The organism is Paenibacillus caui (assembly GCF_019904135.1).
Taxonomy (GTDB): domain Bacteria; phylum Bacillota; class Bacilli; order Paenibacillales; family Paenibacillaceae; genus Fontibacillus; species Fontibacillus caui.
Window position 1 is genome coordinate 57,672 of sequence record NZ_JAIOGQ010000002.1, and the last position, 57,671, is coordinate 115,342.

Annotated in this window: 47 protein-coding genes and 1 pseudogene (2 of these 48 cut by a window edge); 8 read left to right on the forward strand and 40 right to left on the reverse strand. The window is 49.7% G+C overall.

Annotated elements, in window-relative coordinates; genetic code table 11:
* The 9 genes from K7397_RS01490 to K7397_RS01530 form a co-directional block, all read right to left on the reverse strand.
* Positions 1-880, reverse strand: the 5' portion of a protein-coding gene (locus tag K7397_RS01490) for an ABC transporter ATP-binding protein (RefSeq protein ID WP_223066171.1). 86 nt of this gene lie to the left of the window's left edge; the window shows 880 of its 966 coding nt (coding positions 1-880); its start codon is at positions 878-880; its stop codon lies off the left edge, out of view.
* On the reverse strand, positions 873-1,859 hold the full coding sequence (locus tag K7397_RS01495; RefSeq protein ID WP_223066172.1) for an ABC transporter ATP-binding protein: 987 nt from the start codon (positions 1,857-1,859) through the stop codon (positions 873-875). The genes K7397_RS01490 and K7397_RS01495 overlap by 8 nt, the downstream gene beginning before the upstream one ends.
* Before the next feature lie 12 nt (positions 1,860-1,871).
* The gene (gene opp4C / locus K7397_RS01500; RefSeq protein WP_223066173.1) at positions 1,872-2,795 is read right to left on the reverse strand and encodes an oligopeptide ABC transporter permease; all 924 of its coding nucleotides are present in this window, start codon (positions 2,793-2,795) and stop codon (positions 1,872-1,874) included.
* A gap of 16 nt (positions 2,796-2,811) precedes the next feature.
* Positions 2,812-3,765 (reverse strand): ABC transporter permease, encoded by a 954-nt coding sequence (locus K7397_RS01505; RefSeq protein WP_223066174.1) that lies wholly within the window; start codon positions 3,763-3,765, stop codon positions 2,812-2,814.
* 65 nt (positions 3,766-3,830) lie between these two features.
* A complete protein-coding gene (locus K7397_RS01510) occupies positions 3,831-5,576 on the reverse strand; it encodes an ABC transporter substrate-binding protein (RefSeq protein WP_223066175.1) in 1,746 nt (581 codons plus the stop codon).
* Positions 5,577-5,834: 258 nt separating this feature from the next.
* On the reverse strand, positions 5,835-6,749 hold the full coding sequence (locus K7397_RS01515) for an ArsR/SmtB family transcription factor (RefSeq protein WP_223066176.1): 915 nt from the start codon (positions 6,747-6,749) through the stop codon (positions 5,835-5,837).
* Between the two features lie 126 nt (positions 6,750-6,875).
* Positions 6,876-8,195: a hemolysin family protein gene (locus tag K7397_RS01520; protein WP_223066177.1), complete on the reverse strand. Its 1,320-nt coding sequence runs from the start codon at positions 8,193-8,195 to the stop codon at positions 6,876-6,878.
* A 273-nt stretch (positions 8,196-8,468) separates the two neighbouring features.
* On the reverse strand, positions 8,469-8,924 hold the full coding sequence (gerQ, locus tag K7397_RS01525) for a spore coat protein GerQ (RefSeq protein ID WP_223066178.1): 456 nt from the start codon (positions 8,922-8,924) through the stop codon (positions 8,469-8,471).
* A 48-nt stretch (positions 8,925-8,972) separates the two neighbouring features.
* Positions 8,973-9,395 (reverse strand): cell wall hydrolase, encoded by a 423-nt coding sequence (locus K7397_RS01530; RefSeq protein WP_223066179.1) that lies wholly within the window; start codon positions 9,393-9,395, stop codon positions 8,973-8,975.
* Between the two features lie 303 nt (positions 9,396-9,698).
* Here K7397_RS01530 and K7397_RS01535 point away from each other — a divergent pair, with 303 nt between their 5' ends.
* On the forward strand, positions 9,699-11,024 hold the full coding sequence (locus K7397_RS01535) for an FAD-dependent oxidoreductase (RefSeq protein WP_223066180.1): 1,326 nt from the start codon (positions 9,699-9,701) through the stop codon (positions 11,022-11,024).
* A gap of 129 nt (positions 11,025-11,153) precedes the next feature.
* Here K7397_RS01535 and K7397_RS01540 read toward each other — a convergent pair whose 3' ends face one another.
* The 10 genes from K7397_RS01540 to K7397_RS01585 all read right to left on the reverse strand — a co-directional run bounded on the left by K7397_RS01540 (position 11,154) and on the right by K7397_RS01585 (position 28,764).
* Positions 11,154-11,564, reverse strand: a complete 411-nt coding sequence (locus K7397_RS01540; protein ID WP_223066181.1) for a DUF2500 domain-containing protein — start codon at positions 11,562-11,564, stop codon at positions 11,154-11,156.
* A 225-nt stretch (positions 11,565-11,789) separates the two neighbouring features.
* Positions 11,790-11,978 carry a hypothetical protein gene (locus tag K7397_RS01545; protein WP_223066182.1) on the reverse strand — a complete coding sequence of 63 codons (189 nt, stop codon included), beginning with the start codon at positions 11,976-11,978 and terminating at the stop codon, positions 11,790-11,792.
* A 168-nt stretch (positions 11,979-12,146) separates the two neighbouring features.
* On the reverse strand, positions 12,147-13,430 hold the full coding sequence (locus K7397_RS01550) for a beta propeller repeat protein (protein WP_223066183.1): 1,284 nt from the start codon (positions 13,428-13,430) through the stop codon (positions 12,147-12,149).
* A gap of 84 nt (positions 13,431-13,514) precedes the next feature.
* Positions 13,515-14,609, reverse strand: a complete 1,095-nt coding sequence (locus K7397_RS01555) for a polysaccharide deacetylase family protein (protein WP_237690591.1) — start codon at positions 14,607-14,609, stop codon at positions 13,515-13,517.
* Between the two features lie 548 nt (positions 14,610-15,157).
* Positions 15,158-15,349 (reverse strand): hypothetical protein, encoded by a 192-nt coding sequence (locus tag K7397_RS01560; RefSeq protein WP_223066184.1) that lies wholly within the window; start codon positions 15,347-15,349, stop codon positions 15,158-15,160.
* A gap of 1 nt (position 15,350) precedes the next feature.
* The gene (locus K7397_RS01565; protein WP_223066185.1) at positions 15,351-16,655 is read right to left on the reverse strand and encodes a phage tail protein; all 1,305 of its coding nucleotides are present in this window, start codon (positions 16,653-16,655) and stop codon (positions 15,351-15,353) included.
* Positions 16,656-16,682: 27 nt separating this feature from the next.
* Positions 16,683-20,540 carry a hypothetical protein gene (locus K7397_RS01570; RefSeq protein ID WP_223066186.1) on the reverse strand — a complete coding sequence of 1,286 codons (3,858 nt, stop codon included), beginning with the start codon at positions 20,538-20,540 and terminating at the stop codon, positions 16,683-16,685.
* Positions 20,533-22,902 (reverse strand): hypothetical protein, encoded by a 2,370-nt coding sequence (locus K7397_RS01575; RefSeq protein WP_223066187.1) that lies wholly within the window; start codon positions 22,900-22,902, stop codon positions 20,533-20,535. The genes K7397_RS01570 and K7397_RS01575 overlap by 8 nt, the downstream gene beginning before the upstream one ends.
* Entirely contained in the window at positions 22,899-27,479 is a 4,581-nt protein-coding gene (locus tag K7397_RS01580) for a DUF6603 domain-containing protein (RefSeq protein WP_223066188.1), read from the reverse strand. The genes K7397_RS01575 and K7397_RS01580 overlap by 4 nt, the downstream gene beginning before the upstream one ends.
* A gap of 16 nt (positions 27,480-27,495) precedes the next feature.
* Entirely contained in the window at positions 27,496-28,764 is a 1,269-nt protein-coding gene (locus tag K7397_RS01585; RefSeq protein ID WP_223066189.1) for a ComEC/Rec2 family competence protein, read from the reverse strand.
* Between the two features lie 350 nt (positions 28,765-29,114).
* Between K7397_RS01585 and K7397_RS01590 the strand changes: the two genes are divergently transcribed.
* Positions 29,115-30,044 (forward strand): L-lactate dehydrogenase, encoded by a 930-nt coding sequence (locus tag K7397_RS01590; protein ID WP_223066190.1) that lies wholly within the window; start codon positions 29,115-29,117, stop codon positions 30,042-30,044.
* Positions 30,045-30,110: 66 nt separating this feature from the next.
* On the opposite strand, the gene K7397_RS01595 is transcribed toward K7397_RS01590, so the two are convergent.
* The 8 genes and pseudogenes from K7397_RS01595 to K7397_RS01630 form a co-directional block, all read right to left on the reverse strand.
* Positions 30,111-30,923, reverse strand: coding sequence for a class I SAM-dependent methyltransferase (locus K7397_RS01595; protein ID WP_223066191.1), 813 nt, complete (start codon positions 30,921-30,923; stop codon positions 30,111-30,113).
* A gap of 67 nt (positions 30,924-30,990) precedes the next feature.
* Positions 30,991-32,127: pseudogene (locus K7397_RS01600) on the reverse strand (2-isopropylmalate synthase); the annotation flags it as partial.
* Between the two features lie 888 nt (positions 32,128-33,015).
* Positions 33,016-34,107, reverse strand: coding sequence for a DUF3900 domain-containing protein (locus tag K7397_RS01605; RefSeq protein WP_223066193.1), 1,092 nt, complete (start codon positions 34,105-34,107; stop codon positions 33,016-33,018).
* A 94-nt stretch (positions 34,108-34,201) separates the two neighbouring features.
* Positions 34,202-35,113, reverse strand: a complete 912-nt coding sequence (locus K7397_RS01610; protein ID WP_223066194.1) for a tyrosine-type recombinase/integrase — start codon at positions 35,111-35,113, stop codon at positions 34,202-34,204.
* A 200-nt stretch (positions 35,114-35,313) separates the two neighbouring features.
* Entirely contained in the window at positions 35,314-36,228 is a 915-nt protein-coding gene (locus K7397_RS01615) for an ADP-ribosylglycohydrolase family protein (RefSeq protein WP_223066195.1), read from the reverse strand.
* An 87-nt stretch (positions 36,229-36,315) separates the two neighbouring features.
* On the reverse strand, positions 36,316-37,083 hold the full coding sequence (locus K7397_RS01620) for a DUF3891 family protein (protein WP_223066196.1): 768 nt from the start codon (positions 37,081-37,083) through the stop codon (positions 36,316-36,318).
* 315 nt (positions 37,084-37,398) lie between these two features.
* On the reverse strand, positions 37,399-37,944 hold the full coding sequence (locus K7397_RS01625; protein WP_223066197.1) for a P-loop nucleotide/nucleoside kinase family protein: 546 nt from the start codon (positions 37,942-37,944) through the stop codon (positions 37,399-37,401).
* A gap of 105 nt (positions 37,945-38,049) precedes the next feature.
* Entirely contained in the window at positions 38,050-39,825 is a 1,776-nt protein-coding gene (locus tag K7397_RS01630) for an ABC transporter substrate-binding protein (protein WP_223066198.1), read from the reverse strand.
* Positions 39,826-40,004: 179 nt separating this feature from the next.
* On the opposite strand from K7397_RS01630, the gene K7397_RS01635 reads away from it, so the two are divergent.
* The gene (locus K7397_RS01635; RefSeq protein ID WP_223066199.1) at positions 40,005-41,249 is read left to right on the forward strand and encodes an MDR family MFS transporter; all 1,245 of its coding nucleotides are present in this window, start codon (positions 40,005-40,007) and stop codon (positions 41,247-41,249) included.
* 156 nt (positions 41,250-41,405) lie between these two features.
* Here the strand turns inward: K7397_RS01635 and K7397_RS01640 are convergent, their stop codons facing one another.
* The 3 genes from K7397_RS01640 to K7397_RS01650 form a co-directional block, all read right to left on the reverse strand.
* The gene (locus K7397_RS01640) at positions 41,406-41,861 is read right to left on the reverse strand and encodes a GNAT family N-acetyltransferase (RefSeq protein ID WP_223066200.1); all 456 of its coding nucleotides are present in this window, start codon (positions 41,859-41,861) and stop codon (positions 41,406-41,408) included.
* 129 nt (positions 41,862-41,990) lie between these two features.
* Positions 41,991-43,091, reverse strand: coding sequence for a sensor histidine kinase (locus tag K7397_RS01645; protein WP_223066201.1), 1,101 nt, complete (start codon positions 43,089-43,091; stop codon positions 41,991-41,993).
* 3 nt (positions 43,092-43,094) lie between these two features.
* Complete coding sequence (locus tag K7397_RS01650) at positions 43,095-43,814, reverse strand: response regulator transcription factor (RefSeq protein WP_223066202.1); 720 nt, start codon at positions 43,812-43,814, stop codon at positions 43,095-43,097.
* Between the two features lie 224 nt (positions 43,815-44,038).
* Here K7397_RS01650 and K7397_RS01655 point away from each other — a divergent pair, with 224 nt between their 5' ends.
* The 3 genes from K7397_RS01655 to K7397_RS01665 are packed head-to-tail and all read left to right on the forward strand — an operon-like array spanning position 44,039 to position 47,108.
* Complete coding sequence (locus tag K7397_RS01655; protein WP_223066203.1) at positions 44,039-44,914, forward strand: ABC transporter ATP-binding protein; 876 nt, start codon at positions 44,039-44,041, stop codon at positions 44,912-44,914.
* A gap of 2 nt (positions 44,915-44,916) precedes the next feature.
* Entirely contained in the window at positions 44,917-46,503 is a 1,587-nt protein-coding gene (locus K7397_RS01660) for a hypothetical protein (protein ID WP_237690592.1), read from the forward strand.
* The gene (locus tag K7397_RS01665; protein WP_223066204.1) at positions 46,500-47,108 is read left to right on the forward strand and encodes a DUF4097 family beta strand repeat-containing protein; all 609 of its coding nucleotides are present in this window, start codon (positions 46,500-46,502) and stop codon (positions 47,106-47,108) included. The genes K7397_RS01660 and K7397_RS01665 overlap by 4 nt, the downstream gene beginning before the upstream one ends.
* Before the next feature lie 124 nt (positions 47,109-47,232).
* On the opposite strand, the gene K7397_RS01670 is transcribed toward K7397_RS01665, so the two are convergent.
* The 3 genes from K7397_RS01670 to K7397_RS01680 all read right to left on the reverse strand — a co-directional run bounded on the left by K7397_RS01670 (position 47,233) and on the right by K7397_RS01680 (position 50,854).
* Complete coding sequence (locus K7397_RS01670) at positions 47,233-48,747, reverse strand: methyl-accepting chemotaxis protein (RefSeq protein ID WP_223066205.1); 1,515 nt, start codon at positions 48,745-48,747, stop codon at positions 47,233-47,235.
* A 585-nt stretch (positions 48,748-49,332) separates the two neighbouring features.
* A complete protein-coding gene (locus tag K7397_RS01675; RefSeq protein ID WP_223066206.1) occupies positions 49,333-50,052 on the reverse strand; it encodes a YebC/PmpR family DNA-binding transcriptional regulator in 720 nt (239 codons plus the stop codon).
* 304 nt (positions 50,053-50,356) lie between these two features.
* The gene (locus K7397_RS01680) at positions 50,357-50,854 is read right to left on the reverse strand and encodes a GNAT family N-acetyltransferase (RefSeq protein WP_237690593.1); all 498 of its coding nucleotides are present in this window, start codon (positions 50,852-50,854) and stop codon (positions 50,357-50,359) included.
* A gap of 81 nt (positions 50,855-50,935) precedes the next feature.
* Between K7397_RS01680 and xerS the strand changes: the two genes are divergently transcribed.
* The gene (xerS, locus tag K7397_RS01685) at positions 50,936-52,018 is read left to right on the forward strand and encodes a tyrosine recombinase XerS (protein ID WP_223066208.1); all 1,083 of its coding nucleotides are present in this window, start codon (positions 50,936-50,938) and stop codon (positions 52,016-52,018) included.
* A 29-nt stretch (positions 52,019-52,047) separates the two neighbouring features.
* On the opposite strand, the gene mobB is transcribed toward xerS, so the two are convergent.
* The 6 genes from mobB to K7397_RS01715 all read right to left on the reverse strand — a co-directional run bounded on the left by mobB (position 52,048) and on the right by K7397_RS01715 (position 56,607).
* Positions 52,048-52,587: a molybdopterin-guanine dinucleotide biosynthesis protein B gene (mobB, locus tag K7397_RS01690; protein WP_223066209.1), complete on the reverse strand. Its 540-nt coding sequence runs from the start codon at positions 52,585-52,587 to the stop codon at positions 52,048-52,050.
* An 18-nt stretch (positions 52,588-52,605) separates the two neighbouring features.
* Positions 52,606-53,892, reverse strand: coding sequence for a molybdopterin molybdotransferase MoeA (locus K7397_RS01695; RefSeq protein ID WP_223066210.1), 1,287 nt, complete (start codon positions 53,890-53,892; stop codon positions 52,606-52,608).
* Between the two features lie 215 nt (positions 53,893-54,107).
* Positions 54,108-54,533 carry a PspA/IM30 family protein gene (locus tag K7397_RS01700; protein ID WP_223066211.1) on the reverse strand — a complete coding sequence of 142 codons (426 nt, stop codon included), beginning with the start codon at positions 54,531-54,533 and terminating at the stop codon, positions 54,108-54,110.
* A gap of 42 nt (positions 54,534-54,575) precedes the next feature.
* Positions 54,576-54,944 carry a prenylated flavin chaperone LpdD gene (lpdD, locus tag K7397_RS01705; RefSeq protein ID WP_223066212.1) on the reverse strand — a complete coding sequence of 123 codons (369 nt, stop codon included), beginning with the start codon at positions 54,942-54,944 and terminating at the stop codon, positions 54,576-54,578.
* A 36-nt stretch (positions 54,945-54,980) separates the two neighbouring features.
* Positions 54,981-55,913, reverse strand: a complete 933-nt coding sequence (locus K7397_RS01710) for a dihydroorotate dehydrogenase (RefSeq protein ID WP_223066213.1) — start codon at positions 55,911-55,913, stop codon at positions 54,981-54,983.
* Positions 55,906-56,607: a dihydroorotate dehydrogenase electron transfer subunit gene (locus tag K7397_RS01715; RefSeq protein WP_223066214.1), complete on the reverse strand. Its 702-nt coding sequence runs from the start codon at positions 56,605-56,607 to the stop codon at positions 55,906-55,908. Before K7397_RS01715 ends, K7397_RS01710 begins: the two co-directional genes overlap by 8 nt.
* Positions 56,608-56,759: 152 nt before the next feature.
* Between K7397_RS01715 and K7397_RS01720 the strand changes: the two genes are divergently transcribed.
* The gene (locus tag K7397_RS01720; protein WP_223066215.1) at positions 56,760-57,587 is read left to right on the forward strand and encodes a polysaccharide deacetylase family protein; all 828 of its coding nucleotides are present in this window, start codon (positions 56,760-56,762) and stop codon (positions 57,585-57,587) included.
* 74 nt (positions 57,588-57,661) lie between these two features.
* On the opposite strand, the gene K7397_RS01725 is transcribed toward K7397_RS01720, so the two are convergent.
* Positions 57,662-57,671 carry the 3' portion of a 3D domain-containing protein gene (locus K7397_RS01725; RefSeq protein WP_223066216.1) on the reverse strand. The gene runs 665 nt beyond the window's last position, so 10 of the gene's 675 nt are visible here — the last part of the coding sequence; the start codon falls outside the window, past its right edge; its stop codon occupies positions 57,662-57,664.

Genomic DNA, 57,671 nt, shown 5'->3' on the forward strand with positions numbered 1-57,671 from the left:
GACAACGAGTATGAAACTTGCAGCCTGCCGGAGGATGAACCGGGCTCGGAATGTCCCCTTTCAGGACAATCCGATCTCTTCGCAGCTTTGGAATCGGGACGGGAACGGCGGAAAGCAGCGCTTTCGTATAAGGATGAAGCGGATGTTTGAACAGTTCATCACGGGAGGCTGTTTCCATCATCGTACCTAGATACATAACGCCGATGCGCGTGCATAAATGCTCTACTACGCTAAGATCGTGGGAAATAAACAGGTACGTGAGTCCGCGGCTCACCTGCAGTTTGCGAAACAGGTTGATGATCTGCGCCTGAATTGAAACGTCCAGGGCGGATACGGGTTCATCCGCAATGATCAGGTCCGGATTAAGCACAAGCGCGCGTGCGATTCCAATCCGCTGCCGCTGACCGCCCGAGAACTCATGAGGGAACCGGTCAAAGTGGTAAGTTGCCAGCCCGCAGGAATCCATCACCTCCTCTACCCGCTCCCTTACCTCTCTTTTGGGAATAAGACCATGGTCCAGAAGCGCTTCTCCGATGGCATCCCCTACTCTGACTCTCGGATTAAGAGAGCTGTACGGATCTTGGAAAATAAGCTGCATCTGCGGACGCATCCTCCGGAGCTCCTCGGCGGACAATGCGTACATATCCCTGCCCTTGAACACAATATCGCCGCTGGTCTTTTCGGTTAAGCGGACAACACTTTTTCCGACGGTACTTTTGCCGCTGCCGGATTCCCCTACGAGCCCAAAGGTTTCTCCAGGTTTAATGGAAATGCTGATATCATCCACAGCCCGGACATAACCCGTCGTACGGTTCAGAAGGCCGGACTTGACCTTGAAATATGTTTTGAGGTGACGGATATCAAGCAGAGCATCAGCCATGAGTCAGCACCTCCTCTTCATACAGCCAACATGCCGCTTGTTGATCTTCCCCCACGTTCTTCAGCTTCGGCTCTCGCACGCGGCAGATGTCCATACAATGTTGGCACCGTTCGTGAAAATAACAAGACTCCGTCAGCTCAAGCGGGTTCGGTACCTGGCCAGGGATCGAATAAAGCTCTTCCTGCCGCTGATTCAGAATCGGCTTCGATTTTAGCAAGCCTTGCGTATACGGATGTTTCGGATGTTCAAACAGTTCGCATACTTCGCCCTGCTCTACCACTTTGCCGCAGTACATCACTACTACATAATCTGCCATTTCCGCAACGACTCCCAAATCATGAGTAATCAGCAAAATGGACATGTCCGACTCTGCCTTAAACTGGCGCAGCATGTCCAGAATTTGCGCCTGGATGGTCACATCAAGAGCGGTTGTCGGCTCATCTGCAATCAATAGCTTGGGTTTGCAGGAAATAGCGATGGCGATCATGATGCGCTGCAGCATGCCTCCGCTCAGCTCATGCGGATAGGAACCGGCAATTTGTTCCGCGCGGGAGATGCCTACCTGCTCAATCAGCTTGATGGCACGGCGCTTCGCTTCTTTTTTACCCAGCTTCAAATGCTCCATCAATGGTTCCATAATCTGCTGCCCAATCGTTAAAACCGGGTTCAGCGAGGACATCGGCTCTTGAAAAATCATGGCGATCTCCTTGCCGCGAATGGCGCGTTTGGCATTTTTGGAAAGTGTGAGCATATCCGTACCTTCCAAACTGATTCGTCCGTTCACAACCCTACCGGCCGGCTCCTGAAGTCCCATTATCGACATTGCCGTAATGCTCTTTCCGCAGCCGGATTCCCCCACAATACATACAGTTTCCCCAGGGCGGACGTGCAGGGTGACGTCGTCCACCGCTTTGACCGTTCCCTCTTCGGTATAGAAATACGTGCTTAAATGCTCGATATCAAGCAAATGATCAGTCATGTTGATGGCCACCTACCTTTTGTGTTTCGGATCGAGGACGTCCCGGAGACCGTCGCCAAACAAATTGATGGCTATGACGGTTGCAAAAATGCAAAATCCGGGCGGAATCCACAGCCACGGTCTTTCCTGGAAATCGATCAGGTTGTTTGCTGAGTCAATCATATTTCCCCACGTCGGAGTCGGCGGTATGACACCGAGCCCGAAGAAGCTTAAAACCGATTCCAGCAGAATCGATCCGCCGATATTCAGCGTAGCAATTACAATAAGCAGCGGCGCTAAATTCGGCAGCAGATGATGGAACAGCTTGCGGCGGTCCCGCAGCCCCAGCACAATCGTGGACTGCATAAATTCCCGTTCCCGAAGACTAAGCAGCTCTCCTCTCACCATCCGCGCCAGTCCCGGCCAGCCAACCAGACTAAGCATAAGCATGACAATATACATTCGGTAATCGGTCGGCACCTTCCAAGCCGACAGCAAAGCCCCTGATATGAACAGCAGTGGCAGGCCGGGGATAGTCAGCAGCAAGTCGGCGGTGCGCATAATGATTTGGTCCACGATCCCTCTATAGTATCCGGCAATGGCGCCAAGCAGGGAACCGATAATCACGGACAAAGCCATCGCCGCAAAGCCGACGGTTAAAGATATCCGCCCAGCCAGCAGAACCCGGATCAGCACATCCCTGCCCAGCTTGTCTGTCCCTAGCCAATGTTTTAGATTAGGAGCCTTGTTCATGATTCTCATATTAATCTGGTTTTCCGTATAAGGAGAGAATAAAGGTCCGATAAAGCAGGCCAGAAACATAATGACAACGATGATAAAACCCGTCATTGCAAGTTTGTTCTTTCGCAGACGCTTGAACGATTGTTTCCAGAGCGAAGATTTGACCGGAGGCGACTGCGCCTTCCCCGCGGCCAGATTGCCGCTAACAGATGACATAGGAATTACTCCCCCCTTAAAGTTTCACGCGAGGATCCGCCAAGCTATACAGCAAATCCGATAACAGCGTCCCGATCACGGTCAAAATCGCGATAAACATAGTAAATCCCATGAGCAGCGGATAATCCCGGGTTGCAAAGGAAGACATGTACAGCTGCCCGATGCCGGGCCAGTTGAAAATCTTCTCAATGATCAGCGACCCGCCGAACAGGCCGGGCAGTTCGAATCCGACGAGGGTGATTGCGGGGAGCAGAGCATTGCGAAGCGCATGGGTAAACAGCACTTTGCGTTCCTTCGTCCCCTTGGCGCGCGCAGTACGGATATAGTCCTGCTGAATGACGTCAATCATATTGCTGCGGAAATAACGGGTCAGTGATCCTAATCCAAGCAGGGTCATCACGATGACAGGAAGTGTCATATGACGGACGACTTCTTGAATGTAAGCAAATCCTGTAGCGTTGCTTCCGGTTGTCGTCATCCCTCCCGGAGGGAGCCACTTCAGATCCACCGCACATATTTTAATCAGAAGCAGACCGATAAAAAACGATGGAATGGACATAGCCGCAAAAATAAACACCATAATCAGCGAATCAAACCAGGAGTATTGCTTGTAAGCCGCAATGACCCCGATGATGACGGCGATCAGCCAGGTAAAGAAGGTAGAAACAACGGCCAGAAGAAATGAATTCCAAATATATTCATTAAACAGTTTGAGCACAGGTCTCTGCTGCGCCAGAGAAAAGCCAAAATCGCCTTGAAAGGCATTTTTCAGCCATATTCCATATCGTTCCAGCACCGGTTTGTTCAGTCCGTAAATTTCTCTCAGTTCCGCTTTTCGTTCCGGACTTAATTTGATGTTGCCGCTGATGAAATCACCAGGGGTAAAGGCATACAGACAAAATATGAGCAAAGATGCGGCAAACAGAATAATAATGATATACGATAAACGCTTAACAAGATAACTGCTCATGATCGGCTCCTTATAATTCATCCCCCATACTGTTTAGGCAGTACAGGGGATGGAAAAGGTGTTATTTATTTCAGCGCCCAATTGTTCACATTTTGCGAGATTCCGATAAACGGATTCACGACAAGGTTGTCGATCCGGCCATTGTAGGCATAAACCGTCTTCCTATAGTTGGTGAAAATAATCGGAAGCTCGTCGTTCAGCACCTTATACAGCTCGGCGTAATATTTCTTGCGCTGCTCAATGTCCGTTGTAGAAAGCGCTTTGTCATAAAGCTCTTTCACCTGGGCGTTGTCATACCCCTTCAGTTCACCGTCCACAAACTGCACTACCCCATCGGCCGGGTCGCTCAGAAGCGGCGTAGAGAAGGATGCCAGATCGTAATCGCCGCCCTCGACCTTGGAGACAAGCGCGTTAAAATCCGCGAATACCTCGGGCTGAAAGTCAATACCCAGCGCTTTGAAGTTTTCCGTAGCCATGGCGATTAGAATGTCGGTTTGTGCATTTTTGCTGCCTAGATAATGAATGGACAATTTCTTGCCGTCCTTCTCGCGAATGCCGTCAGCGCCTTCTTTCCAGCCGGCTTCATCCAGCAGTTGCTTCGCTTTCTCCGGATCGTACTTGTAAGGGTTAATGCCTTCTTCCGTATACGACCATGAAATCGGAGGAGCCGGGATGTTGGCAACCTGCCCTGCCCCCTGGTTGGCATCGACATAAATGCTTTGACGATCCAGTCCGTAAGCAATGGCCTGGCGGACCTGCTTATCCTTGAGCGCATCATGCTCCAGATTGACTTGCAAATACCCGTAATTGCTGGGCGTATACGGTACGATATTGACAAAACCAAGCCCTTTCAGCTTGTCGATGTTCTCTTGGGTCGCGCTAAATGAAGCATAATCTACTTCGCCGGTCTCCAGATACTGCCAGGTATCGCCTTCCGATGTTTTGTAAATAAAGTGTTCGGTCTTCGGTTTGTCTTTAAAGAAGTATTCGTTTGCCACAAAGCGGACTTCCTGCCCCGGAATAAACTTCTCCAGCTTGTACGGGCCCGTACCTACAGGTTTCTCATGCAGCTTCTTGATATAATCCAGCTGCCCGAATTTGTAGTCTTTGCCATAGTACGCTTTGGACAGGACATCGGAACCCAGCACGAGAAGAGCTGTCGCTTTTGGCGATTCCAGCGTTACGGAAATGGTCTGGGGATCGATCACCTTGATCCCTTCAACGGTCTTGGCTTTTCCTTCTTTATAAGCCTGGCCGCCCTTGATGCCGATGGAAGTAATCAGAGAATCCCCGTCATAGCCTTTATCATAAAGAAGCGTCCAGGTGAATGCCACATCATCGGCGGTGAGCGGAGTGCCGTCGCTGAATTTCAAATCTTTACGCAAATGGTATGTATACGTGAGCTGATCGGCGGAAACTTCCCAGCTTTCCGCAAGCCCTGAAGCCGGAAGCCCTTGTTCGTCCTGTGTGACCAGAGGCGTATACAACAGCGAGGATACATTTCCGTCATATCCGCTTTGCTGGAAGTAAGGCGTAAATGCGCCGCTTGGATCGGTGAGGCCGACAATAATCGTGTCGGTACGGCTTTGCGCCAGCTGCGGCAGTTTGGACAGATCACTTGCCTGAATAGGCGCCAGAGCACCTGTCTGACTTGAGGCCGACGGAGAAGCGCTGCCTCCCGAATTGCTTGCGGTGCTGGCAGTCTCATTCGAGCTTGCGGACGGAGATGCGTTATTGCCGTTTGAGCAAGCCGAAAGCAGCAGCGATCCTGCAATAATCAACGAGGTTAATAAAAAACTACCTTTTCTCATCTAACCCACTCCTGTTCTTCGCAAAAATTAATATCTTTCGAACCAATCAGCAATAGAGCATTTATCGGCGTTTGTATAATTGATTATTCCGATAAGCTCAGTATGCTTTTTGGTTAACTGAAACTTATTATAAGTAGCTTATCCGGTTCTGTAAATAGAGAACTCAAAAACTTTTCTGAATAAACAGAAATATAAACAAAAAAACGCCATTTCCCCCACTTGAAATTAGGAGAACTGGCGTTGAATGAAAGGCTTCAATTACGATCTATGCTCAATATAATCCAACAGTTTGTCCTGTATTTGGCCTAAAGCTTTGATTCTCAGACTGTATTCCGTGATCGTTTCCCCCTGAACATGGGCATAAATCAGCCCAGCGCTGCGCAGCTTCGAAATATGATCATGGGTAATTCCTTTAGATAGCTTCAATTCCCGTACAATTTCAATAAACGACCGAGGGCCCTCCTGCAGATAACGCAATATTTTTAGCCGGCTCTTCTCGGCAAGGCTTCGGATCATACGGTAATCATGCAAGGACATAAAAGTATCGCCGCTAAGATCAAGTCTCGAACAATAATGACAGAACAGGACACGACCATACTGAAAAATGACATTTACCGGTTGAAAATGATATTGCGGCACGAGCAGCAAAGTTTCTATTCCTTCGACCGGCTCAAATACGAGTCCATTCGTTGTATCGTCGATGAACATATCCTGCGGGATCTTTAGCTGTTCGGCTTTTCGTTCGGTAACATGCCTCGTAAGCGCACTCAGGATAACAGGATCGCTATTGTTAAAATATTGCTCGTTCCATCCTGTAAACACTTTAATCATCTTCGCATGAAATTCACCCATATGATCGGGGAACTGGTTTCCATACGGAGCAAATAGCTCGTACAGGTCACCCGAGGACAAGCTTTCGAGCCAGGCGATGACTTCCTCCGGACTCTTTGCATGCGTTGATAATACGATCAGAAGATAAGCCAGCTTCCAGTCCGCATTCACTTCCATTTCATCAAGGATGCCCGACAGCTCGGGTGTTAGCTTCTTTTTAACGCCCTGTGCCCAAGTGGGGGTGAGATCCAGCTTTTTGTGCGATTTTCTGCAAATATAGCTATGCAAGCTGCTTATAAATTCAAATTTAGGATCAAACTGCAAATCCAACTGATAAGCCACTTAAGGAACACTCCTTCCAATACCCTTTATTATAACTTGGCCATTATATAAAACTCTACATAATAATCTCGTAATTATGCACGAAAAGGCACGGTGAACACACCGTGCCTTCCTCTCATCTATAAATTAAGCGCCCGCTTCTTTCAGCGGGATCAACTGCTGCTTCAGCAGTCTGACGCGCGAAATTCTCTTGTTGTCAGTTTCCTCGACAGTGAAGGTATAGCCGCCATATTCGGCAGTTTGCCCCACTTGTGGAGGAAGAACGTCAATTCGCGCATACAGCCAGCCGCCAATCGTATCGTAGTCTTCTGAATCCATTTGCAGATTGAACCGGTCATTGATGGACTCGATCAGCATCAAACCGTCAATGGAATAAACGTCTTCATCAATTTTCTCAATACCCGGACGTTCTTCATCAAACTCATCCTGAATTTCGCCAACTATCTGCTCCATGATGTCCTCGAGCGTAACAAGCCCTGATGTTCCGCCGTATTCATCAATCAGGATCGCGATTTGCGTTTTGCTTTTCTGCATGCGTTTCATAAGGTCACTGATGGAAATCGACTCGGGTACAGCCAGGATCGGGCGGAGCATTTGTCTTAGATCTATGTTGTCTGAACGAATCATGTCCTTGATATGAATGAACCCGATAATATGGTCTTTGTCCGCATCGCACAAGGGATAGCGTGTACGCATGCCCTGCATGGCAATATCGATATTTTCCTGCAGTGAATTGTTCATGTACAGGCAGATCATTTCCGTACGGGGAATCATAATCTCCCGGGCGGTAGTCTCTGCAAAGTTAAAAATATTATCAACCAGCTTCATTTCCGTACTATCTATCAGGCCACTCTCGCTGCTCTCTTTCATCATAATTCGAATCTCTTCCCCGGTATGCGCGTAATCCTGCTCGCTGGCAGGTTTAACATGAAGGAGACCGAGCAGAAAATTAGCCAGGCCGTTAACAACCCAGATCAGCGGGTACATGATTTTATAGAAAAAGATCATCGGCTTTGCGGAAATGAGCGTCACTCTTTCGGCCATACGGACCGCAATGGTCTTTGGCGCGAGTTCCCCAAGCACAATATGAAGAATGGCGATGAATAGAAAAGCGATCATAAAGGATATGCCATAAGTCCATCCCTGTTTCCAACCAAACGCTTCGAACAGCGGCTGCAGAACGGCCGCAACGGCAGGTTGGCAAAGCCACCCAAGCCCCAGTGAAGCAAGCGTGATTCCAAGCTGGCAGGCTGACATATACCCGTCCAGATGGTTGATCATGCGCCTTGCAGCAAGCGCGTTCCTTCGGCCTTCCTCTACCAGCGTGTCGATCCGGCCGCTCCGGATTTTAACGATCGCATATTCGGCAGATACAAAAAATCCGTTCAATAAGACCAATAATAAAATAAGTCCTAATTGTAAAATACTCGGTAAAGGGTCACTCAATAGTTATCCTATTCCCGCACGTTCAGGCGGTGAATAGGAGCACCTCCTTCGCGGATTAAAATGTGGATCATTCATACAGACTACCGTCATCTTGAACATCAACTTCCCAATGGTTCCATCCCCTTTCCTCACAATGTGCCTGTCAAGCCTGCAATAATACTTAACTTCATTATATATTTATACACTACACAGTCAAACCCCGTTATATTACTTGATTTCCTCACGAAACAAAAGAACCTTCCCCGGAAGCAGGAAAAGGTTCTGCATCAGCATTCAAAATCGAGGTGAAGGTACAGGAGGAGCTCCGATGACACCCGGATATTGATAAGTCAGCGGTTCGTCAAACGTTGCAAAATCCAGATTAACCATTAGCAGGATCGTACGACGGCCGGTTGCAGGATCACTGATAATAATATGATCGCGTCCTGCCGCCTCCAGGACGCCTTTAAAGATTTTGGCATTCCACTCGCTGTTGTTTTCATAGGTCATATAGAATGTGCCTATTTTTCCAAGGTTCAGTCGGAGAATATTCTCGATATAGGATTGTTCAAAAGCAGGCGGAGCCGTCGGAGTTACCACTCCGCTTGGCGTAATGGCGCCACCGCTGGCTATGGAAGGGGGCATAGTCGCAGCGCCTTGGACTTGTGAGGGCATTTGCGAAGGCGTTTGCACCTGCCCCTGGTTTCCGATTTTATAAGTTACCGGTCGATAATAAGCATTTGAAAACATGACATTTCCTCCTAAATTATATTAGATGGAATAAACTTTGAAATGCTGCTAATATACTGCAGGACAGTCTTGCGCCGTCGGAGCGAAGAAACAGTGCGCCTTGTATCTTCCTGTATTCCGCTGGTTATACCAGTTTGCGGGACATGCCCCGGATGGCCGGAAGAACCACAGCGCATTGCTCGCCGGCCAGACTCTTTCGCCGTTGATGACACGCTGCGCAAGACGGATCTCTTTATCCCGGGCCTTTTGATAAAAGTAACCCTTTTGGGTCGCTTCAAAGCCCCCTGGAGATTGAAACACCATTTGTTTCATCTGACGGATTCCTTGGAAATCGAGGCAGTTGCTTAAAATCCGGTTTACCCCGACATTCCCGACCATCAACATCCCCTGTTCGAGGTCTCCCTCGGCTTCCGCCCGCATAAGCCGGGCCAGAAGCTTGACGTCTTCCGAGTTTGCTTTAATGACCGCCAAGTCGTTTCCTCCTTCTGACTCTTATCGCTACATACTATGTGCGATCGCCTATACAGGTTACGAAAGGAATCAAAAAATTTTACGATCGCCCCTAAAAAACTAGGAAATGATTGTGATTACATTTTTGAACAATTCGTGTCTATTTCTATGGACGCGCTTACATGAATAACATATACTGATAAAGGAAACCTTTTAACTTTTAGTAAAATTTCATAAAAAAGAACCTTCGTCTGGTGAGCCAATTTGGGGCGATGAATCGCGGGAACAGCGGCTTTGCTCCACAAAATTTAGGAGGTACGATTCATGAAAATCGCAGTGATCGGGGGAGGGCTTGCCGGACTGACTGCGGCTGCCTACCTGTCCGAAAATCCCGATGTAGAAGGCATTGTTTTTGAACGGAGTCCCCAGCTTGGCGGACGTGCATTTACGTATCAAAAGTCCGGATTTACCCTGAACTATGGCGCCCACGCGGTCTATGGGATCGATCGGAACACCCTTACCCAAATGAAGCAAGAGCTCGGCCTGCGCTTTGAAAGCAAGCAAGTTGATAAACGAAAAGTTGTTTACGCCAAACATAACCGGCTCACATTGGCTCCGCTTGATTTCATTAATATTATGAAAACAAATGTGTTGACTGCGATGGAGAAAGTCCGGTTCGTGGGCGAAGTCGCCGCCATTATAGCTAACATTCATCAACTGAAGAATTATCCCACGCTAGGCGCATATCTGGACCAATCCCATGCATCTGGCGATGTGAAAGAGCTATGGGAGCATTTGGTATGTTCCAATTTCTTCATTACGCCCGAAGAAGCACGCAAAGTATCCGGACCGGTCATTGCCGACTATTATCACAACCTCTTCCTTTCGTCCAAACCGGTCAACTACATTCTGGGAAGCTGGGCGGTAATTACGGATCAGCTGCAGGAAAAAATCCAAGCCAGCGGCAGATGGACGATTTCTACGAAAGAACCTGTTGAATCAGTGAGACAGGAGAACGATTCCCTCATTTTGAATACAAAAACACGTGACAATCTTAAATTCGAAGCGGTGATTATGGCCATTCCGGTCCAGCAGATCAGCAAACTCGCGGAATTCACACCTTGGGAAACTGCTCTCTCGCCATATCAGAAGAATACTCCAACCGAGGTCATGGTCTATGATGTAGGCTTCTCCAAAGTAGTGGCCCGCCCTTTCCACTATATCAGCGACATGGACAACAAAATTTTCATCAGCGACGTTTCGGCAACAGATTATACCGTCGTTCCGGAGAACGGCCAACTGCTGCAGGGTATCGCTTATCTGAACGATCATTTTGATAGCGAGGAAGAACGCAAAGCCTATATGGACGGCAAGACGAGCCGCATGGAAGAATTGTTTAATCAATACTATCCGGGATGGCGCGATTTTGTAGAAGTCAAACGGGTTTCGAAAAAGGCAATGGTCTCCAGCGTCAAGAATATCGCCATGAACCAGCTGCTTCCGAACACGCTCCCCGGTGTTCCTTTCTACTTCTGCGGCGACGGCTGCATGGGCAAGGGCGAGCTTGCCGAGCGTGCCTTCTCCAGTGCGCGTAATGTAGCTCAGTCGCTGCTTGCCAATCTGAATAAATCGGAAGCGCTTTCCTCTTGAACATTAGTTTTGACATGGAAACAGCCCCATGGGAACATGAAAACATTCCCGCGGGGCTGTTTGACTGCGCGGTCACCCGTTTGGTCGCCTCACCTTCCCCGACATTTCGCGCATCGGGGAAACCTTGACTTAAACACTCCGGTGAATATCCGGGAATTGGCGGGCATAGCCTCTGGCATCGCGACGAAAACCCAGATAGCGGCTTCCCTGAAAAGTAAGACTGCCCTGATCCCCTTCAGCGGTTTGGCCATATTCCTCGCCCTGAACCTCAAATTCCAGACGGTCCCCGCTCTCGACTTCAAATGTAACGAAATAGCGGGTTGTGGAGTGATGCGAGTCGGAATCGCTATGATGCCGATAAGTCACCTCGGTCCTTTTGCTTGTAACCAAGGTGGTTACGGTAAGAACCGGCTGCCGGTTATCGCGGAACCACCTGTAAATGCCGCCGCCTGCCGAAATCGCCAAAATGCCCAAAATGACGATGAAGAATACGGGAATTACCGAACCTGTGACGTCAAACATCTCAAAACCGGTAAGCATGCCCTCTCCCCTCCTTGGTATACCGAAACGACGGTAACAGTGACCATTTGAGTTTCCCGCTTAATTTAAATATATGCGTATAAATCCGAAACTTGATAGTCTCCCGAAACAGGAAACTTCCCTTTTGCGCTGCCCGAGTAACAAAATAACCTTTCCCGCGCTCGCATGCTGGCGGAAAAGGTTATTTCTTCTGCCTGACGAAATTCAAAGCTTTTTGAAGCCGAATCAGGCATAATAGCCCATTAACAGCTGCTGCGTTTCGCCCATTTCCTCGGTTTCTTCGTCAAGCAATCCATTCGCAGCCCAGCATTCTCTGCAAATTTCTTCGGTCGTGCACTCATGGGCGTCAGCGCAAGTATAGCAAAATTGGAGCAGATTTCTTGTCGTGGTGTTGTCAAACAGTGGGGTTTTCATGCCGATCTCTCCTTGGTTTTGTTGTTTATTTGAAGCGGTTTCCTCTTTACAAGTAAAATGTATCACAACCTCCATCATTACTATGTGATTATTTTCACAAAATGATCTATGTCACAATTTATTTTTTTCATCGGTCACATAAAAGCAAAAAAGCCGGCATCATGCCTATTACAGCATATGCCAGCTTATTCCGCCATCCTGCGTTTGCAGCAGGCGTGAAGTTCTCTCCTTGCTGTTCTGTACAAGAATCCAGCCCAGTTTAGAGGAGAAAAACTGCAGCTTGACAACCTCCGGATACTCCTCCATGGTCGTGGTCAGCTTTTCGCTCTCAGGAAGCTTCGTCCAGGTCTTCCCCTGGTCGACCGTATGATACAGAGCGGATCCCTGCAGATTCCAGCCTTCCTTATCGTTCAGAAAAGTCGGCGCCAGCATGGAGTTCATGCCGGTCTGCCAGGCTAGAGGAAAAGATACGTAGCGGAAGCTGTTTCCTCCATCGGACGTAAAATACCCGCTAAACTTGTTCGACATTCCTTGCGTGTACATGACCGGAACGAATCCGTTATGATCGCCGGCACTGAAGAAATAAGGCGTTGATGCCGTATACTTGTCAAATTTGCCGAGGATCTGTTTGTTGAAGACAGCCGAACTTTCTTTCCAATGGCGTCCGCCGTCTGATGTCACATACAGCTTGGGTGAATTCAGTTCCTGCAGCATGACGAACCCTTGTTGAACATTTCTAAAGACCATGCCCAGAAAATAACCGAAATCGGGAAGCTGATTCGACTGTTTCTCCTTGAGAGACTCTTCCAGACGATCATTCGACTTGGACCAGCTCATACCTCCGTCATAAGTGCTGTATAGCGTTTTCTTCTGATTGCCGGGTAAGCCGGAATCCGTCGTGGACATCAGCCAGCCGCGGGAAGTAGTCAGGAAGAAGAGACTGTTTAATTCCACTTCTTTGGGAAGCGTACCAATTTTCCAGCTCGTTCCTCCATCCTCCGTACGAAGTATAATGCTTTCCGTATTTCCTTGCGCTTTACGTACAATCCATCCGTGCTTGGGATCCAGAAAAAACATCTCTTTACCGTAACTGATCGACTTGGGAAATTGTACCGTCGCGGCAGGTGAGATGTTAGTCCAGGTTTCTCCATTGTCCTGAGTCATGTAAAGGCGGAGTTCGCCCCGGGTAAGCCCCCAGGCAATGCCTGTCGTATCACTCAGCAACTGAAAATCCGTCAATCTTGTCTGAATTTGATACTTCTGGTTCGCTTCCGAAGCGGCGCTTTGGGTTTTGGACGCAGTAGGAGTGATCACAGTGAGTACTTGTCCATCCTCCTGAACATCCTTTTCTTTCAATGCGGCTGTGTTTGAATCATTCTGTCTTGATGTACAGGCAGTCAGCAGCAGACAGCCCGCCACAAGTGTAATAAGTACCCCTCGCCAGTTGCTCAAGCCGTCCTGCCTCCTTCTTGTTGGTTGCTCTTTATACTCCATTATAGAAAAAAGTTGATAGCAAGTCTATGAAAGCGGAATCATCTACAATCGGTCATCTTTTGCAAAATTAACGACAAGGTGATGATCCGGTTTGTAGACGGCAAAAGAGTAGCCCTGCTCTCTCAGGTAGGTGATAATTTGCGGAAGCGCTTGGACTGTCTGTTTTTTCTCATGCATCAAAATGACATTCAGCTTTCCGTGAACCTGCCGTTTGACTTGATGAATCACTTTATCCGGCTCCCCGGTGTAGCTCCAGTCTTTAGAATCGACAGTCCAATCCCACATCTTGAAGCCTGCGTCTGCAATATCGTCCCGAAAGCTTTTGCCGATTTGCGGAGCACTGCCATACGGGGCGCGAATCAGATCGACGTCTTCACCGGTCAATTCCTTGAACAAAGCCTGTTCCTGTTTGAATTCGTTAATGAAATGGGCTGAGCTTCCGCTTTTGTACAGTTTCTTATAGCTGTGGCTCATGCTGTGCAAACCGGGATAATGCCCTTCCTTCAGCAGCCGGTTGATTTGCCCCTGATGATCTTCAAGCTGGCTGCCGATCAGAAAAAACGTTGCGTGAATATTTTGCTTGTCCAAAATATCAAGTATTTGATCGGTATATGGGCTCGGCCCATCATCAAATGTTAAATAAACCGTTTTGTCTGAAACCGGTGACGGTTCGGCCGGCTTGGCTGTCTTACTTTCCTTGGAAGCTGCCGCTTTGTTGCTTTTGTTTGATGCTGCCGATTTGGCCAGGACAGCATTACCAGCATTCGTTTTGTTGCCTGTCGTTGTGCGAGCCTTTGTCTCGTCTGTTTTAACCGAATTAGACTTGCTCGCTTTTGCGCTTGTGACAGCTTTTTGAGGTCCGCTATATGTATGATGTTCTGTGCCGGACTTATCGGTGGATTCTGTCCCTTTCGGGACCGGGTTCAATTTTGCCGATGGAGGAAGTCCCTGGTGCGCTCCGGTTGATGAGGCCATACCTGGAATTTCAATTGTTTTGCTAACAACTGTGGGCGCCTGGTTTCTTGCCGAATAGATTGATACCAAAGCCAGCACGACAACTGCTGAGGCCAGCACGGTGTTGACTTTTCCCAGCGTTAATCGTTTACGGCCCGTTTTCCTTTTGTTAATGTCCTTCATAATCGCCTTCACCAATGCCCTCTCTGCAACGAGCTCTATGATCTATTAATAGAATAATACAAATCGCGGGAGCTGTTTTTACAGAATGGTTACATTTGGGGTAGAAATTACATACATTTTGGCAGGTGAATGGTTGAAAAAACCGCCAAAAAGGCGGTTTTTGGAATAGTTTCATCATTTCACGGAACTACGAGCATTTTTGAAAGCAGCGATTCAAAATCTACTGTTTGAAGCGTGTTCTCCCACTCCTGCAGCACGGGGGCAGAAAGCCTGACCCCAAGAATATGGCTGAACTCTATAAGTTTGCTTATACCCAGCCTAACACGTCTCCGGTAAGCCGAAGACCCGTATCTTCTTGGATCCTCCTTGCCAGAGCTACTCCATACTGGCTTGAGCTCCTCCCGGATATTTTTGTAGAGTACTTCCTGACCGGCCCTACGGGCATGCAGATTGGCAAAAGACTCTGCAAGGCTGTACGCCAGTCTTCCATCGAGACTTGCTGCTCATTTTCCCCCAAATCCTCCAGTATGATCAGACCTACGCAGGGATCACATGCGAGCAGTTCCGGCTTGAACCTGAAAGGCAGCGGCAGCGCCTCCAGAAAATGATAAGCGCTCTACCATGGAAAGCCGGCAGGACAGCACCTTAAAGTCAGCGATCTCAACTTTTGTATTCCAGGCCTGACCAAGCAAGGCAGTCACTTGATTGCCAAGCCTCGAATACGGATTCAACTCTTTCATCTCAATGTCCCTTATAGATCAGGAAGCAGAGGGCATACCATTTGGGCTTGTTTTCTCCGGAAGACAAACCGGTCACCGCCTTGCCTGTGACATTATGAGAATGAGCGCCCGCCGCCTGGGTTTGCGTATTACCGTCCACCGGCTGGCTGTGTCTATCGACAATTGTTCTGCCTCGGCCGCTGCTGGCCGTATTGGCATACCATCCTGAGGGGATGCCATGAGTGTGGTTTCCCGCTTGGGTGGTGCTTACCGGTGGATCCTGGTTGTCAAAAACCAAAGTATGCACATGCTGATCGGGTTCCCCAAACTTGCCAACCGAATATAAATGCCCGGCCCCGATAATAAACCGGTCCCGCAAGTCGGGGGTTCCATTCTGGCCGTTGCACAAAGCCCAGCCGACTGGAATTTCTTTTTCGTCGCCGCTCCACATCATGATCATGCCCGGGACAAACGCTCCCATCCCGCTGAATCCGGAAGCTGATACGGTTCCCTTCACATTCAAGGAATTTGGCGTATCATCGGCATTAGTGATATGGACCGTTAAATTATCGTACAAATACAGGGTCTCGCTTCGGGTTGTATCTTTGTATGAAGCCGTAAGCGTAAACGTTGTCGTTTGATTCAGCCCGCCGCTAAGGATCACAGAGGTATTTTTTCCGGTGTATAAGGGATTTGCATCCGCTGCCGTCGTTACCGTAAATTCATCGGCACCCCCTTCCCAGCTGAGAACCATAGGTTCCCCGTTCGCAAAGTTACCTGCCGGAATTCGCTCCGGTTTGGTGCTATCATAATGACTGGCCGTAAAATTACGCAGGAAAAAGGAAGGGGCCGCTACCGGAACGTAAAACGACTTGTTGCGCTCCTTATAGCTGTCTGAAGTGCTTGTGCTTGATATTTCTTCAATATACAGCTGGATGCTGCCCACGTTCTGCGTCACCTGCTCGATGCCGATTGTAAGCACAAGCGGATAATTGATCAAATAATTGCTCGGATCGGTGCATTCAAAATGAATGGGCACAAAATCGAACGGCCCTTTCCGGCCAATGGCCACGGGCTTTACGATCGTTCTTGACAGCCCCTGCCACTTTGCCGTGTTAACGTTCGGATTGAAGGCATCGTTTTGGCTAAGTACCCCGGCAGGAATATAGACATTGATTTCCCGGCAATAGACATCATGGTTATCCTGAGACGTTATCATGAGATAAAGCATGCCGTATTCCTGTGCCGATGCTCCTCCCGCCCGAAGCGGATCCGGGACCGTGGTGATGGTGTACTGCAGAAGCGGTAAATTTGATTCGTTAGCCATTATTGCTGTTCCTCCAATTTCATTGGTTTATTGATCGGATTCATCCCCAAGCCTAAACTGTAAAACGCCTTCGCGCAGCGATTTGGGGCTGCTGCTCAGCTCCGCCTTCTCCTGACTGGAAGAAAGGCCAAAGGTTTGCACGGGCGTTCCCGAGGAAGGTGCGGCTTTCTCGAGCCAGCGCCACTGCCCGCCTTTTTCGATCGGTACAGGCATGGTCATGGAAAACTTCGGCGAATCGTCTCCTGAACTCGAAACGGGTGAAAGACCGATCTCCGTAATTAGCGGTCCGGTGAAGAACTGAATACTCAACCTGCTTAAGCATGAATCTACCAGCCCGGAGGGGAGCTGAAGCGTCTGTACCGGCAGCAGCCCGCTAACGGCATGAACAACGGACCACGGATCCATGAGCATGAGCAAACTTATGGCTGTTTGCCCGTCAAAACGGAGCTTTAAAAAACCACCCGGCCCAATAGGCTGCAGATAGGACTCCTGTTCTTCCTGAGCTTCAGCCGTATCCACGCAGTGAAAGACATCATAGTCGCCATTTGCATAATAGCCGATCAAGCCATCCTGGCGAATGTCCGGATCCCCGAGCCGGATTTCATAATCATTTTGCGTAAATGTGGGCGCCGGCGGATTAAACGTCGCTCTCCAACCGGGATCCGCGAGCGGAAATCCATCCAGCTCAAGTCGAATTTCTGCCCGGGCCAGGGCGAGAGGCCGTCCTGTCAATATAGACAAGTTCCGGCTTTGTGCGCTTCCCGGCGGATCAACCATCCAAAGCGCTTTGTCGATAACCGCAAGAAGCTGGTCAAAAGCACGGGTGTCTTTGGTCAGCAGACTGCTTGCCACTTTCGCCAATTCCGGCGCCTTCTTCTCTACATCAGAAATGGAAGCATAATCGCCCCTGATAGAAAAACGAAGTATCAGCTGCTCCTTCCCGCCCTGTCCGACCACTTTGACCAATTCGCCAATGGATTTCCCCTGGCCGTCGTACAGGGAAATAGACCTGTCGAGATGATTGGCCAGCAGCCAGCCTGCGATCGGGTTAATCTCCGGATCTATATCCAGGGACAGATCCGGGATTGCGGCATCCATGAAATTAAAATGAAGCCGGCTGTACTGGATCAATCTGGGCGGCAGCTGCACAAATTTTGCAGGATTCACGTCCTCGATCGGGTGATCCGGCTTCATCCCTTCAGCCACTATGGGCGTAAACTTATCGGAAGAGGAAAGCCCTGAATCGCCGATGATATCAAGAATTTGGCCGAAAGCATCATAAACCGCCAGATATGAAAAATAAAACTGACCCTGCCGTGTGGCTTGGAAATCTGCTGAGTCGCCGGAAGAATGAAGATACGGCAGCTGGCGGACCTGATCGCCGACCAAATCGCTTAATGAAGCTTTGCTGCCATCTGCAAATTGGAAAGTCAAGTTTTGATCCGGCGCAAGCTGAGTCCGAATGTCCCGCAGCGACAGCTGTTCAGCAAATCCCGACAGCTTCTGGGATATGAAATCCCACTTGTCGATTTGCTCGATGTAGCTATCCAGCTCGTCCAATAGTTTGGAATCCGCGTCGGACTGCGTCGCGGCCAGCTTGGCAATGCGGTTTCTGAACAGATATGAGGTTTGCGGCGTAAGCAGCACATCCCCCCCAATCGTTTGAAAATCCGCATGCCCGGCGGTGCCTGTAAAGCGGTAGTCCGTGCCGTCAAACCTCCAGTTCGGCGTTCCTCCATCAGAAACGCCATAAGGAATCGGGTACCAGTTCACTACCCATTTGAGCATAAACGGGTTCCAAGGTCGCGACCAAACGCCGGGCAGAATGGCCGGCAGCGTTCCTTGAAAATGTTCCGGATTATGGGAAGCCACCAACTGTGGAGTGATTTCGGGTTGCTGCACAGCCATGACGGGGGCGTTCATCGGATCCAGGAAAAACCACTCCACGGTTAGAGCGTTAAGGGTATCTGTCAATGCCGCCGCTGTACCGGCCGATATGTAATCACCCTGAATCGACGCGGCGAGCGTGTCCCGGGACAGCGGCAGGACCGGAAGTTCCGAAGCAAGATCAGCCGCGGTGACTTTAGTTGACCCGGCTATGACGCCCTGTACGGTTTGACCCGTATAGCGGCAGGCCAGCCTGTCTTCCTTATCCGGAATACGTGCTGTGCTCCCCGCACCTCTGATCAGAACGACAGGGTCGTTCGCCGACCAGTATCTGGCATGCGGGATCGCCTTCAGACGCCGTCCCGCGGACAGCATGCCCTGCTTCCGTTTGGCGTCTTCGAAAGAGGCAATGCCGGCAGCCAGCGCTTCTTCAGGCGTGGATTTGCCGCTGCTGTAAACCGGTAGCGGCAGCTTGGGGGCAAGTTCTTTATTCAGCTTGTTCATCAGCTTCGCCACCCTGGCCGGAATACTGTAAATATTGGACGGGCCCGGCGGCTCAGTAGGATTATAGGAAGCATCATCCTTCGGAGCCAGCGCCTTGGCGAATTGTTCGGGGGTAACGCCCCCCGGCTTGCTGAAAGACGGATAGCTGTTGTATTTTCCCTGCTTCCACCATATGGCATAGAGCTGCCACTGCTCGCTGTAAAGCTCATTCAGCGTTTGATCATAAGCGGCTTGCACATTGTTCAGATCTGCCAGCCAGCTCTCCTGCTGCCTGCGTACCTCTATGGCTGCGGGAGACAGTGCTTGCGCCGGCGCATCATCCGAATCTACAATAATCCAGCGGTATCCCCCCGCTTTCGAGCCGAACCATTCCTGCCGGATTCGATGGTCCAACTGATTCCAGCCGTCCGGCTGGTCTGCCACATGCAGCAAATCATATTGAAAGGCTTCAAGCAGATCGGCGGCATTGGAAAGGCCTCCCAGTATTTGTTTGGCATCGGCTTCGCCATCTCTTGCACTGTCTTCCAACTGCTGCTGCACAAGGGCTATGAAGGCATCAATGGAGGTATTTCCGACCGAGATATGAATGTTGTTCCCGTCGTCATTCTGATAGTGCTCCTTGATCGTCGGAATTTCCGCATCAGGATTCCATTCCAGACTAAGCACTACCCCTTGATAAAGGCTTCCGGCGGGAAGTATTCCATCACCCGTTTCCTGCACCTTCCACCCGTTCGCCGCGAGCCAGGAAGCATACGCTTCCTGCGGCGTGATTCCGCCGGATAGCTCCATTCGGCACTTCACGACCGGGTCTTCGGCGTTGTTCGAGTACCAGCCAATAACCGTATAGCTCAACTGGCTTGCTCCTGCCAGATCTTCAAGCTTGTCACGAAAGGAAAATACCTTTTGGCAATGCGGCTGATAGGCCGAAAATAAGGCATTGCCCGGGGATACGGCTGTGACAAACAGCTCCTCTATCCCTTTCTCCGTCCACTGCTCCAGGTTATAGGATTGTCCCAGTAGTCCGCAGACCGCTTCTCCCTCAGCCGGATTCAGCTTGTCTGCAGCGTTTCTGCGAGCCGGGTCCTTGCTGAGCTTCCAGGCGGCTATCGTAGCAGCATCAAACATATAATTGCTGGATTCCTCATCGCCTGGAGCATCGCTTTCAATGACAAAAGCTCTGAGCGAACGTTTGTCTCCGGAAGCGCTTTGTCTCAATATCAGCCAACGGTTTGGCGTCTTCGGAAAACGGATTTCCCGCGTCACAGGGTCCTGAATGCCATGCTTTAACGCATCCGGCAAAGACCAATGCAAATATACGCCCTGGCTGACAGGTATCCCAGGTTCAATCGAAGACGGGCTCGGCTCCGAGCTGCCGAATTCTGAGAGTGTGATATAGGTCTGCGGCCAACGGCGGAACGGCTGGTTGGATACGACGCTGGCGTTAACCGCCAAAGCGTTAACTCCAATAGGGACAATCAGTATCGGATCAGACATGGTTGACCTCCTGTTCGTGCTTAGTCGGGGAGCTCCCTTGCGAGACAAAGGCCATTCGCTCCGGTGATTTCACGATTTGCAAAGCGAAATCCGACGGAGTCAGCGTCAGTGAGGACAGATTCAGCTTTTGCCGGATCGCTTCAGCGGCCGTCTGAACCAGGCCGGTTGCCTTATCGGGTCGAAGATCCAAAACACGGCTTCCGCGTACAAACCGATCCCTGACGTTCAGCTGTTCATCCAGCTGGGCTCCAAATGGATGTGCCGTGTTGCCGGATACCACGCTCCTCAGAAAGATTTTTCCTTCCTGCGAAAGCCCAAACTGCAATCCTTCCTGTGGCTCCGTAAACTCGATCCGCTCCGGAACCCCCTGAAACAGGCAAAGCAGAACGGTGGAGGACAAGTGATCCAGACGGACAATACTTACTGCCTCCCCCTTGCTGTCTGTAGCGCGAACGGTTAAGCCCGGCCAGCCGTCTACCACCGAAGATCGAAGCAGAAATCCGCAGATCAAGCCCGAATCACTATTAAACGCGCTTCCTGTGCCTTGCGCGGGAGAACCCCCGTTTCGGATATGCAAAAGGGCAGCTGAAACGGCATCTTTGATGACATCTTTCGTTAGTTCATGGAAAAGAGAGTCCCGGCTGCTGCTTAGGCCAATGCTTGTCATTCCATCCAGCATCGCCTCCGTCCAGTTCTGGTCCAAATAGAAGACACGAAGCGACTCTTGCGGAAGCATCCGCTCATCAGGCACAAGGTGGTAGAATGGCACATCATAGAGCAGCATTTTATGCGCCATCCACTTCGCGACCGGCTCCAGATCCTCTCGCGTTAATTGCGTCACTGCGGCCCGTACATCGGGCCTTGTCATAAACGATTTCAGCACATCTGCCGGATTCTCTGTTAGCAGACGTTTTACGTTCTTTCGCAAGAAGACCGCCTTCCGCCGGGAGTCAGTTCCGGCATTGGCAGAAGCCTTAATCTCGCCACTCCCGATGCACTGAAGTAAAGTCGAATCCAGCACTGCCAGCAGAGCCTTGGCCAAACCGCCCGATTGAACCAGCTCTGCAAGATCAGCTGGCGCCGTTTCTCCGGCTGCCTCAAGCGCAGCGTACAGTTGATCCGTGATGCGATGGCAGCGGCGGCGGTATTCCAGAAGCAACCGACTGAATGAAGCGTCGGACAGAGCAAGACTGTGCCCTATTTGCCAAGCCGATGCGAGCGAAGTGTCGAAGACGCCGTTCTTCCGGTCGTAAATGAGCGCTGCATCGGCCGTGGTAAACGGCTGCGGCTTGTCCATTCGCGCCGGGGCTGCCGGCGAAAGCGGCCCCCGGTACCAGGCAAACGTCTCCTCCCCGCTCCGGGTATGGTAGGACAGAGGAACGAAGCCATTTTTCAGCCTGCCAAAAGCCTCCTGACTTGCCGGATCGTTCCCTGCTTGTCTGCTGGCCTGTGGCAGCCGAAGCAAATTCCAGCCCGCTGCGTCCCCTTCCTGTCCATGTCCGGAAGTCAGACCTTTCATCAGCCCTTCAAAGTCTGCCTCGCTGTCCGCCTGACAGTGGAACGACCAGCGGGCGAGCGAAACCAGCGCGACATCCCGTTGCGGGATGGAGGCACCTTGCTTCAAAACCGGACTCCAGCCTTCGAGCGAGACAAGATGAACGATATTTTGAATGCCTGCCGCTCGCTGTTTGTCCGCTGCCGGAAAACGGTTGGCCGTTATGACGCCGAACCAGCCCGCTTCTTCGTCCCCATTGGCACCCGCCTTGTCGTCAGGGTTCAAATGCCGGACATGCGCCAAATAGGGAAGCTCTTCCAGGGTAGGCATCAGCAAGGTGAACTGCTCTCCCGACATGCGGATGTAATAAATGGATTCGGTACCCTTTAGGTTGTCGTCCATTACAAGAGCGGGAGGGATATAAACGTCGCCGTCTTTTCCAAGCTGCAGAAATTCTGAAATCGTTGTGCGGATCGCCAACGTCTCTGCGTCAGTCTTGTCTTCGGAACCCCGAATCAGTTCATCCTGCTGGAGTACGAGCAGCGCCATCCAGGGAACCCCTGGATTGTCCATGGCTCTTTCCCACGGCAGCACCCGTCGGTTCAGCACCACATGGGGCAGCTCATCGGCATATGGGCCGGCGCTTCCGGCTGGCGGTACGAGGCTGTGAATCTCCGAATCATCCAGCGCAAATTGGGGAGCAATTACTACTACCTCCTGCACTGCCGTCAATTTTTCCTGTTCCTCATCCGTCAATCCCAGCCCACCCAGTTCATGCTTGACCTGAATGGTGTAGTTTCCTGAAGCCAGTCCCGGCAAATAATTATCATAGAAACGAATGTTGCCTAAACCCAAATTGTCGCTCAACGTTCGGCCCCTCCCTGTCTGTTTAAAACCATGGGTGAATTCGCATACAAGCTTTCCGCACTGCCCGCAAGCAGATCGAGCGTGTCATTGGTTCCGTCATACACCATCCAGGCGCTAAGAACATTGTAAATAGCCGTTCTGTTCGCTGCCGCTTCCTGCATAATTTCCGCGATTGCATCAGGGGTATCCGCCGCTGCAATGGGCTCATACTCGTTACTAGGCTGGGAATCCGGAAGCAGCGGCAATGGGCCGTCAGGCGCCAGCTCGTCATAGGCCAGCAGCTCCGCGGAAAGTTCCCCGTTAGATGTTCCGAGGGCAGGCTCTGGCGGAGTTACCATGAGTCCAGACGGGACATCCTGAACCGTGTCCGACGAAGGAACCTGTGGATTCAGCACAAATTGTCCGGACCGGTCTTTAAGCGGCATTCCCCACAGTGCCGATGGCATGTTTCGTTGATAAGGAACGATGGACCAGCCGCTCACGTCGTGCTCGGTACCATCCTTCCATACCACGAGCCGGTGAACCGAATCCACATTCGTCAGATTCATCGGGCGAATTTGGGTGGTGTAGCCGCCTGGATGGAGCGGATCGGGAACAGACTGATTGGCTGATCCATGGGTAAAACAACCGGCCGGGATTGCCGTCTGAGTTGAAAATTGAAACCGGTCCGTTCGGACCAGCCATACGGTCTCCCCATTCTCGTCCTTAGCGGAACCAGCCACGCCGGTATTTGCGACAATACCGCAAACGGTTGACAGGTCCGGTAGCAGACGCTTGAATTCGGACCAGGCAATCGGCGTACGATTCTGGTTGCTTCGATCCGCTCCAAAGCTGACCGAAAATGAGATCACCCACCAGTGAATATGGGCGGTTCCGCCAGTGGATGGACCCCATAACACAAGGGATGCGCCCAGCTCTACGGAGAATGTTTTGGACACGAACCAAAAATCCACCCGATAGGAAACCCCGATGCTGATGCTGATGTCAACGTCATAATGAAAAGGATGAAACGTCATCAGCATGTCAGCCTGTGCCGTAAACCAGGCTTTCAAATCACCGTCATGGAAAAGAACCTGCAGCCCGCCTCCAGCCATCACCGCTCCAGGAGTCAAAGCAAAATACAAGTCCCCGCCAATCGAAACTTTGTCGCTGACCGCCCAATGCAGTCCCAAACGGGGGACGCTCGGGTAATAATCAGGAGCAGTAAAGCTCGGGTGGTAACCACCCAAAGTGATGACAAACTGCCCCTCCCTTTCGCCTTCATACCATAAATAAAAGGCAAAGCCTCCGGTCAGGCGGCACTGTGGATCCAGCACAAACGATTTGGGTGTCAGCATGGCCGTCAGTCCGAAAAAGCCTTCTGCCGGTTTCCAATCCGCTTCCAGCTCCAGCTCGATATACGCATAGATTTCATCGCCCGCTTGCGGAAGGCGGACCGAAGACAGCCCCAATAGCGCAAGCGCAAGCTCCCGGCCGAATTTGCCGATCAGCAGCGCACGGGTATGAAGAAGCTCGAAAGACCAAAATTCCACGCCAACGCCGAGCCAGTATTCGCCGATCGACGGGGTGATCCACGCTTTTCTCTTGCCGGGGGCATAATCCTTCCTGCCCTCCAGCTGCTGAAGCACGTCCGCCATGGCCGGCTTCGGACCACTGTCCGAGGTAAGCGCAAGCAGCGGAAACGCAAATACATCATCCGGCTTCGGAACGGCCAGTGTCCGATTGTAGCCGAACCCCGCCGACAGGCCAGTTATGAACAAGGCCGGGGGCCCGCCAAGAGGTTCTTCCAATTGCGCAAAAATAAACATCGACGGCTCACCGTCATTCATCTGCGCGTAGGAACCCAAGGCGCTCAGCGAGAAGCTGGCCGCGCGAAGAACAGCGTCTCCTTCATACATAAATGCCGTCCCGTCGGGCGGCGGCAGTACCTCCGCGAAAGATCCGCCGATTTCAATCGGACTTTGATTGTATTCAATTCCTAGACCGGTAAGCTGAAATTCTGGCCTGAACGAAGCGAGCGGCGAACCGATCCCCATGCCGGTCAAAGTGATCGTCAACCCTGAAAAGGCCAGCTGCCCGTCCAGCAGAAACCAAAGCGAGCTGTTTGCATAGCTGATGCCAATCCGGTTGAACGTAACGGGGCCGTACGATTTCTGAACATTGATCCATTTTGCGTTGGAGGCTGCTGAAGCAGCTGATTCCGCGGCGAAATCCCCCGCCGCTGTCGCAGAATGCAAGCCAGTGAGTAAGCCAGCGAATTCAGCGTCATCTACTGCCCCGCCGCCCTGAATCGCTGGGCTGTCCATTTCAAGCGAAACGGTCTGCTTTGCGCTTCCAAGCAATAGCTCCGCACCAAAGCTTAGTCTGGCAGCCACTCCACCTGCGGGCAGCGGCTTTACGCTTCCCTTAAAATGCGGATTGATAAGCCCGGCTTGAGCTTGCGTAAATGCCGCTTTGGCAAACACAATCTGCAAATTCTGGACACAAACCGTATCCTCTACAGGCAGCTCTTTGCCCACCAGCGGCAGATTGGACAAGTTAAGCGCTGATCCAAGGCCCAAACCAAACAAAAAGTTGGGGCCAGTCTGGTCCTCGTAATATACAAATTTCGCATCCTGCAGCTCCACATTCAGACTTTCGGGAATAGGCGCTGCGAGTTCGCAGGAAATGCAGCCAACCAGGTCGTGTATGGAGATACTTGCCGTCTGGCTCGAAGTATACTCTCCGATAAACAGCTTCTGTTCCGCCATCTCCACAAAATCGACTTCGAATGCTAGTGAAGAATTGCTTTGATTCAGCGAAATGTTAATCGAGCTGCTCACACTGCCGCTGTATCCTGTTGTACCGTCGTATTCAAGATCCGCTTGAAAGCTGAATGAGACGGTATCGCCCGAATCGGTAACCGGAAATTGGGCGGCAATCAGAAACGTGAATTGGCCAGAGGTTGTAAACTCAATATCCAGCCGGTCAATCATCAGGCTCCGGATGTAATCCGGAAATTCGGCTTTGACGTTAAATAAGTTCTCGATTCCATCCAAAATGGTTCCGAGTACAGCAGACTCAATTGTATATGCCTTAAAAGTCCAGGACTTTTGCGATGAATCGTAATCAGCCCCCAGATCCAGTTCCAACCCGGCAAAATGAATAACCGCATTCAGCTTCAAAGTAATGCCGTCCGGCTGATGGTCGAGGAGACACCCGATTTCTTCGATCGCGATCGGAATGTGGCTGAACGTCCAGACATCATCCAGTTGAAACTCCAAATGATAAGCCTGATCGGATAGCAAAAAGGATAACTGCGTTAGTTCGATCGGAGGAATTGCATCGTCCTCCCCGATAAAAGCAGCGACAATTTCCTGGAAGAAAAGCGGCTTCCCCTCAGCAAGCGTGCCTTGAACCGTATAGGACGAATCATTGGGGCGGAAGCCTGCCGCGATATGTAATCCTCCGCTCTTCCCCAGCTCCAGGGTGCCGGATAAACCGATCCAGGGATTCTTGGCACCGAATGGATCGCTTAAGCGGAAAGAAAACCTGAGATTCTTCACGCTCAGATCCTGGTTAGACGCATCTAGATGAAGAATCGTCCAGGAGGCGGCACTCTCGATATCTATGCCCACTCTTGCAACCAGCGGGCTGTCGGACGGATTCAGATCGACAAAAAAATCACGGACCTGGAGCATATTCTCCAGCTTCAGACCCGATGGAAGCAGCGAAACCGGGCTGATCCCGTTCAGCAGGGAAGCCATTTGCGCTTCCGTTGCAGACAGGGCGTCGGTCAAGTCGGCCGAAAATCGATAGTCGCTCTCAAAATCGAAAATTTCTACGGAAAGCGGCAGCTCCCCCTGCACTTCCTTGCCATCCTGCGAATAGTGAAAAGGAATGCTCCCCGACAGATACATAAATGGAAAAGGAATGTAGGTCCCCTGAAAAACTCTATAGACAAAGTTGCAGCCTACTGTTACCGACAGCTTGTCTATCGATCCAATGCCAAGACTTATATTCGGAATGACAGGCCCCGTTATCGCAAAAGTGTTGACTTCCGCCCCCCCTTTGTCTAGGCCGATAGAACCGGTAAGCGGCATCGCCTCCACATGAAGCAGACTGGACAGCCCACCTGTCATCTGGCTTGCATCAAGTACGGCGCTAAACGCAAGGGCTGGCGTTTCCGGCCCATTTGGATCCAGCAGCAGCACGAACTTGGCTGACGGGGAGCTTGCAAAGCTGAGTGCCGCAAATGCATTGCCCGCCATTTCAGGAAAGCTGTCGGTCAGCTTCCATGTTCCCGGCAGCGAGGCCGTCAGACACAGCTGCGGCTGCTCCAGCTTAAAGTAGAAATCCAGCCGGATCCGTGCCCCGGCCCAGGGAGGCGACGCATTGGTTCCGAGCACCGAATAAATCGCTTGTTCACCCGGAGCCTCGGCGGATGCAGCAGACAGGCTGATCACGTTATTTGGAAAATAAAGTGAAGCCTGCTTGGTCAGCGCTTCGGACTGCAGCCTGCTAATGTCCAGCGTATAAGCATTGTTTTGCAGGGCAGAGGAAATGATCGAATGGTACGTGTTCAAATCCAAGCTCAACCCTTGTCCCCCCATTTTAAAAACCGTATGAAATTCCGGTTTCACTCAATTTGTAAAACTGCGTTTTTTGCGAGGTCATCGTCAAATTGGAATTGACCGTCTCGCGAAATAGGACCATTGCTATGCTGCCTAAGCTGGAAAGGGCATAAACGCCAGATTCCGGCCTTTCCAGATAGAAGAAGGTACCGGAGCCGTTTAAATCGTAGAGCTTGTGATTCTTATCCCAGCTATCTTTGATGGCATTCAAATCCTTAAGCGTAGCGTCAACCTCTTTTCCTTTCTTCTCGATTTTGCTTGTCCAATAATCGATATCATGATAAGCAAGATTGAAGCCCTTCTGTTCCACCTTCTTGAGCCAACGCTCCAGCACTTTGTATTTAGGGAGCTTGTAGGAATGCTCCAAAAATCCGACACTGACCACGGCGCTTTTCGGATTCACGCTGTTGACAAACTTCTTAGTGCTCGCAAACTCGCTTCCATGGTGCGGCACCTGGATAAGTTCCATATTCTGAATTTGGGGCGAATTGCATTTCAGCAGAAATTCCTCCGTTGAAGTCGTTGCATCTCCGGTAAGCAACACTTTTTTTCCATCCAGTTCAATCAGGGTGATCAAGCTCTTCGCATTGTCTTCGGTGGCAAAGTCGGCCACGCCGTCATAATATCTGGGCACATTGCCTGCAATCAGCGAAACACTCCAGCTCTTGTTGTCCGTTTTGCCGTTTAGAACCGTGAGTTTCTTTCCGGCAATGCTCTTGATCTCCTGCTTATTCCGAAAATTGTCGCTGTTCTTCCAGACACTCATGCTGTTCTTGCTGTCATCCGGATTGTTAATGGTTACTTCGTATACGGCGCTTGTGGAGAAAAAATTGGCGTATATGTAATTATTGAGATTTCCCCCCGTGTAATTTCCGAGTACGGAATCGTTGGCGGCCGCGTTGCTGATGTAAATCTCCTGAATCCCGAGTTTGCCGAACTTCACATTTGTAGCCGTATTTCCTGAAGATGGATAGGTGACCGACGAAAAAATGACGCTCTCGCTGAAAAATTCAGATACCAGGTTGTGATGGTCCGCATCGGAATGAGTAAGAATCAGCGCATCCACCCGGTTCTTGTTCTCGGCTGCAAATTCCCTTAATAAGGCTTTGCCTTCTGTCAAGTAATTCAGGTTCCCGTATCGGTTCGAGGTTCTGCCGCAGTCCACGACCACGATTCTCTTATCGGGACATTGGACAATGCAGCAGTCCCCCTGCCCCATGGCTATGAAGCATAATTTAAATTCGGCCATGATTCCCTCCCCTAAGAATAAAAATCCATTAATCCAAGAAAATGTAAGTTATCAAATAGAAAGATTCGTTAGCTGCTGGAAAAAACCTTCAATTTCGAAACGGAAATTTTATATGAAATAGTCCAAAATGCATACTATTAAATTTTAGCAATTCAGGTACAATAAAATGGAAGCGCATCATCCACCCGGCGGTTAACCATACATACGGATGCCGAATCCTTATTTGGCGAGTATATGGAAAGCTATTTGGGTAATATGAAAATGATTGCTCGGGTACGCGGTGGAACATATTCAGCAAAATCGTAACGATGGCCTTCCAAATCATTAAGAGCCAAGGGAGAGAATGAACAATGGTAAATGCAGCACAACGCCCAACCAGGGTTGTAGTCATCGGTACAGGAGCGGTTGGCGCCACAACGGCTTACACCCTGTTTCTTCGGGAGCGGGCTTCAGAACTGGTACTCATTGATGTCAACCACGACAAGGCGCTTGGCGAAGCGCTCGATATGAACCATGGTCTTCCGTTTACAGGCGGAGTCAAGCTGTGGGCCGGTGATTACAGCGACTGCAAAGATGCGGATGTGATCGTCATTGCCGCAGGCTCAAACCAGCGACCCGGAGAGACGCGGATTGATCTGCTTAAGCGAAATGCGGCCATCTTCGATGACATTATCAAGAGCATCGTGAAATACAACGACCATGGCATCATTCTCATTGCCACTAACCCGGTCGACATTCTGTCCTACGTATCGCTGAAAAAAAGCGGTTTTCCGGTCAACCGGGTCATCGGCTCCGGAACCCTGCTCGACAGCGCGCGCTTCCGCTATTTGATCGGCCAGAACAAAAAAATCAATCCGCGCAGCATTCATGCCCATATCGTCGGAGAGCATGGCGACTCGGAGGTTCCGCTCTGGAGCATCGCCAACGTCGCGGGTATTGGTTTGGAATTTACGGATGAAGAGCGCGAGGATATTTTCAACCGCACCAAAAATGCGGCCTATGAAATCATCAACGCCAAAGGCTCAACTTCTTATGCCATTGCGCTTGCGCTGGACCGGATTATCGTTTCCATCCTTCAGAATGAAGCCTCCGTGCTGAACGTTTCCACCCTGCTCAAGAATTACAATGGGGTGTCCGACGTTTATCTTGGAGTTCCCTGCATCGTAGACCGCAGCGGCGTTCGCGAAATTCTTGATCTTGATCTGAATGAGACGGAACTGGCCAAGTTCCAGGCTTCCGCGAACAAGCTGAAGGAGCAGATTGCTAATCTGGATTTATAACCGCCCTGCGAAATAAGCCGTTCCCTCCTGATTTGGATGGAACGGCTTATGTGCGATCCTTGAGCCTCATATTCTTTTTCCAATGTACAAAAGATGCGACGAAGCCGCCAGATTGTACGGATTTCCCGCTTCCCTGTAAATGATATTCATGACTCCTTCAAATTCTTCCTCGCCGCGCGAACGCCAGTAATCGAACTGTTCTTGCCGGAAAGAGCCGGCAATGCTGGAAGATCCGATGAGCTCTACCGTTTCGAAGCCGCCAGATTCCATAAATGGTTTTATCTCCTCGATATCAAAATAGTAGACACCGGTAAATCGCCCCTCATCCGCATGATTAAAAGTCCCCGTTTGCATAAATGCCTGGATCCCGCCAAGCGTTTCGTTCGGCTTCCAAAATTCCGGGTAGGTCAGAGATGTGGTCAAATGACGGATTTTCGTCATGAAAGCCACAAATACATAGCCGTTCTTCTTCGTTACCCGGTACAGTTCCCGGAGAGCAGAAACTCGTTCCGGTTCCGTCTGCAAATGATACAGCGGCCCCAGCATCAATGAAGCGTCGAATTGCTGATCCGTAAGGCTATCCAGTTGAACCGCATTTACACAATGAAACCCTTTAAAACGCTCGGATACGCCGCATTCTTCCGCTTTTTCTTTAGCCAACCGTACGAGTCTTGGCGTCAAATCCGTCAACGTAACGTCAAACCCCTGTTTGGCAAGTTCAATCGCATATTTCCCCGGTCCTGCCCCATTGTCCAAAACATGCCCTCGCTCAGGGAGATATTTCCGGATATAGTGCCAGTTCACTAGAAATTCTACGGGCTCCCGGTCAAGACGGCCCCATTCGTCGAAGCCGCCATAATATTCAATGATTTTATTCAAGTTTATCCTCCTCTCCTTGGTAAATGTACGTTGCTCCTCTCTAGGACAATCCGCTGGCTGTATTCCCGTCAAACAGGGAGCGAATATCCTCGTCCCGAATTTGTTTGTTCAAATCTGCCAGCGCTTTGAATTTCTCAAAGACGGTATTCAGCTGCTCATCATTGCAAGGATAGCCCAGCTCCGCAAGCTTTTGTTTGAAGGCATGGCGCCCCGAATGCTTGCCGATGACGAGTCTTCCTGCACCAAGTCCAATCGTTTCCGGCTTGATGATCTCATAGTTGGTACGATTCTTCAGCATGCCGTCCTGATGGATGCCCGACTCATGGGCAAAGGCGTTATCGCCGACAATCGCCTTGTTTCCCGGTACGCTCATGCCGGTCAGCTTGCTGACAAGCCGGCTGGTCGGGTAAATCTCGTTCAGAACAAGGGAGGTTTTGGCCGCGTACCGGTCACTCCGCGTTTCCAAAGCCAAAGCCACTTCCTCGATCGCCGTATTTCCCGCTCTTTCTCCAATTCCGTTGATCGTTCCTTCAATCTGGTCCACGCCTGCGGCAATGGCGGCCAGCGTGTTAGCGGTTGCCAGACCCAGATCGTCATGGCAATGGGTGCTGAGCTGAATCCGTTCAATTCCAGGGACTTGTTCCCGAACTGCCTTAAACATTTCTCCAAAAGAATCCGGTGTGGCAAATCCGACCGTATCCGGCAAGTTCACAACGGTCGCTCCGGCCTGAATCGCCGTATGGGTTACCTCGCACAGAAAATCTAGTTCCGTCCGGCTAGCATCCTCCGCAGAAAACTCAATCTTGCTGAAATACTTTCGTCCATAGCGTATGGCCGCGTCGATCGTTTGTAGCACTTTTGCCCGGTCCATCCGCAGCTTGTATTCCCGGTGTATTGGCGAAGTGGCGAGAAACAGATGAAGACACGGATCCTGCGCCTCGCGCAGCGCTTCGCGGACAGCATCGATATCCTGCTCCCTGGATCTGGCAAAACCGACCACTGTGGCATTACGAATTGTCCGCGCCACTTCCGCCACGCATTTGATTTCGCCCGCCGAGACGACTGGAAATCCTGCTTCGATCCGGTCAACTCCAAGCCGCTCCAACTGCAGTGCAATTTCCACCTTTTCCTCCATGGTCAGACTGACACCCGGTGATTGCTCTCCATCTCTCAAAGTCGTGTCGAACACATAAATTTTTCGCATGTTTCATCTGCCTCTCTTTTTTGTAATTGCAATAATGGTTTTGGCAAAATAAAAAGCTCTTTTTGCCCCTGCTTCCTCACAAGAAGAAATACAGGGGCGAAAGAGCTTGCCTTCCGCGGTACCACCCGGCTTCACTGGCGCCTTTAGCGGCGCGCAGCCTCATTGGATCCGAAATGCCCGCGCGCGAGAGATTTCGATCCGGCACTGTTAACGGGTGCCAATCCGGTTCATCCTGGCAATCAAATGTGACGTGCTTAAGATGAACAGCTCCAAGGCGAGTCGGCTTCGGGATTAAGACGGCGATTTCAGCGGCTTCGCCGTTCTCTGGACATAAGAGCCCGTTTGCCTGCTCCTTTTCTTAGCTGTTTGCATAATTCCAACGCGTCTAACGATACAAAAAGATCCCTTCCATCCCTTTCCCGCTATAAACGGGAAACAAGGGACGAAAGGGATCACTCTTCCGCAGTACCACCCAGGTTCACAGCAAGCCTCGCGGCAAGCTGCCTTATGTGGTTCAAACTCCATTTGAACCACGCACTTTAACGGGTGCAGCTCCGGTTCATCCTTACGGTCAAGCAAGACCGGTTCAGATGAACGGCTCCAAGGCGAGTCGGCTTCGGGATTAAGACGGCGATTTCAGCGGCTACGCCGTTCTCTGGACTTAAGGACCCGCATGCCTGCTCCTTTTCATGGCCGATGCATGTTCGATTGGTGCTATTATATGCACACCATCCATTTTTAGTCAAGCGAAACCATAAAATAACCCCGGAAACTAATAACCTCTATAATGTAAAAAAATGCAATAAGCGAAAAAATGGCGCCAAATCAGCATTTTTTATATATTTAATGCCATTAACTATATTATTTAATGCTATTAACTATATCAAACTAATAAGGTAATCCGTCATCTTCCTCTTCCGTTTGTTTATGGATCAGCCGCTCGGCAACGACTTGAAACGGCTCAGGCTGCAGCAGTTCGACAGGAGAAAATCCTTTGTCGAATACGAAAGAATCGCCTTCCAGAATGACCGTGTATCTGCCGTTTAATTTGGCGATATGGATGTTGTCGCCGAAATCAGCAAGTTTGCCTTTTACCAGCGTGTCACCGATTCTGAACTTCAGTTCAATCTCCGGCTTGATTTGGATGATTTGTTCAGCGGCTTCCACCACTTCGGCGGGTTCCCATTTCTCCTGAATGTCCCGCTTTTCGCTGGCAGCCCACAGTTCCAGGTCACGCTCCACCTGCTGGCGCTCCTCATGGGTTTCATCCGGCCAATTCGTTTCTACAAAGTTGTGGACGCATCCCATGACGTGATCATTGACCAGCTCCGGAATGGACTGCTCATAGGTTACAAACTTGAGGAAATCCTCAAAATACCGGGCATGCGACGTTTGATGGATTTTAAGCTCCCATTCGTCCACCATGCCTTCTTCCAGCATATAAGGATACATGATAGACTTCATGCCGCGGGCACTGATCGCCATTTCTACCTGGTTGACCAAGCTCTTTTCATCGGAAATACGGGCAATTTTTTGTTCAAAATCACACTTCAGCAGGAAAATGAACGGATCGTCCGAGTAATTCTCCAGCTCGGCCTGAACGATAATCAGCGCGCCACCGCGCACAGCGCTCGTGCCTAGGTAAGCCCGCACAACGTCGTCACACGCATACTGGAACTCCTCTTTATCCACAGCTGCACGCATCCGGGCGAACATGTTAAAATTCGGGTTGCTATCGAGTCCATAATCCGGTTCTACGATAAAACGTCCGATTTTCGTCGGCGCCTGCTCGACAGCCGGATTTTTGTCTACCTTCCGCTTCGCGATCCTGCTAAATTCCCCGCTTAGAAATTTCTGAATCTCACTATCGATATACTCATCGCCGTCCAGCGTCTGAAAATGCTTGTAAGATAAGTTTGTGCTTTCCTGCCCCTCCGTTTGAATGACAAAAAAAGACAACATTTGAACCATAAATTTCATGAAAGCCTCATCCTTTTGTGTTAGTTAACATAATTTTAATTATGTAATCAAGTTTCAAGAATACATATTTCGAACACTTTTCTTCTTACTTCTCCTAAACAGGCAAGTGCAGCTGCAGCTTGGCCATCGCTTCTTCTTTTTCCCGGTTCGTAATATGGGTGTAGACTGTGGTCGTCTGAATGGATGAATGTCCCAGCAGATCCTGAACCGTCCTGAGATCCGCGCCGCGCCGCAGCAGCATAGTTGCAAACGAATGGCGCAGCTTATGGCTGGAATAAGGCACCCGGCTGGATGCGGGAACATCGCTCTGGAAACGGTCGAACGTTTCCGCTGCAATCTGCTGGATACCGCGAATGGACAACCGTTTTCCTTTCTGCGAAATAAAAATGGCGTCTTCCTTGCTGCGCCAAGGCGTAAGTCTTGTTTCCACAGCCCGGTTCAAATAAAGAGCCACCGCTTCCGGAACGGGAATCACCCGCCACTTTCGGCCTTTGCCAAACACGCGCAGCGTTTTTTGATCCGCATTGTAATCCGCCAAGTTAAGCGTATGCACTTCTCCGACCCGCAGTCCCATATAGCCCATCAACAGAAAAATAGCTAAATTTCGCGCTTTGTACTTTCCTTCGACATGCTGCAGAAACCGCTCTAATCCGTTCTCATCCAAAAATACGGGAACACGATTTTTCTCGGTCTTTGATTTCTTGATGCCTGCCGCCGGATTCCCTTCCATCACTTCTAGCTCATTTATCGCTTTGAAGAAACAGTTGATGGAAGCGTGCTTCCGGTTCCTTGTCGCATCCGAAGCCCCGCGTTCGCGTACGGATGTCAAGTAACTGACGACATGTAGCCGTCTAACGCGTTCCAGAGGCTTTTCGTTCAAGCTGTCCAGAAATTCATGCACATCACCAAGATAGGATCTCTGCGTGTATGTCGTATATCCGGCGTCTTTCATCCAAATTAGAAAGGCATCAAGCGCTTCTTCATAGATTTCAGGCATTTCCTTCATGACAATCCCTCCAACCGGCTCATTACACCAATATATTTCATTAGGAGCTTTGCTGTAAACAGTTTTGGGTCGAATTAAGAGTCAGTTCCCTTATTAAATTAACATAATATAAATTATGTAAACTAAATTTAGATCAAAAATAACTTTCGCCGCCGAGCTTAGTTTTTTAAAAATAATTAAGAAGCCACTTCCACTTTAGGTTACGTTTTTTTCATTTCAAATAGCTTTTTCGCATACCCCAGGATTAAGTCGCACTTCGCCAAAGGCTCTACCCATCGGCTCGGGATTCCAACCAGTCCATAAAAGGCGCCGGCTAGCTGACCGAATATCGCCCCGGTCGTATCCGCATCGTCCCCCAGATTTACAGCCAGCAACACGCCTTCCTCAAAGCTTTGACTATGATAAAATGCCCAAAGTGCAGCCTCCAGCGATTTCACTACATAACCGCTTCCTTGAATTTCAGGCGGCTGAAGTCTTTTGTAAGAGCCTTTATAGACCTCAGCCAGTTTTGGGGCAAGCGGTTCATCCTCCCAAAGGAAGTTAAACGTGCTAAAATGAAGCAGTTGCTCCTTCTCCATCCCTTGTGCGGCAGCGGCAATCAAGGCTCCGAACAGACGGCACCCGTCCATGCATTCTTTTGCAGCATGTGTTGGTTTTGAGCTGATTCCGGACCACTTGGCTGCTTGAACCAGATCATTTACAAAGAACAAGGGCACCGGTGCTAGACGCATGATAGAGCCGTTACCCGCTGAAAAAGGATCTTCCGAGCCGCTAAATGCTTCTCCTGTTTGTTCATAATGATGAAGCGCCTGCGCAGTTGCATTTCCAATGTCAAAACAAGTCCCGAGTGAGCTTAAATGTCCGGAACGGTACCATTTTACATAACGGTTCATCTGGTCTTCAGCATCAAACGCTTTCTTCTCGATCAGGCTTTCCGCCAGACAAAGGGCCATTGAAGTGTCATCCGTCCAGCAACCTTTTGGCAAGTCGAATACACCGCCCCCTGTCATATCTTTTACTTCATCAAATGTACCCGGTTGTTGAAATTCGACGGCAGCCCCTATCGCATCCCCTACGGCCAGCCCGATCAGGCTGCCTTGAAAACGTTCAAGCATTTCATTACCTCCAAGTTGATTCGTTTAGAGCATATTGGTATTTCAATAAAGTTCGATGTTGATTACGAAATCTCCTATTCCTCAGCTTCAGCGGAATCTAACCTGCTGCAGGACTTCCTTCGCCGAGTCAATAGCTTGCCTGAGACCTGCTTGCTGAGCCAATTCCTTCGAAACAAGCTTGTAGCGAATACCGATTTCAAACGGCCCCCGGAAAGGTGAAGGATGCACCGCAACCGATTCCCGGTCCAACCACTCAGCAGCAAGAGCTTGGTCTTGATCCGGACTAAAAAGAGAAGAGTTGGCAAAGCCCTCTCTGAACCACGGATGCTCTTCTTTCTTGCTTACGCCCGGTTCATTCATGCACACATACAGCGAAAGATCGTCGCACAGCTGCAGCAGGCGAAAATGTCTGTAAACCCGCAGATCCTTAGCCTCAATCCCTAGCGAAGCGCGAAGCCGCTCCTGTCTTTTGATCTCCGCATGATAGAAGCGTTTCCATTCTTCCTCATGCGCCTGCATGGTAAAAGAGGCATAGTGCATACTGCACAGCAATGCCGCATACGGGCTCTTCCGCTCAATTTCATCCAGGCCAAGCCGGTAAGCCGCAAGCTTAGGTTCCAGCGGATAATCTATAAAAGTAAAAGGCTGCTGGCTGCGATCATTCCAGATTGGATCCTTGTCCAGGGAAATCCAGCCTCTGTCATGCTCGTAGATCGCCGTAATCACATCCGCGGCATAAGGTTCTTCTTCGCTTAGAATAGCAGAATTCATTTGCACCGCCATATCACCGGATAACCTTCCATGCTCATGCTGTTCAATCATCACAAATTCCGTATTCTGATCCCGAACGATCATATGCAGCAGCTCCTTTGCATGTTATTGATACCAATGATCCCCGCTCAAGGGAGGATCATGCTTTTTCCTTCCATTTTATCATAATCTTGAATGAAAAAATGCGCGATTCACTTGAAGCCTCTTTTGCAGCATAATTGAACTACTGTATTCAGTGAATCATAAAATCGCTTAGAACCAAAACTGCGTATAATTTATGTTATACGCAGTTTTTTTAGCCTCTCCATCCTATTTGGACAGGCTCTGAGCAAAACTGTCCCTTGACACAAAAGCACCCCCAATCTCCATTTTGATTGAGGGTGCTTCTGTGTCACTTGTCTAAGCAGTATTATTACGCTCGTTCCACTTCAACATGACGTATCTTTTTATTTGCTCTGCTACTTCAGAGGGAGGGTTGCGGGTCGTATCGATTGTGGGCATCGGCGGATTGTATGCAGTTTCAGCATTGTCTAGAAGCCACTGGGCAAACTGTTCATGTTGTTTTAGCATGTCATCCGTCCACATTGCTTTATCTTCTCGGTTACGAAGACGATTATTACGGGTTGTGTCATCGCAATGCAAGTTAATAAAACAAATTTCACTAAACGCTTTATAATCATCACATTTCTCTGCATCCCACGGCATAAACGTACCACATATAATCGTTCCTCTACCGGACTTCGCAACAAAATTCGCAAAATGAAGCAACAAGTTGTATCTGTCCTGGTATTCCAACTTTGCAGCAGTTGATCCAAAATTATCAATATCCGTGCTGAATACAACGAAATCCGGCATAAGAACCCGCAGTTCCTGCATAACAGTTGTTTTTCCTACACCACTCGCTCCTGTAACAATAAATAAGGGCAATTTCTGATTCATATTCATAAAGAGTCTCCCCATTTAACTTTGTTAATTTATTATATTTAAACGGTTTATGATATATCGATGATCTTCCTTAGAACTTGTCCAAAAAAATAACTGGCGCATGCTTTACTGGACATTCTTAATCCATAACTTCGAAAAATCCAGATAACCAAAATTAGCGGTTGTCAGTCCCTGCAGGCTTTGATTGTAATGTGCCTTCTTGTTCAAATGACAGCCATGGAGCAGCCAGTTATTGTCCCGCAAAATGCGCTCGATTCGGTCAAGGAGCAAAGATCTTTCTTCCTTCGGCAGCTGAGTAAAATGCTCCAAGGCTTGATCAAAAACCGCAATTTGCTGTTCGTTCAAATAATGATGAACCGCATTATAGGTATATTTGAAATAATTAATCATTCCCCATTCCCAATCTTCCTCGAGCGTTTCCTCGGCGATCACCATGTCCGCTCTTTCTACCGTGCTTTTAATCTCAACATAATCGAACTCACAAACGGACAGGTTCAGCCCGATGGACGCGCAGCGCTGCTGCAGCCACTCCGCTTCTTCCCGTTCCTCTACAAGATTTTTACGGCCGAGCCTGATTTCTTCGCCCTGATATCCGCTTGCCTGTAGCAGCGCTTTTGCTTCCTCCAGCGTTCCGGATATCGCTTCTATTTGCTTGCTTTTCCAAGGCAAAAAACTGGCTGCAGGAGCCATTCTGCTCCCTCCCAGTACCTGAAGCAGCGCATTTCGATCATAGATGAGCCTCATCGCCTTCCGGAACAAGGCATTTTGCTGGATGCCCTCTTTTTTAAAGTTGAACAGAATATATCTGCAGCCGACGGACATATAATCCAGGCTCGTTTCTGAAGGACTGACCGGGGAATTCAGCCGATTGTCGCCTGTGAGCTGATATCGGCGTTCGCTCGATCCTGTATCCGGAATAAACCAGATGAGCACCTGGTCCAGGAGCGGCCGATAGCCGAAATAGGAATCAAAGGCGGTGAGCTCCAGAACGTCTGCATTCTTTTTGCTGATTTGAAAAGGACCTGTCCCGATGAGTTCCCCGGACGCGGACAGATCCACGTCATAAGGGAGAATGCTCATATGGAAACAGCCGAGTGAATGCAGGAAAAACAGGTTCGGCTTTTTGAGGCAAAATCGAATGCAGGTATCGCCTTCGGTTTCAATCCGCTCGATATCGGCGTACTGCCATAAGCCGGGGCTGTTTACGGCAAACAATCTTTCCATCGTATACCTTACGTCTTTCGCTGTCATCTGGCGGCCATGGTGAAATCTCACGCCTTTTCTGAGGTAAAACGTCCAGCAAGAGTACTCTTCATTGCATTCCCACAGATGGGCCAATCCGGGCTTAAACGTCCTCTGCTCCGCATCATAGACCACCAGTGTGCTGCAGATTTGTCCCAGCAAATAGGCTTCAAAGGCTGTAAAAACGAAGGCTGGATCGAGCTTTTCAAGACGCCTGTACCTGATCGTCTGCAAAATATCACATCCGGACGGGGTTACATTTTCCCGTTGGATACCCATTTCAAGGTTCAACCTGTTCCACAAGCTGTCTTTGAGCTGCTCGTGAACGGCGGGATCGCCAATAAAGTCAATGGCCTCTTTGATGCGGCGCTGTGCCAAAAACTCCTCAAAACATGCGGTCAGCACGTCATCCGGGCTGCGAAGAAAAGTGAGTCTGGACACATGCCCTCTCCCTCTGCCGGCCTCCCATTCAATCAGCTTCATCTCTTCAAGCCGGCGTAGTATGATTTTTACGTTTCGGGGTGTGCAGCTTAGCCATTCGGCTAACTTGTCGATCGTTACAGGAAGCGGGTTCATTCCGCTGACAAAGCCGCCCAATTTGCTGACCAAAGCAATATAATGGGCTGAGTAACTATCCATTGTCCAAACTCCTTTTTTACTACTATAACTGCTTCATCTTAATAAAAGGTGAAATAACCTTATGAAATATTGCACTTTTATTTCCCCTTTTCTTAGATACAATTATACATGGAGCTATACCTTATGGAAATACTAAACAGCTTTAATACTTAAGAGAGATAAGGAGAACTAATGCCGCTATGAAGCAAACGATACGACATATCCACCCACTCGCCTGGACAATTATTATTGGAACGATGTTCGGCCGGCTGGTTACTTCCATGAGTATTCCATTTCTATCCATATACTTAACGCAGGTGCTTGGCGCCTCCTCCACCCAAACCGGCCTAACCGTTGCCGTCAGTTCGCTTGCAGGGGTGGCAGTCAGCTTTTACGGAGGCTATGTTTCCGACATTATCGGACGCAAAAAGGTTATGCTCATCTCCATATTCAGCTGGGCAGGGGTATTTTTCGGCTTTGCCAGCGCGCATGTGCTATGGGTGTTCTTTCTGATGAATACACTGAACGGCTTGTGCAGATCCGTTTTTGAACCAGCCTCCAGGGCTTTGTTGTCAGATGTTACTCCAAAAGAGCATAAGCTGCTTGTATTCAACATGCGCTATGCGGCTGTCAATCTTGGGGTCGTATTCGGACCCATCATCGGCCTTGCGCTCGGCTCGGCAAAAACGACATTTCCGTTTGTGATCGCGGGAATGGTCTATGTTCTTTACGGAATCATGTTGTTGGTCCAGTTTAACCTTCACCAGAAGTCCTTGCCTGCTCATACCGTTACGAAGACGCCGCGTCTCTTGGACGCGCTGCAAACGACCAGTCGGGACCGCGTCTTCCTTCCTGTGTTGCTGGGAACGGTATTCTGCGTTCTGGGCTACGGCCATTTCAGCTCCACACTGGCTCAATACTTGGCGATGAGCCCCAAATTTGCAGATGGTAACAAGCTGTTCTCTTATATGCTCACGCTTAACGCCATCACCGTACTTGTCGTGCAATATCCTCTTGTGCGAATTGCCAGCAAATTTCCACCGATCGTGCCGCTTATCATCGGCAATCTGTGCGTGGCCTGCAGTTTGCTGCTGTTCGGCATCGCAGGAAGCATGCCTCTCCTGATGATCGGCGTCGTCTTGTTCACGATCGGCGAGGTGCTGATGTTCACCTTGATGGATGTTCTGATCGATCGGATCGCGAAGCCGGAGTGGAAAGGGACTTATTTTGGAACGATTGGATTCAATGGCATTGGCAATGTGCTTGCCCCTATTCTCGGCGGCATGCTGCTTGACGGATTTGGTGCGAGCCATGGTGTGTTCATCTTCATTCCGCTGGCATTGACCACTGCGTTAGGTTTCCCCCTTCTGCTTACGGCCCACCGGCGTCTGCTTAAACGGGAAAACGGCATTGCCGAGAGACAAGTTGAAGCGATGCGTGCTTGAGGAATATTTGAAAATATTTACAAAGGACGGAGCGGCTGCGTAGGACTTGAAAAATAAAGTCCCGCCTCCGCTCCGTTCTCTGTATAAGTGGACCGAAATGCTGAGCAAATCCAGCCATTTCCATCTGCTGTTCGAATTATGTTCGTAAGGATGAACTCATAACTCCATTGTCATAAATACACTATTCCGGTCCTCTATGTAATCCGAAAACGGCTCACAGTATTGAAACCCAACACTTTCATATAGTCTTCTAGCCGGTTCGAAAGCTTCCATCGAGCCCGTTTCCAAGCTAAGCCGAAGGTAGCCGCGCTGCTTGGCTTCTTCAATGATGTGTCCAAGGATTTGCTTTGCTACTCCCTTTCTAAGATGTGATGAAGAGGTTCGCATTGACTTTATCTCTGCATGCCGATCATCAAGTTCCTTTAGCGCCCCGCAACCGACTAATTCACCTTGTTCCCATGCGCTCCAGAACGAAACTTCCGGTTTCTTCAATCCTTCAAGATTTAGGGCATGCATACTTTCCGGCGGGGAATGAAGCGCCATACTCTGAAGATGTTCACCGATTAATGCAGCTACTTCAGGTCCAGTTAAATCATCGAGTTTTATTTCCATGAACATCACTCCACAGTCTCTATTATTTTTATCTATACGATTTATTATATTGGTCTTCAGCTATCCTGTCAGTTCATTTAACAAAAAGACAACCCTCATGTTTTTGATGAGGACTGTTTCTTGAGGCGGTTAGCCTTTAAGTGGCAGTGTAATTGTAAAAGTCGTTCCTTTCGAAAGTTCACTGTCTACGGTTAGATGTCCGCCATGAGCGAGGATGAGGCTTTTGACGATGGCCATGCCGAGTCCGGTTCCGTACTTCGAAGTTTTAGCAGTGCTCCGGCGATAATATTTGCTGAACAGATTGTCCAGCATGTCTTGATCCATGCCCACTCCGTTATCGGAGATCGCGATTTGGGCAAGTTGATCCTGTTCCCTGTTCAGGGTGACATGAATGCTTGTTCCCGCCGGGTTATGCTCAATCGCGTTCATAAGCAAGTTTTGCAGTGCGCGGTACAATAATTTTTCATCGGCATGAAGCTCCATATCCCCTTCTTCCGAATGAAAGCTCAGATCGTATTGAAACGCTCTTGGATCGTTGGCGACATCGGCGATCAAGCGCTGCATGAACTCAAACAGGTTGAGCTTGCTAAGATGAAGCGGGAACGGCGACTGCGAATTATTCATTTGAAAAGAAAGGTTGAGGTCTTGAATCAGATCCTCTATATAAAGCCCTTTGGTATGAATTTCGTTTAAAAAAGTACTCTTCTCCTCCTCACTCCAAATATAATCCTCATTCAAAAGTAAGGCCGAGTATCCCGTAACAAAGGTAAGCGGGGTCTTCAGATCATGGGAAATTCCGGCGATCCAGTCCCTCTTGGCTTCCTCCAGCTTGTTCCTGTCCTTCTCTGCTTGTTTCAAGCTGTTTGACAGGGAGTGGATATTCTCAATGACCTCCTCGTAGAGCTGATACGGCTTCCGTAATTTATTCTTTCTCGTATATACTCTGCTCTTTGTATAGGGCGGTTCATAGACACCCTTCGATAAGTTCGAAATCCACGACATCATAAACCATAATGGACCGCCGAAATACCAGCTGAAAAGGACGCTGCAACCCATAATATTAAAGAGAAAAACGAGCAGTACGTATAAATCATAGTATGTATTGCCTTCAACGATGCCTATCAGAGGAAATAGATAATCGATGGATAGCATAGCGGTCAAGCCCATGCTTACCAGCCAACCGAACAATCCGATGACGAAATGGATGCTAAAACGCAGTTTTGTTTTCATCCCTTAACCCCTGGCCGGAGGTACGAATTTATATCCGATCCCTCTTAAGTTCACAATCATCGAGGGAGATTTCGGATTATCCTCCAGCTTCTTTCTAATTTTCGAAATGTGCATTGTTACCGTTTTTTCTTCTCCGTAACCGGGACTTCCCCACACCAATTCATAAATTTGAGAGGAGGTAAATATTCGATTCGGATTTCTGCAGAAAAAAGTAAGCAGTTCCAACTCCTTGGCGGTACATTCAACCAACTGCCCGTTCACGATTAGCTCTGCATCCGCCGGTTTAAGAATAAACCGGTCATAATGATATTGTTTATCCTCGGTCTTGACAGCGAACGATGACCTGAGACAAGCTTGCCGCCGGAACAAAGCTTTGATCCGAGCAACGACTTCCAGAGGATTAAAGGGCTTCGTGATATAATCATCCCCTCCAATGCCTAATCCCGTTATTTTATCGAAATCGGTCGCGCATGAAGTAATAAAAATGATCGGGGTGTCCGTATGCTTGCGGATTTCCCGGCATAGATCAAAACCGTTAAAGTCCGGGAGCATGACGTCAAGTAAAATCAAGTCATACGTACGGCTTTTAATGAAATCCAATGTTTGGCTTCCGGATGTAGCGCAAGTGATATCGTTATATCGTTCCTTCTTCAATGTAATTTCCAAAAGGGTTAAAATCCCGACCTCGTCATCGACGAGCAGGATTTTCTCTGCGTTATACAACAGTCTTCCTCCTTGCAATTTTCAATTCAAAAGAATAATGACGCGATTCATACGCCGATGTATGATTTGGCCTCGTCCTCTTCGTTTGAGCATCAGCTCTATCAATATTTTAGCATATAAACAAAGGGCGTTTTGTTTGCTGCTTCGTTTTTACTTTCATTTTACTTTATTTATGCTTTCATCTCTTAAGATACGTATTAACAACACATAATGGAGGATTGGACATGGAATTACATATGAAGCAGGTTGCGAAAAGCTATGGTTCGAAGCAAGCGCTTAATGACGTAACGCTAACGTTAAAGCCGGGAATTACGGGATTGCTAGGGCCAAATGGCGCCGGAAAATCGACATTGATGCGGATGCTCGCAACCATTGAGACGCCGACAAGCGGAACGATTACGTGGAACGGCGTGAACATAGCTATGCATCCGAACCGCTTGCGTATAGAACTGGGCTATTTGCCTCAGGATTTCGGTGTGTATCCGAATATGAACCCGGTTGAATTTCTGGAATATATGGCGGCAATGAAAGGCTTGTCCATCAAATCCGCCAGAAAACGGATTAACGAGCTGCTCGACATTCTGAACCTGTCCAATGACCGCAAGCGATTGCTTGGAGGGTTCTCGGGGGGAATGAAGCAGCGGGTGGGCATCGCACAGTCCTTATTAAACGATCCCTCGTTATTAATTGTTGATGAACCGACGGTCGGACTCGACCCCGAGGAGAGAATCCGGTTCCGAAATTTATTATCGACGCTATCGACGAACCGGATCGTTATTTTATCGACTCATATCGTGACGGATATTGAATCGATTGCCCCCAATATTGCGCTTCTATCGAAAGGCCGGTTGGTGGCACATGCAGCGCCGGAGCAATTGATTCAAAGCGTGGAACATAAAGTATGGAATTATATCGTGCCTGCCTCCAGTTTGCAGGATTTGCAAGAGTGTTACACGATCGGCAGCGCCGTTCAACGCAGCGACGGCATTCATGTGCGGATTGTTTCCGATCAGCGTCCCGGCCCGAACGCATCGCTATTGCCCCCCTCGCTGGAGGATGCATATTTGTACGCTTTCGCGTCGTTAGGAGTGAAATCATAACTATGAACTTCCAATCCAACTTCTATCTCATCAAGCACAATTTGATCAAGCAAATGAGAAGCTATTCGTTTCTAATCGTGATCGGCATCAGTATGTTTCTGGGCTATTTTTGCGTTCCGTCTGCGGCGGATGGGTACGAGGTATTCTATATCGGAGGAGTAAGAGGCATTTATAACTCCGCGTGGTTAGGCGGCATGGCTGCCATGCTGTCCACCCTATCGTTATGGCTGTTCGGCTTTTATATGCTTAGAAGCCAGATTTCGGAGGATCAGAGACTAAAGGTTGGCCAGATCATCGCCTCTTCACCCATCAGCAAGCTTCGCTACATTTCCGGGAAGGCGATTTCCAATTTCGTTGTTCTCATCGTGATTGAATTGATCTTGAATATGGCATTCATGGCAATGCAGCTGCTTCGGGGCGAGGATTACCATCTTCAGCTTTGGGATTATGCAGCTCCGTTCTTGTTCATCGGGCTTCCATCATTATTCGTACTGGCTGCTCTAACGGTGTTGTTTGACGTATTTCCGGGACTGAAGGGCGTTCTCGGAAATCTGGTTTTCTTCTCGCTCTGGATATTCTTCAGCGTGATTTCTATCGCCAGTCCAAGCAGCGTCCTGGATTTGTTCGGTCTCGATGCGATCCGATCGGATATGGTGCAGGAAGCTGCTGTCAAGTATCCTTATATAGCGCAAAGTGAGGCAGGCGGAAGCTTCGGCTATTATCCGGTGGAAGGAGAGATCCCGACATTCGAGTGGCAGGGAGTCCGGTGGGATTTCCATTTGTTAACCCCTCGGCTCGTCTGGGTTGCCATTGCGGTTATTCTTATTCTTCTTTCTTCCGTGCTGTTTAACCGGTTTAAGACGAACAAGGATAATAAATCGGTGATCAAAGCATCCATTTACGACACAAATAAGAAGCGCCCCGCTCCACTGGAGCAAAAGGGCTTGTTAGAGCTGTCTCCTGTGAAAAAAGAGAAAGGAGTGCGACTGTTCAGATTGATCAAAGCCGAGCTCCGTGTCATGCTAAAGGGCTTAACCGTTTGGTGGTATTTGTTGGCAGGCGGATTGGCAGGATGCAGTTTCTTTGTTCCGCTCGATACCGTCCGTGCCTGGCTGCCGGTTATGATGGTGCTGCCGATCGCCATTTGGTCGCAGATGGGGACGCGGGAGAAGCATTATTTTACCCGGGAATTGGTGTTATCCAGCTGTCCGCGGCTCGTTAAATGGTTTGCAGTTTGGGTAGCAGGAATCGTCGTCACCCTGCTCTTTTCATTGGGCGCTATCGTTCAGTTCGCGCTTCATGCCCAGTGGTCATCCGTTTATTCATGGGGAGTCGGCGTCTTCTTTATCCCGACATTGGCCTTAACCCTCGGCGTCATGAGCGGCTCAAGAAAGCTGTTCGAGGTCATCTATATGCTGTGGTGGTATCTGGGGCCTTTCAACGATATTCCGTATTTGGATTTTCTGGGCATATCGAAGAGTTACGCAGGGTTGTACATCGCCCTAACATTCATCCTGATCGCAGCCTCAACAGCGGTTCAAATCATGCAGTCAGGACATCTATCCATAAAAAGGAGAGTTTCAAGATGAAAAAAGTATTTTCGTATATGATAGCAACCTTAGTTATTGGAGTGCTCGCTGCCTCCCTGTCTGGATGCGGGTTGAACTCGAAAAATAAAGTGATCTCTTTCAAAGGAGATCAATTAGAGCAGATAAACATTCACGCGAATGGACAAAATATCAAGCTTCGTCCTTCGAGCGATAGCCAAGTCAAGGTCAGCATGAAAACGAACAAAGAGCTGCCAGCCACGCTGGAAGGCGGCGTCCTTACCATCGACCTCGCCCCCCTTTCGGGATTTATTCATTTTAAGACAGCGACCTTATATGTGGATGTTCCCGTTAAGAGCTATCAAAAGATTAGCCTTACCTCGACCTCTGGCAGCATTTCCGTGGAGGATTTGACAGCGAAAGAGATGAGTGCGACAGCTGATTCTGGCGACATCGCAGTCAAAGGCCTTAAAGGCAAGGTGGATGCGGAAACGGGCTCCGGCAAAATCACATCGTCGATTACCGACTCTTCTGCCATTTCTACCAAAGGCGCCGGTCAACGATTAAACGCAAGCGTAGGCGCGGCAGAAGCGGATGCTCCCCAATTAACGCTCCGCTCGGTTTCAGGAAACATAAGACTCGAATAAAGCGCCAAGATTGAACAATCGCTGTGTGTGTGTCTCTGTCCTGATGCATTGCGTTAAACAGTACAAAATAGTCCGGAACCTGCCACCAGGTTCCGGACTATTTTCTTGATTCCTTAAGCCTTGATCAAACCGCCAAATCAACGCCTACGACCCCAACAACCTCGCCGCTTCGATTAATGATCGCGCGGGATAGCGTAACACAGGAGCGTTTGGTAATAGCGGAAACATAGGGCTTGGACACAAAAGCTCCTTGATGAATAGCCTCTGACCACCATTCTCTTCGTTTGGCATTGAGCAGCCCGGCAGCTGGCTCCGAGAAAATAAATGTGCCGTCTGTACGGTTAGACCAAATCGCCTGAATATCGGGTAACTTGTGTAAATAAGGCCCAAGAATGGATGCGTGTTTCTCCGGATCGGGCGAGAACAATTCCTCCTGTGCGGCAATCACTTCGAGAAGGGCCTGCATCTCCTGGAGTTTTCCCGTATAAAACTCTTCCGTAAGTTCCTTCCCGCCGGTAATTTCGAGAACCGAATTTTGCAACGCTTCGGACTCGTTCAGCAAATTGGCATTCACTTCATTCAATTGATTAATCTGACTCCGCTGCTTCATTACCTGTTCAAGGGTCAAATCCACATTGCTTATCGTTTCATTTACAATTTGAACCGCTTCATTAAGCTTTCCAGACGTCTGGTCGATCAACTCGCTTTGGCCCGCCGCAGCTTGCAGCGTTTCGCTTACGGATCCTTCCACCTCTTTGACAAGTGCTGCGACGGTTTCAAGACGGCTGTTAACGGCTTCAACGTCCTTGACGCCGAGATCGACTGCAGCCTGCTCCCTGTTGACGGATCCTTCCACCTCTTTGACACCTGCCGCAATGCCTTGGAGCAGGGACGATGACCGATCGACCGATTCCTTGCTCTGATCGGCCAGTTGACGAATGCGGGTCGCCACAACCGCGAAGCCTCTGCCTTCTTCCCCCGCGCGCGCCGCTTCAATCGAAGCATTGAGCGCAAGCAGGGAAGTTTCGTTAACAATGCCGTTAATCAGTGTGTTGACCTGCTCTACCATGGACAATCTCTCCGTCAGATGTTCGAATTTCTCGCGCATATCGCTGCCCTGCTGCTTCAGCTGGTCCATGACGGAGCGTGTATTAAGCAAGGAATCCACCATTTCACGGACACCTTGGCTTGTATCGTTCATATTGCCGCGAAGCCTGTCCGTCAGCTCCGAAATATGTTCCGTAGCGGCTGCAGCTTCATTCATCTTGGAAAATGCATCCTCAATATTGCTCTTAGCTTCATAGCTTCTTGTCCGTAAATCCGTTTCATAAGCATGGGAATAATCGGCTGTCTGCTGCAGTCCATCAGTATGCCGGCTGATTTCTTCCAACGCTCCATGCAGCCGGTCTGCTGTAACGTGAATCTCGTTGCTGAGCAGTTTCACCTCGCTTTGAGCCTGTTCGAACTTGTTCAGCAGACTCTTTTGTCCCTGGTAAACTCGAACTGCGATCCACCCCAGAAGCAGCACAAAAAGTCCCAGGATGACTTTGTGCACCCAATCCACCTTGAGAAACTGACTATAAACAAGGAAAATCAACAGAAAAGCGGCAATAAGACCTAAATTACGGCGAAACTTCATGATTATGTTCCCCACCCCACTTATAACTCAATTTGAACCAAATCTCACTTCACAGAAACTATGTATAACCTCTTGAAAAGTTCTATGGGCTTATTCGGTTAGTTCATTTTGCTTAGATGTTATATTTTCTCACAGTATATCAGTTGATAGAGTCCGAGGAAATACTTTCCTTCAAAATTCCTATTCATTTAGCTTCCACTTGCATGTAGCCCGCAATTTCCATAGAGTGCAGCAATCCAGTTATAGTTTACATAATTTTATTTCTGTAAATGATGATTCCCTTTATCCTTCTCGGGTGTGAGATGTTGAAGATAAGCACGAATTGGCTAGGTACGTGAATGATTTTCTATTGTGAATTTTTCATATATTGAAATGTTGGAATTAAGAGTGGTTGCTGCCGTTTCGTTCTTCGGTTTGCTGCTGCCGATTTTGTTCGTGGTCGCTTGATGATAAGTTGGTGATTGATCGCCAATCGCCTTCCTGATCAATAAAACAAAAAAAACGGACAAAGGATTGCCGCTTGAACGCGACTCAACCTTTATCCGTTTCTCTTCTAACCTGTTTATTGTCAGCCTTGACCAGGCATTAATCTCCGAACTCGACGTTATGATAGACTTGTTGGACATCTTCCAAATCTTCCAACGCATCAATCAATTTTTCAAATTGCGCTTGGGGCTCTTCGTCAAGGGTTACGAAGTTTTGCGCTAGCATGGACAGCTCCGCAATTGTAAAGTCTGTGATCCCCGCGGTTTTGAGCGCTTCTTGCACGGCGTTGAACTGGTCGGGTTCAGCATACACGATCACGGTTTCATCTTCCTCTACGATATCGCGTACGTCTACATCCGCTTCCAGCATAATTTCCATTACTTCGTCCAGCGTTTTTCCCTCAAGGCCGATAACGGCCGTTGGCTCGAACATGTAAGATACCGAACCGCTTACTCCCATGCTGCCGCCGTTCTTATTGAATGCGGAACGAACAGCGGAAGCCGTGCGATTCACGTTATTTGTCAGCGCGTCTACAATCACCATCGAGCCATTCGGACCGAAGCCTTCATAGCGGAGTTCTTCATAGGTTTCATCCCCGCTGCCTTTTGCCTTATCAAGCGCACGGTCAATAATCGCTTTGGGCACATTGTACGTCTTGGCCCGCTCCAGGACCACTTTCAAAGCGCGGTTCGATTCCGGATCCGGCTCGCCCTTCTTCGCTGCTACATAAATTTCAACGCCAAATTTGGCATATACCCGGCTTGTATTTGCATCTTTCGAAGCTTTTTTTTCTTTAATATTATTCCACTTACGACCCATGCTGATCCCACTTTCTATTCTTGATATTCAGAAAACCAAATTTCATAGGATGACGAATGAAGACTTCTTTTCTGCCTGCGCATTCCGTTTTCTATTTATATACCCTGTTCATTATATCCTTTGAATGGGCAGTTGAACAAGTCTGTAAGCATCTGAATCTTGGAAAAATAAACAGTCCCGGGGCTAACCGGCAAACCATCCATTCTTCGGATATCCTATCTTTCCGTTAACGAAAATTTTATTATGTAAACTTATTTTCGTTCTTCCCGTTTCGCCAGCAGCCAGCAGGCTGATTCCCCATTCATCACTTCTCGGTGTTAAAAAACTGGACGATATTGCCGCTTATCGGTCTCACCTTCTCCGTATAGACTCCCCCGGTAAATCCGGCGATTGTCGATCTCCAAAAAGCCTGGGCAGGCGTATTGTTGGCTACCTGGGAGACGAACCATCTGCCTTGGAACATGCCGAACAGCTTCATTGCAGCCTGACGGCCTACCCCCCTGCGGCGAAACCTTCTCACCACAAAAAATTCTGCCATATAATAATCCCCTTCGGGATTCGCGGTGAGCTGATCAACCAGTGCAAAGCCCGCGATCTGCCCGCTGCTTCTGATAATGAAAGCTTGATGCAAGCCGTTCCCATGCTCCGCAACATATTTGTCCAGTCCGGGATAAGGCTGAAACCTGCCGTTCTCCTCGAGCTGAATATCAAGAAAGGCAGTGAAATCATAAAAATACAGCTGCATCAAATTGTGCAGAATATCGGATTGCCCGGCTGTGACAGGCTCCAAAACAACTCCCATGTTCATTAGTCTCTCCTTAAGATAAGCTTGCGATTGTGATAGAATAGTAATTACTGAACATGACGAAAAGGTGAATGAATCATGAACATTCAAAAAGGAATCGACCGCAAAAAACTGGATGAAAAAGTTGTCCTGATGCCCTGGTTCGTTCAACAGTTTATTGATTACAAGCTGCCGGATCTTTCCCCGTCCACGCTGCTGGAATACATACGGGACTATGAGCAGTTTTTCGGATGGCTGCGGGCCGAAGGCCTGAGCGCGGCTGCCAGCAACCTTGAGGTCACCCTGCAGGAACTGGAAGTGCTCCATATGGAAAGCATTGTCTCCTATCGTCTCCATCTGACCACCCGGACCGAGGGCACCAACAGCCGGGTGACCGTCTCGCGCAAGCTCTCTTCTCTCCGTTCCCTCTTTCACTACCTGAGCCAGATTGCCGAGGACGAGAACTTTTACCCACTGCTGAAGCGGAACATTATGGCCAAGGTTGAAATCAAGCGCATTCACAAGCCCAAGGATACGGCAGCCAAATTAAAGGGAAAAATATTGGAGGATGACGAGCTGTTAGACTTTATCGCCTACATCCATGAAAATTACCGCCATGACATTGAGAACAACAAGCAGGCGCTGCACGCTTTCGAAATGAACCGCGAACGGGATGCCTGCATTGCCAGCCTCATTCTGAATTCGGGACTGCGCGTCTCCGAAGTAGTCAACCTGAATATTGACGATCTCGATTTGGCAAACAAGCTGCTGTATGTGTTCCGGAAAGGCCACAACGATGAAACGTTCAAATCGCCGGTTTATTTCCGGGAACAGGCCAGAGACGATCTTGTAGAATATATGGCTCTCAGGCAGTCCCGTTACCGTACGCCCAAAAAAGAAAAGGCGCTGTTCGTCGCTCTCCCCAACGGCTCCAAGGAAGGAAAGCGGATGACCAAACGCGCCATTCAGGCGATGATCATCAAGTATGCCAAACGTTACGGCAAGCCGTTTCTGACGGTACATAAGCTGCGGCACTCTTTTGCCACCGACTATTATTTACAGAACGATATTTACAAAACAAAAGAGCAGCTTGGCCACGCTTCTACCGAAACGACGGAGGTTTATGCCCATCTGACCGACAAAACGATGTCCCAGGCTATTGAGCGGCGTCTTGAGCCGTAAAGGCGCTTCTTGAAAGGCTCCTGCTTCATTCAGGGCGCAGCATCTTGTAAGCCCGCTTCCCGTTCAAGCCACTCGGCAATAAGAAGCCGGTCATTCAAACGAAACAGGCACAATGGCTCCCCTGCTGCCGGGTAACCTTCCCCGGCGGCTTTTTTTAAATCGGCGGCGGCATCTTCCCAGCAAACTACAACGCGGATATTCGCCGTCTCCCGAAGGAGAGCGGCATCGTCGTCGTTGCGCAGCATGACGATTTTCGGATAAGCCTCCTGCTTGAAGCCCTCTACGATAATCAGATCATGTGAGCTGAACCTGTGAACAAGGTCCTGTAGAGGGGTTCCCCGCTCTTCAATCACAGCCGTTCGCTTAGCTGAAGTGATTGCTACAGCTGTGGCGCCAGCTTGGGACATCCGCCAGGTGTCGGTGCCCGGTCTGTCCGCCTCAAACTGGTGCCCGTCATGCTTGATGACCGCAACCCGAATTCCTTTGCGGGTAAAATAACGAACCAAATATTCAGCAAGCGTTGTTTTTCCGCTGTTCTTGTATCCCACAATCTGAACGATATAAGGCACCGCGACCGTCCCCTCCCCTTAAAGCGGTGTTTGAAAGGAATCGCCCGGAAGCTGGATGACCTCAACCCGTTCACCCATGCTCAGCCCGGTGCCGGTAGGCGGAACGATGATCAGCGCGTCGCTGTCCTTGATGGTGATCATGACGCTCGACTCATCCAGCGATGCCGGAGTAGCATACAGGACGCCCTCACGCACCTCCAGGCGGGCGCGTACAAACCGGGTAAAGCTGTTTATTTTCACATAGTCCCGGCCCAGCAGTGCCTCAAACCGGGGCAGAAACGGCTTGTCTGCCCCAAGCATGGTCCGGATGGCCGGACGCGCAAACAGCTCGAAGCCGACAAAGCAGGCGCCCGGATTTCCGGATAACGCGAACAGCAGCTTCTCTTTGTATACCGCGGCAGTCGTTACACTGCCCGGGCGCATCGCCACTTTGTTGAACAGCATTTCCAGACTGCCTTCCTGCACCAGATCGGCCATAATATCATAATCGCCAACAGAGACCCCGCCGGTCGTGATCACAACATCATATTCCGCTAGCGCTTCTTCCACCCTGCGCTTCGCCATTTGCAGATCATCCGCGATCGCATCCAGAATATAGGGCTCGCCCCCAGCCGCCTGCACCTGGCAGGCCAGGGTATAGGTGTTGCTGTTGCGGATTTTGCCGTCCTGCAGCGGTTCGTCGACGCCAAGCAGCTCCGAGCCGGTCGAGCAAATGGCCACACGAGGGCGGCGCATCACTTTCACCTGATGAATTCCGAAGGTGGCGAGCACCGTTATTTCTCCCGCAGAGATCAATCTCCCGCTTTCCAGCAGCGTCTCGCCTTCCTGCAGCTCCAGTCCAATAGGCGTAATATTGGCACCGGCCTTAATCTCCCTTTTTAGGGCAATATACGTTCTGCCGCCGCTTTCTCTCAGCTCCGTCATCTCCTGCATCACAACGGCATCCGCTTCATCCGGAACCTTGGCTCCTGTCATAATGCGAGCAGCCGTTCCGCCCGCAATTTTGGCCGATGGCAGCGATCCGGCGGGAATTTCATCGATCACTTCGATGAGAACCGGTTTCTCGGCCATGCAGCCTGCTGTGTCCGCACTTCTTATGGCGTAACCGTCCATTCCGGAACGGCGGAAATGCGGAAAAGGATGTGGCGCCCTCACCGGCTCCGCCAGAATACGGCCGCTCGCCTTCGCTAAAGGGACAAGCTCGCTGTCCATCCGCTTCGCAAACGGAAGGATCAGGCTTTGAGCCTGGTCGACCTGGACCGCGCTGCGTTTGAACTTGGATGATTGTCCGTTAGATGAATTCATTTCATAATCCTCCCGCCATATTTGCAATTTAATCATGATTACCGTTGAAACCACTCTTTATTATCGTAAGTGGATTACCGGGCGATTGCAAATGAAAGATAGGCGAAAGAGACATAAACAGCCCCACTTTCGTGGAGCTTGGCTGATGGCAGACTGCCCGGCGAAACAGATCGTCTTCTTAGCCTTTCAAAGGGGTTCTTCTTTGCAGTGCACTTCTATACCTTAATCAGTGCATCCCGCCTAGAAATCAATTCGGCAAGCTGCAGCCGGATCTCCTCATGCCTCTCGTACATATAATCGGCAGCTCTCATGCAAAGGTCCTCATTGGCTTTGTATTTCGCAGCTTTTTTTTCGGCATTGCTTTTCGCAAGCAGCGCCCGACGGGCCAGATCCAGTTGACCGGCTTGCACAGCCATATAGGCCTGTTCTTCCCTCCGCTTTGCAAGCTCGCTTTGTTCCTCGCTGAGAAGCCGAAATTGGCTTAAGGCCGCAAGCTGCTTGGCGGCCGTCTGCTCGGCGGCTTCCAGCAGCAGCTCCATTTCCCTGATATACTGGTTAATGATCTGGAGGGGATCTTCGGCTTTATCCATTAAGGCGTTTATACGAGCACGGGTCAAATTAAGATTTCTTAACGGACACATGGCAGCAGCCTCCTCCGAAGAAACAAGGGTTATAATGTTCGTTTACGGCCCAATCGGGAGTTGGTTTCCAGATCTTTCTTTTTTTATAACAAACGACCTTATATACTGCTCAACCAGTTCCGCGCTTCTGCGGCAAATTTCCTCGATGTCATCCGGATAAAGATGATCATAATGGATCCCCATGACGAGCGTCACCGTGGCATTTAGCTGTTCTGCCGCTCTTTTGGCAAGATCGCCGCTGATGGTGTGTTCTTTATGCCCTGGTACGGAAGCGGTGTGCACCATTCTTTTTCCTCCAGCAGAAAAAGAAGTTGAAACCGCTCCGATATGAGCTTCCCCTCCCGTGATGACAAGCAGATGATCCCGCCCAATCCGCATTGCGTCGAGTTTTAAATCGTCAAACCGGTTCATCAGCGTTTGCCTCCGGGGGATTCATTGCTTCAAGCATTATAGGATACCGCGAATTTCGCCAAGCGAGCGAATCCCTTCAGACCGCATGAAAGCTTCGAGGCCTTGAACCAGCTCTTCACCCGCGCGAAGGCTGACGAAATTGTGCGTTCCAACCTGCACAGTCTCCGCGCCGGCCATAATAAATTCAACGATATCTTCTACCGAGCTGATGCCCCCCATGCCCATGACGGGGATCGTCACATGTTTGCATACCTGGTGCACCATTCGAAGAGCGATCGGCTTTATGGCCGGACCGGACAGGCCGGCATACAGATTGTTAAATACGCTTCTGCGTTTGCGGATATCGATTTTCATCGCTGAAAATGTATTGACGAGTGAAACTCCGTCCGCCCCTTCTTCCTGGCACATCACGGCCATACTCACAATATCTTCGGCATTGGGGGAAAGCTTCACAATCAGCGGAAGATCGGTCGCGCTTCTAACGAGCCTCACGACTTCCCGCGCCGTTTCCGTCTGGATGCCGTAAGCCATGCCTCCTGCCTTCACATTAGGGCATGAGATATTCAGTTCAATCATATCGACGGCTGGATGTCCGGCGGCTGCTCTCTTCTTGGCATCTTCATCAAGCATAGCCGCACCCTCGGTATAATCGGCGAGCGTGCCTCCGCCTAGATTCACAATCCGGACCAGGTTCAGGTCTTCCCAATATGGCGCTTCCTCGCTGAGAAACCGGGGGATGCCGGGATTCTCCAATCCGACACTGTTCATCATGCCTGCAGCCGTCTCCCAAACTCGGATTCCGCTGTTGCCTTCCCGGGGCTTAAGAGTCAGGCCTTTGCCTGAAATACCGCCCAGCTTGTTAATGTCGTACAGCTTGGCATATTCCCGGCCAAAGCCGAATGTGCCGGAGGCCATCACAACCGGATTTTTAAACAGAATCCCGGCTATTGTGCAAGTAGTATCAATCATCAAACACGACCTCCTCTACGGCAAATACCGGCCCGTCAGCGCACGCCTTCTTCCTCGAGCTTCCGCTTTTGACGCTGCAGACCAGACAAGCGCCGATCCCGCAGGCCATCCGGTTCTCCAGGGACACAAACACCTTTCCAGCTCCGCCTGCAGCTTCATTTTTCCGCTGTGCCGCCTTCATCATGGGGTTCGGGCCGCAGACGAGCACTTTGTCGTAGCTCGCAAAATCAACCTTGTCGAGAATGTATCCTCCAACATCGACGGTTACGTTATCCGTCAGCTTGCGGAACTCGTCCACCAAATAGGGCTCACGGCTAAAGCCGAGATAAACATCGGCTTCCGGCATCGTTCTGAGCGCATAGTAAAAAGGGGCGATTCCGATTCCCCCGCCGACGATTGCAATCCTGCCTGAAACTTGCGGGAAGCCATTTCCGAAAGGGCCTTCTATGTCTATTGTCTCTCCCTTTCTAAGCCCTGCCAGGCGCTTTGTACCTTCCCCTACGATCTGATACAAAAATTTGACGCTGTCGCCTTGGGCGTCAAAAATACTAATCGGTCTGGACAGCAGCGGAGACTGATTCCATTGTCTTAACATATAAAATTGCCCCGGGCTGCCGCCCTTGCCGGTACTCACAGTCATCAGATACACATCAGAGCTAATCCGGGTATTATCAAGAATGCTTGCTGTTGTCATATGCTCCCCCTTCTCATGTTCTGCTGCATATAAAATGCCTGTTTTTCGAGCTTAAATCTGTGAAAAATGTCACACTCGAAACCGTAGCCGGATATTTCCTGGACAAGTAGGAGATAACAATGAAGACAATGTACAAAGGAGAGAGAGCAGACATGACCCATCATAGACCTAGTAGAACGGCCCTTTTCATTGCCCTGTTGCTCGTCTTTTTGATTACTGGCCGAACCGCTGCGGAGGAGCCTCCGCAAACACAAACGCATAAAGCGGATCCTCCTTCTTTTGAGCAATCTGAAGCACATACGATGACACTGGCCGAGCTGAGACGAAAATATTCGGATACGTTCAAATTTCGGGGGCCCCGCACAAAAGAGGTCGCCTTAACCTTTGATGATGTGCCGGATCCGAGATTCACGCAGCAAATTCTGCGAGTCCTGAAATCCAAACAGGTGCACGCAACCTTTTTCATTGTCGGAAACCGGGCCCGCAAGCATCCCGATCTCGTAAAAGCCATTAAAAAGAACGGCCATGCCATCGGCAATCATTCGTACAGCCACCCTCTATTAAAAAAAATGAGCCTGGCAGACTTTCAGCAGCAGATTTTGAAAACGGAGCGAATCGTGTTTCGCCTCACCGGCATTAGACCCAAGCTGATCAGACCTCCTTATGGGGAAATTAACGAGGAACAAGTCAAATGGGCGAAGCAAAATGGCTACAAAATTGTAAACTGGAATGTGGATTCGCTGGATTGGAAAGGAATCGGCAAGGAAGAAGTCAAGCATAATGTGCTCAGCCAGACCGGGCCCGGTTCAATTATTCTGCAGCATGCGGGAGGCGGAATTGGTACGGACCTCAGCGGTACAATCGCAGCGCTGCCCGACATTATTGATGAACTGAAATCGCGCGGCTACCAATTCGTAACCGTTCCCGAGCTGCTCAACACTTCCGAAGGCAAAACCACAGCCTCAAGCATACAGCGTTAAGCATAGCAAAGGGGCTATCCTTTGAAGCAGCTTATGCTGGTTGAAGGAATAGCCCCTATTTTATAAGCCGTTTGCTAGTCCAGA

Excerpts from the sequence above, each read along its gene's own strand:
- K7397_RS01495 (WP_223066172.1), bottom strand. The coding sequence starts at position 1,859 with ATGACTGATCATTTGCTTGATATCGAGCATTTAAGCACGTATTTCTAT.
- opp4C (WP_223066173.1), bottom strand. The coding sequence starts at position 2,795 with ATGTCATCTGTTAGCGGCAATCTGGCCGCGGGGAAGGCGCAGTCGCCT.
- K7397_RS01505 (WP_223066174.1), bottom strand. The coding sequence starts at position 3,765 with ATGAGCAGTTATCTTGTTAAGCGTTTATCGTATATCATTATTATTCTG.
- K7397_RS01510 (WP_223066175.1), bottom strand. The coding sequence starts at position 5,576 with ATGAGAAAAGGTAGTTTTTTATTAACCTCGTTGATTATTGCAGGATCG.
- gerQ (WP_223066178.1), bottom strand. The coding sequence starts at position 8,924 with ATGTTTTCAAATGCTTATTATCGACCGGTAACTTATAAAATCGGAAAC.
- K7397_RS01535 (WP_223066180.1), top strand. The coding sequence starts at position 9,699 with ATGAAAATCGCAGTGATCGGGGGAGGGCTTGCCGGACTGACTGCGGCT.
- K7397_RS01540 (WP_223066181.1), bottom strand. The coding sequence starts at position 11,564 with ATGCTTACCGGTTTTGAGATGTTTGACGTCACAGGTTCGGTAATTCCC.
- K7397_RS01545 (WP_223066182.1), bottom strand. The coding sequence starts at position 11,978 with ATGAAAACCCCACTGTTTGACAACACCACGACAAGAAATCTGCTCCAA.
- K7397_RS01555 (WP_237690591.1), bottom strand. The coding sequence starts at position 14,609 with ATGAAGGACATTAACAAAAGGAAAACGGGCCGTAAACGATTAACGCTG.
- K7397_RS01560 (WP_223066184.1), bottom strand. The coding sequence starts at position 15,349 with ATGAAAGAGTTGAATCCGTATTCGAGGCTTGGCAATCAAGTGACTGCC.
- K7397_RS01565 (WP_223066185.1), bottom strand. The coding sequence starts at position 16,655 with ATGGCTAACGAATCAAATTTACCGCTTCTGCAGTACACCATCACCACG.
- K7397_RS01570 (WP_223066186.1), bottom strand. The coding sequence starts at position 20,540 with ATGTCTGATCCGATACTGATTGTCCCTATTGGAGTTAACGCTTTGGCG.
- K7397_RS01585 (WP_223066189.1), bottom strand. The coding sequence starts at position 28,764 with ATGGCCGAATTTAAATTATGCTTCATAGCCATGGGGCAGGGGGACTGC.
- K7397_RS01590 (WP_223066190.1), top strand. The coding sequence starts at position 29,115 with ATGGTAAATGCAGCACAACGCCCAACCAGGGTTGTAGTCATCGGTACA.
- K7397_RS01605 (WP_223066193.1), bottom strand. The coding sequence starts at position 34,107 with ATGAAATTTATGGTTCAAATGTTGTCTTTTTTTGTCATTCAAACGGAG.
- K7397_RS01610 (WP_223066194.1), bottom strand. The coding sequence starts at position 35,113 with ATGAAGGAAATGCCTGAAATCTATGAAGAAGCGCTTGATGCCTTTCTA.
- K7397_RS01615 (WP_223066195.1), bottom strand. The coding sequence starts at position 36,228 with ATGCTTGAACGTTTTCAAGGCAGCCTGATCGGGCTGGCCGTAGGGGAT.
- K7397_RS01620 (WP_223066196.1), bottom strand. The coding sequence starts at position 37,083 with ATGATCGTTCGGGATCAGAATACGGAATTTGTGATGATTGAACAGCAT.
- K7397_RS01625 (WP_223066197.1), bottom strand. The coding sequence starts at position 37,944 with ATGAATATGAATCAGAAATTGCCCTTATTTATTGTTACAGGAGCGAGT.
- K7397_RS01630 (WP_223066198.1), bottom strand. The coding sequence starts at position 39,825 with ATGGATAGTTACTCAGCCCATTATATTGCTTTGGTCAGCAAATTGGGC.
- K7397_RS01635 (WP_223066199.1), top strand. The coding sequence starts at position 40,005 with ATGAAGCAAACGATACGACATATCCACCCACTCGCCTGGACAATTATT.
- K7397_RS01640 (WP_223066200.1), bottom strand. The coding sequence starts at position 41,861 with ATGGAAATAAAACTCGATGATTTAACTGGACCTGAAGTAGCTGCATTA.
- K7397_RS01645 (WP_223066201.1), bottom strand. The coding sequence starts at position 43,091 with ATGAAAACAAAACTGCGTTTTAGCATCCATTTCGTCATCGGATTGTTC.
- K7397_RS01655 (WP_223066203.1), top strand. The coding sequence starts at position 44,039 with ATGGAATTACATATGAAGCAGGTTGCGAAAAGCTATGGTTCGAAGCAA.
- K7397_RS01660 (WP_237690592.1), top strand. The coding sequence starts at position 44,917 with ATGAACTTCCAATCCAACTTCTATCTCATCAAGCACAATTTGATCAAG.
- K7397_RS01665 (WP_223066204.1), top strand. The coding sequence starts at position 46,500 with ATGAAAAAAGTATTTTCGTATATGATAGCAACCTTAGTTATTGGAGTG.
- K7397_RS01670 (WP_223066205.1), bottom strand. The coding sequence starts at position 48,747 with ATGAAGTTTCGCCGTAATTTAGGTCTTATTGCCGCTTTTCTGTTGATT.
- K7397_RS01675 (WP_223066206.1), bottom strand. The coding sequence starts at position 50,052 with ATGGGTCGTAAGTGGAATAATATTAAAGAAAAAAAAGCTTCGAAAGAT.
- K7397_RS01680 (WP_237690593.1), bottom strand. The coding sequence starts at position 50,854 with ATGGGAGTTGTTTTGGAGCCTGTCACAGCCGGGCAATCCGATATTCTG.
- xerS (WP_223066208.1), top strand. The coding sequence starts at position 50,936 with ATGAACATTCAAAAAGGAATCGACCGCAAAAAACTGGATGAAAAAGTT.
- K7397_RS01695 (WP_223066210.1), bottom strand. The coding sequence starts at position 53,892 with ATGAATTCATCTAACGGACAATCATCCAAGTTCAAACGCAGCGCGGTC.
- K7397_RS01700 (WP_223066211.1), bottom strand. The coding sequence starts at position 54,533 with ATGTGTCCGTTAAGAAATCTTAATTTGACCCGTGCTCGTATAAACGCC.
- lpdD (WP_223066212.1), bottom strand. The coding sequence starts at position 54,944 with ATGAACCGGTTTGACGATTTAAAACTCGACGCAATGCGGATTGGGCGG.
- K7397_RS01710 (WP_223066213.1), bottom strand. The coding sequence starts at position 55,913 with ATGATTGATACTACTTGCACAATAGCCGGGATTCTGTTTAAAAATCCG.
- K7397_RS01715 (WP_223066214.1), bottom strand. The coding sequence starts at position 56,607 with ATGACAACAGCAAGCATTCTTGATAATACCCGGATTAGCTCTGATGTG.
- K7397_RS01720 (WP_223066215.1), top strand. The coding sequence starts at position 56,760 with ATGACCCATCATAGACCTAGTAGAACGGCCCTTTTCATTGCCCTGTTG.